The following is a 55,773-nucleotide window of genomic DNA, read 5'->3' as shown; positions in this document are numbered from 1 at the left end:
TCGGCACGGCGGCGAACACCGCCAGGACCGAGGCGGCGACGAGGAACTTGGTCCGCGCGACGGCCGGGCGGGAGATCGGCTTGGACAGCAGGTGGACGATCGTTCCGTCGTCGATCTCGGGGGCGATCACACCGGTCCCGGCGATCAGGCCGAGCAGGGGCAGGATGGCGCCGAGGGCGAACTTCTGCATGAACTCGACCGCGATCCGCTCGCTTCCGCCGCTGATCATCCGCAGCAGTACGGCCAGGGCGATCAGCAGGACCGGCAGCAGGACCAGCAGCCAGATCCTTCTGCGGCCGAGCAGCGCGCGGTAGGAGATTCCGGCGATGACAGCGTTCATGGGTCAGCTGCTCCTGTTGATCAGGTAGGAGAAGACGCTCTCCAGGTCTTCGTCGGCGGGGGAGATCTGCCAGATCCGCACGTCCGCGTCCCTGGCGACCCTGGGCAGCAGCCAGGTGAACCGCCGGAAGTCGACCGCCTGCACCTCAAGGCCCGTCTGGGTGAGGGAGACCGAACTGGAGGAACCGTCGGCGATGAGGGCCGAGGCCAGCCGTCTGTCGTCGCTCGACCGGACCCGGAACACGTGGGGCCGGTCGGTCATCCTGCGGCGGATCTCACGGAAGTCGCCGGTGGCCGCGTGGCGGCCCGCGACCAGCACCTCGATGTGCTGGGCGACCCGCTCGACCTCCTCCAGGATGTGCGAGCTGAACAGGATGGTCTTGCCCGCGGCGCCCATGGCGCGCACCAGGTCCATCAGGTGCATGCGCTGACGTGGGTCCATGCCGTTGAACGGCTCGTCGAGCAGCAGCACCTGGGGGTCGTGCACGAGCGCGGCGGCGACCTTGATCCGCTGGCGCATGCCCTTGGAGTAGGTCTCGATCCTGCGTTCGGCGGCGGTCTCCATCTCGACCGTGGCGACGGCCTTGCGGGCGGCGCCCTCGGGGTCGGACAGCCGGTGAAGCCTGGCGCTGGACAGCACGAACTCCCAGCCGGTCAGGAAGCCGTAGGCGGCCTCGCGCTCGGGGACCAGGCCGATGGAGCGGTAGACCTCGTGGTTACGCCAGATCTTGACGCCGTCGAGGGTCACGGTGCCGCCGGAGGGGGCCAGGAATCCGGCCATCATGTGCAGCAGCGTGGACTTGCCCGCCCCGTTGGGGCCGAGCAGGCCGGTGACGCCGGGACCGACGGTCATGGTGACGTCGTTGACGGCCACCACGTTGCCGTACCAGCGGGAGACCTGGGCCAATTCGATGTTCATCGCGCGGCCGCCTTCCGGTAGCGGGTGACCAGGGCGATCACGGACAGGGCGATCAGCGCGACCACCACCAGCGACTGCAGCGCGACGGCGCCGCCACCGCTCGGGTAGACGACGGGGGAGGAGGGGGCGGCACCGAAGATTCCGACGTGCACCGCCGCGTCGACCAGGAAGAACGGGTTGATCATCAACGCCCAGCCGGAGGCGGTGTAGTTGTTCACCGACTCCATGGTCGCCGAGACGAGGGTCGAGACCGCCGAGGTGAGCAGGTAGAACGCGATGACGGAGGCCACCCCGAGGCCGCGGCGCGGGGTGAAGGAGGCGATGGCCACGCCGACACAGGACAGCAGCAGCGCGTAGACGAACGCCCCGGCCATGGCCGTCAGGTAGTTGCCGGTGGGCGAGGAATCCGGCATGTCGACGACCAGCTCACCGATGTAGAGCACGGTCAGCGGTACGGCCAGCAGCAGGAACATCGCCGTGACCATCGCCGCGAGCTTCGCGCCGACGTAGTCCCACAGCGTCACCGGGCGGGACAGGTAGAGCGGCAGCACCCGGAAGCGCAGGTCGGGCGCCACGGCGTACGGCGACTGCGAGGCCAGGAAGACCGCCAGCACCGCCTGCATGGTGACGCCGTAGGAGGTGTAGGTCATCACGCTCTGCCGCAGCAGTGCCATGACCGCGATGGAGACGACCGCGGGCAGCATCATGGCGCCCACGATGAGGAAGGGGATGATCTTCGCCCGTGCGGTACGGCCGAGGCCGAACACCCCGCGCAGGCTGTGCACGGCCAGTGCCACGGTGGCGTGCCTGCGGCCGAGCCGTACCCCGTCGTAGTGGCGGTATCCGATGTCGTGGATGACACCCGTCGGCTCAGACATCGGCGGACTCCCTGCTGACCGGCTCTCTGAAGACGTCCTCGATGCGCTGGCGCCCCTGCTCCATGCGGACCAGGCACAGGTCGAGGTCGCAGACGGCGTCGCGGAGCGTGTCGAAGGTCTCCGGCGCGCGGACCTGGACCAGGAGGGCCCGGCCGTGTTCGGCGACGGTCTCGCCCAGCTCGGTCAGGCGGTCGGCCAGCGCCTGGCGGCCCTCCTCGACCTCGACCGTGACCGTCTGGGTGGTCTGGGTGAACTCCTCGATCGAGGAGGAGCGCAGCAGCCTGCCGCCGTCGATCACGATGACGTGGTCGCAGACGCGTTCGAGTTCGCCCAGCAGGTGGGAGGTCACCAGCACGCTGATGCCGAACTCGGTGCCGATCCTGCGGATCAGCGCGAGCATCTCGTCGCGGCCCTGGGGGTCGAGACCGTTGGTCGGTTCGTCGAGGAAGACCAGGCGGGGGTCGTGCACCAGCGCCTGGGCCAGCTTGACCCGCTGCTTCATGCCGGTCGAGTAGCCACCCATCACGCGGTAGCGCTCCTCGTACAGGCCCACGTGGCGTAGCACGTCGGCGGCGCGCTCTCTGGCGGCCGTACGCGGCAGGCCGGACATCTGCCCCATGTGCACCGTGAACTCGGTGGCGGACACGTCGGGGGGCAGGCAGTCGTGCTCCGGCATGTAACCGACGACCCGGCGGATCTCGGCGCCCTGGGTCGTGGCGTCCATGCCGAGCACCTGCGCCCTCCCCGCGGAGGGGTCGAGCAGGCCCAGCAGGATCTTGATGAGAGTGGACTTGCCCGCGCCGTTGGCGCCGACCAGGCCGGTGACGCCGGGACCCACGCTCACGGTGAGCTGGTCGAGCGCCGTCACCCGGGGAAAGCGTCTGGTTAGTCCCTCGGTGGCGAGGATGGTCATGCTCGGACCCTACCTAGCGGATGGGGGTAATTCCTCACCCACACGGACGAGTGGCGCATCGTCCGAAAGTTCGGTCGGGACGTCTGTCTCTCAGGGCTTTTCCCAGGGTGTCCCCCGGCGGGGCCGTGCGGGCAGCCGTACTCCGAACCTCGCCCAGTAGGCCCGCTGGGCGAGGAGCGTGGCCGTACCGGCGATGATCATGCCCGCGATGTTCACCGCGAGCTGGATGACGGAGGCGGTCATGTCGTCCCAGCGGGCCAGGGAGGCGGCGACCGCGAAGTATCCGGCGGCCGGGACGGTGGTGACCGAGATGAAGACGCCGACCAGGGCGGACGACTTGCCCGCGGTGACCGAGAGCACCCCGGCCGCGCCCGCCAGCAGCGCCACGATGAACGACCACCGGTCGGGTTTGACGATGAACTCGATCTCGTCGTGCCGGCTGAGGCTGGACGGCCCGATCCAGCCGAGTCCCCGGGAGACCAGGGCGCAGGCGAGGGTGACCGCGATGGCGAAGGCGAAGCCGACGGCCAGCGCGCGCAGGGCTCCGGCGATCAGCCGTCCGTCACGGCGCAGCAGGCCGAAGCAGATGGCGGCGACGGCGCCGAACTCGGGACCGAGGACCATCGCGCCGACGATGAGGATCGGTGAGTCGGTGACGACGCCGATGCCCGCGAGTTGGGTGGCGATCGCGAGGAAGGCGAGGAAGGCCCAGGTGATCCTGGACTCGGCGGCGACCCGGGTGGCGAGCTCCGACCAGATCACGGCGTCGTCGCTCTCGCCGGGGGCCTCCTGTTCGGCGCGGTCGGCCGCCTCGGAGATGGACAGGTCGATCTGCTCGGCGGAGATCGAGCCCTCCGCGCGCAGGCCGAGGTGCTGGAGGTGTTCGATCACCTCGTTGGCGGCCTCCCTGGCGACGTCGAACTGGACCAGGTCGCCCCTGGGGGAACGGGCCACACCGGGCAGCACGACGAGGTTGGTCACCCCGACGGCGTCGTCGAGCAGCCCGAGCACGTCCTCGGTGTGTCCAGGGGGACTGATCACGCGCAAATGCAGCACGGGGCAACCCTAGTGCGGGCGCCGCGCACCCTCTCGGCACCGTGGTCACGAGGCGCGTAGGGCGGGACGGCGGGTCCAGGTGATCCATCGCCACAGCCACTCGACCGGTCCCTGGCGGTAGTGGCTGAGCCAGAGCGCCGACCACACCCACTGGACGGCGATGATGACGCCCGCGATCGCCAGGACCGTGGCCGTCGACCACTCCTGCGGAACCCCGCCAACCAGACGGGTGGCCGCCAGGACGAGCACGGTGGCGGTCAGGTAGTTGGTCAGCGCCATCCGTCCCAGCGGCGCGAAGACGCTCTCCAGTACGGCCCGCAGCGGCGTCCTGAGCAGCACGAGCGTCCCGCAGACGTACACGCCCGCGATCAGCAGACCCGCCAGCGCCAGGGTGAGGGTGAACCGTACCTCCCTGACCTGCAGCCACACCACGGGCACCGCGAGCACGGCCAGGAGGAGGCCGAGCGCCGCGGGGACCCGGGTCGAGCGCTCGATCCGGTCGGTCACCCCGTACCGGGTCAGCGCGGAACCCAGCAGGAAGAGTCCCGGCACCAGCGAGAACGGCCCACCGGCCAGGGCCAGCGCGCCCGTGAGGAGTACGGCCGCGAGCCCCGCCACCGCCCACCGGGGCAACCAGGTCGAGGGCAGCAGCACCACCAGTCCGACGAGGGCGTAGACGGCCAGGATGTCGCCCTCCCAGAGGAGCAGATGGTGCGCCACCCCCATGGCGAGCAGGGCCAGCAACCTGCGCGTCAGCAGGAGCCGGGGCCGGGCGGTTCGCTCCCCGGCCGAGTTCAGCAGCAGCGAGAACCCGACGCCGAACAGCAGCGAGAAGATCGGATAGAAGCGCTGCTCGACGAACAGACCCAGCCAGAGGTCCGTGGGACTCGCCTGTCCCTCCAGGATGACCGTTCTGCCCGCGTTGGCGATCGGCTGGACGTTGGCCAGCAGGATCCCGCACAGCGCGAATCCGCGGATCACGTCCAGCGCCGCGATCCGCGGACGTCGCTGACGGAGTTCATATGACATGGGGCCTCATCCTGCGGACCACGACCCGCCTCTCACATCGGCGCAAAGCAGGGCCGGAACGGTACTTTCGGCCGGTACCGGCCAGGTGACCCCCTCTCCTAGCCTTGGACACCGTGCAGGCACCCGATCGGCTCAGGACGTTGGCCGGCGCCGGGCTCGGCACTGTGTTCGGCACTGTGTTCGGCATCGTGTTCGCGGCGGCCGTCGCCTTCCAGGCGTACCGGATCGCCGACAGCTGGGGCGCGGGGCACTGGCCGTTGGACGCGGTCACCGGCGCGTCGGTGGGCGCGCTCGCCCTGGCCCGCCGCCGCGACCCGCTCAGGACCGCCGTCGCGGGCCTGGCCGTGGCGGCGCTCGCCGTCCTCGTCAGCGGGCTCGTCCACCTGCCGGCGGAACCCGGTCCCGCCGCCTCCCTCGGTCTGGCGGTGCTCGCCGGCTCCGCGGTCAGGACGCTCCCCGTCCGTACGGCCTGCGGCGTCGCCGTCGGGGGCCTGGCCGTGGTGGCGGGCGGTCTCCTGGCCCATCCCGGCTCGGCCGTACCGGTGCTGGGTGGCCTGGTCTGGTTCACCGGCCTGGCGACCGGCCTGACCTTCCGGCTGCTCGCCGTCCGCCGCCGTGCCGTCGTCGAGCGGATACGGCGTGCCGAGCGCCTTGAGCTGGCCAGGGAGCTGCACGACGTCGCCGCCCACCACATCGCCGGCATCGTGCTCCAGGCTCAGGCGGCCCGGCTCGTCACCCGTAAGCACCCGGAGAGGACGGATGGCTCCCTCGCCGACATCGAGACCGCGGGTTCCGAGGCCCTGGCGGCGACCCGCCGCGTGGTCGGCCTCCTGCGCGACGGCGCTCCCGTCGGCCACGAACGGCTCGACGAACTGGTCGAGGGCTTCGAGGGCCTCAAGGGCCGGGTGCGTCTGCGGCTGGAGGCCGAGCCGTCCGGCTGGCCGCCCGAGGTGAGCGGCACCGTGTACCGGGTCGTACGGGAGTCGCTGACCAACGTCGCCCGGCACGCCCGGCACGCGGGCACGGTCGCCGTCGACATCACCCAGGCGGACGCCGTCGTCACCGTCGAGGTCACGGACGACGCCTCACGGGCGCCCGCCCGCCTTCGTCGTGCCGGGTACGGCCTCATCGGGATGCGCGAACGACTCGAAGCCGTCGGCGGCACCCTGACCGTGGGTCCCCGCCCGGGGCCGGGCTGGTCCGTCCGTGCCACCGTTCCCACGGGTGGACGCCGATGACGTCACCCGCGCCCTCGAAGCCGCCCGCGTTCCCGAGGCCGGCCGCGCTCTCGAAGCGGCTCGCGTTCCCGAGGTCGGCTGCGCTCCTGGAGCCGGCTCTCTCAGAAGGGCGTCCATGACCATCCGGGTGCTGCTGGCCGACGACCAGCCGATGATCCGGGCCAGTCTGCGGATCATCCTTGAGGACCAGCCCGACATCACCGTGGTCGCCGAGGCGGGCGACGGCGTCGAGGCGATCGAGCGGGCCCGCAGGACGCGCCCTGACGTGTGCCTGGTGGACGTCCAGATGCCCCGCCTCGACGGGATCGAGGTGGCCCGCGCCCTGGCCGAGGCCCCGCCCAGGGTGGTCATGGTCACCACGTTCGACCTGGACGAGTACGTCCACGGCGCGTTGCGCTGCGGCGCGGCGGGGTTCGTGCTGAAGGACGCCGGTCCGTCCCTGCTGGTCGAGGCGGTGCGGGCCGCGTACGCCGGGGACGCGCTCATCTCACCGTCGATCACACTGCGGCTGCTGCGTCACCTCGCCACCCGGGGCGTCCGGATCACGCCCGGGGCGTCTCCGGCGCACTCCCTGACCGCGCGGGAGGTCGAGGTCGTGCGGGCGATCGCCAGGGGGCGCACCAACCAGGAGATCGCCGACGAACTGTTCATCGCGCTGAGCACCGTCAAGGGACACGTGTCAGGCGTCCAGACCAAACTGGGCGTACGCAACCGGGTGGGGATCCTGGCCTGGGCCTGGGAGAACCACCTGACGGGCCAGGAGTGACGTTCTCCGGCGTCAGGTCCGACTTGCCGGTCGGCTCGCCCGCGGCCGCAGACCGGTGGCCACCTCGACATGCCGGATGACCGGCAGGAGGTCCCATGACCGCGGATCGCGCTCAAGCTCGCTCAGCCGGGTTCCCAGGAGCTCGCACCGCTCCGTCGTGAGCACGGCGCCGGAGTCCAGGCACTCGCTGACGTACCTGCCGACCTCCAGGAGGACCGGGTCGGTGGAGGACGTCAGGAGAGGCAGGTTTCGTCGGTGCCAGAACCACAACGCGTGCAGCGCGGCCTCCCGGGGAGCGCCGTACCAGTACCAACGAGCCTGGAAGTGGGGATTCGGGTCCCCCGCACCCGGAGATCGCCGGCCCTGCCGCTTGGCCCTGTGGCGCCTCGCCGCGTAGGCGTGGATTTCGGCATGCCAGGCGGCGCGGCTGGCCTCGATGAGGCCGAGGGCACGAAGCAGCGCCACCTCGTCGCGCTGGAACCTCCCGGCCCGTGATTCGAGGAAGCTCAGCGTCGCGTTGAAGCCGAGGGGCCGGTACAGCTGCACGCAGGAACGGAGCGCCGACACGCGCCAACGGTAGGGCAGGGTGGTGTCACGCACCCTGCGGGCGAAATTCCCGAAGCTCACAGGGTCAGGCTCTCCGGTGTCAGATGCGGCGTAGCCGTACGCGGCGGACGGAGTGGTTGGGGCCCTTGTAGAGGACCAGGCCCGCGCGGCCTCTGGTGGGGGCGATGTTCTCGACCAGGTTGCGTTCGTTGATGTCGCGCCAGATGTCCTTGGCGAAGGCGGTCGCCTCCTCCTCGGACAGCTCGGCCAGGTGCCTGAAGTAGGACTTGGGGTCCTCGAAGGCCGTACGGCGCAGCTTGTGGAAGCGGTCGACGTACCAGTCACGGATGTGCTCGACCTTGGCGTCCACGTAGATGGAGAAGTCGAAGTAGTCGTTGACGGCCAGCGCCGTCGGAGGGGCCGGTTGCAGGACGTTGAGACCCTCGACGATGAGGATGTCCGGCCTGCGCACGGTCTGCACCGCGCCGGGGACGATGTCGTACTCAAGGTGGCTGTAGACCGGGGCGCTGACCTCGGGCAGACCGGCCTTGACGTCGGCGACGAAGCGCACCAGGGCCCGCCGGTCGTAGCTCTCGGGGAAGCCCTTCCTGTGCATGATGTCCCGCTCGGTGAGCACCGTGTTCGGGTACAGGAAGCTGTCGGTGGTGACCAGGTCGACCCTGGGGTGCTCGGGCCAGCGGGCCAGCAGGGTGTGCAGCAGCCTGGCGGTGGTCGACTTGCCGACCGCGACACTGCCCGCGATGCCCAGGATGTACGGCGAGGGCCGCTGCCCGGCGCCGAGGAAGGTGCTGACCGCCGCGCCGCGCTGCCTGGCCCCGGTGAAGTGGAGGTTGAGCAGCCGGGTGAGCGGCAGGTAGATGTCGGTGACCTCGGCCAGGTCGATCGGGTCGTCGACGCCGCGCAGCTCCGCGAGCTCCTCCTCGGTGAGCGTCAGCGGCGTGTTCTTGCGGAGCTCGCCCCACTGCTTGCGGCTCAGCTCCACATACGGCGTGCCGTCCAACCCGTTGGCCATAGCTCCGAAGCCTACTGATCGGTCAAAAGTGCCTTTCGGTGGGGACGGCTTTGCCCGATACCGGGCGGGAATCCCGAGCCTGCGGGCACGTTCTCCCTATCTCGTTCGGACGAAAGGGGGATCCCATGTGCGGAATCGTGGGGTACGTCGGCGGGCGGCGGGCCGTCGACGTGGTCGTCGAGGGGCTGGGGCGGTTGGAGTACCGGGGATACGACTCCTCGGGGATCGCCCTCGTCGGGACCGACGGGGAGCTCACCGTCGAGAAGCGGGCGGGCAAGCTGGCCAACCTGCGCTCCAGCCTGGCGGGGTACCCGGTGCCGCCGGTGACGACCGGGATCGGGCACACCAGGTGGGCCACCCACGGCGCGCCGACCGATCGCAACGCCCACCCGCACACCGACTGCCACGAGCGGATCGCGGTCATCCACAACGGCATCGTCGAGAACTTCGCCGAGCTGCGGGCCGAGCTTGAGGACAACGGCCACAAGATCGACTCGGAGACCGACACCGAGGTGGTCGCGCACATGCTGGAGGAGTTCGCCGACCTGGGGCTGGCCGAGGCGATGCGCCGTACCTGCCGGCGTCTTGAGGGGGCCTTCACGCTGCTGGCCGTCTCGGTCGACGAGCCGGACACGGTGGTCGGCGCCCGCCGCAACTCACCGCTGGTCGTCGGGCGCGGTGAGGGGGAGAACTTCATCGGCTCCGATGTGGCGGCCTTCATCGCCCACACCCGGGAGGCGATCGAGCTCGGCCAGGACCAGGTGGTACGGCTGCGCGCCAACGAGATCACGGTCACCGACTTCGAGGGCCGTCCCGTCCCGACGCGGGACTACCACGTGAACTGGGACGCCTCGGCGGCGGAGAAGGGCGGCTACGACCACTTCATGCTGAAGGAGATCGCCGAGCAGCCCCGGGCGGTCGCGAACACGCTGCTGGGCAGGATCGATGTGGACGGGCTGCTGACGCTGGACGAGGTACGGCTGTCCGCCGAGGAACTGCGGGAGATCAACAAGATCATCGTGATCGCGTGCGGCACCTCCTACCACGCCGGACTTATCGCGAAATATGCCATCGAACACTGGGCGGGCATCCCGTGCGAGGTCGAGCTGGCCAGTGAGTTCAGATACCGCGACCCGATCCTCACCCGCGACACGCTGATCATCGTGATCAGCCAGTCCGGGGAGACGATGGACAGCCTGATGGCCGTACGGCACGCCCGCGAGCAGCGCTCCCGGGTGCTGGCCATCTGCAACGTGAACGGGTCCACGATCCCGCGTGAGGCGGACGCCGTCCTCTACACCCACGCGGGCCCGGAGATCGCCGTCGCCTCGACCAAGGCCTTCCTCACCCAGCTCGTGGCCTGCTACCTGGTCGCGCTCTACCTCGCCCAGGTCAGGGGGACCAAGTTCGGCGACGAGATCTCCCAGATCGTCGCGAGGCTGTGGGAGATGCCCGCGCGGGTCGAGGAGGTGCTCTCCACGATGGAGCCGGTCAGGGAGCTGGCCCGTTCCCTGGCCGACGAGCGCTGCGTGCTCTTCCTGGGCCGTCACGTCGGCTTCCCCGTCGCCCTTGAGGGGGCGCTGAAGCTCAAGGAACTCGCCTACATGCACGCCGAGGGCTTCGCGGCCGGAGAGCTCAAGCACGGGCCGATCGCGCTGATCGAGCGGGGGCTGCCCGTCGTGGTCGTGGTGCCCTCGCCGTCCGGTCAGCGGGTGACCCACGAGAAGATCGTCTCCAACATCCAGGAGATCAGGGCCAGGGGGGCCAAGACCATCGTCGTCGCCGAGGAGGGCGACATCTCGGTCGAGCCGTACGCCGACACGCTGATCCGTGTCCCGGCGGTGCCGACCCTGCTGCAGCCGCTGGTGGCCACCGTGCCGTTGCAGGTCTTCGCCTGCGAGCTGGCCACGGCCAAGGGTCATGACGTGGACCAGCCCCGCAACCTGGCCAAGTCCGTCACGGTCGAGTAGCCGGGGGCCCCACGGTGATCGCCCACTGCCGGGTGCCCGTGAGGAAGGCGCCGACCACCAGGGGCAGGCCCACGACGCCCACCGGCAGGTCGCCCCAGGCGGTCATGGGGACGTCGACCAGGCCCCAGGCGTAGGCGAAGACCGCGTTGCCCGTGGCCAGCGTGTGGGCCGACCGGGACCGGGTGGCGAGCACGGCCGCGACCACGTCGGCCGGGGCCGCCGGGATCGGGCGCAGCCGCAGGGAGCGGACCAGGAGCAGCGTTCCACCCGTGACGGCGGCGCCGACCCCCGTCCAGGGCAGGGCGGGGGAGGGGGCTCCCGTGAGGGCGACGCCGATCCCGATCAGCAGGCTCGCCGCGCTCAGTGCGGCGCCGCCGTACAGGAAGGCGCGGGCCTGGGGGGACAGCAGCCGGGGCGGGGCGGTGACGGCCGCGACCGGCCCCGGGTCCCGTCTGGAGCCGATCGCCAGCTCGGCCCCGAGCACCCCGAGGAACCAGCCGCTGAACGGGTCGATCGACATCCCGAACGGCAGGCCCAGATCGATGAAGGGAATCATGGGCATCGTGAGGAAGAGCCCCGCGACCAGCCCCGGGGCCCGCCACACGCGGGTGGTCCGCAGGTAGTGCCGGACGACCGGTTCGGCGCCGGGGGTGATCGCCAGCGCGTGGCGCCTGGCGAACGCCGTGATCCGCTGCGGATGGACCGGACCCGACCAGTAACGGGCCGCGAAGGCCATCAGGACGGCCACGACGGCCAGCGAGAGCATGTGATCACCTTAGAAGCGGAGACCGACATATCTGGCCATGGAGGATGTGTCCACAACCTGTGGACAACATCCATGGATTGCCGGGGCGGGAAAGTGGGTACCGGGGACAGACCCTAGCCTGGAACCGTGATCGTAGGCATCGGGGTCGACGTCGTGGACGTCGCGCGGTTCGCGGCGTCGCTCGAAAGGACGCCCTCCCTGCGGGCCAGGTTGTTCACCGAGGCCGAGCGCGGGCTGGCCGTACGGTCCCTGGCGGCGCGGTTCGCGGCCAAGGAGGCCGTCGCCAAGGCCCTCGGCGCCCCTCCGGGGCTGAGCCACCTCGACGCCGAGGTGCTCTCCGGCGCGTACGGCAGGCCGGAGCTGCGCGTCCACGGCGCGGTCGCCGAGGTCGCCGTGGCCCTGGGCGTCGTCCGGTGGCACGTGTCGCTGACGCACGACGGGGGCGTGGCCGTCGCCTACGTGATCGCCGAGGGCTGACCGTACGGCCTCACGGTGTGGCGCGGGCCGGACGGGATACCGTCGGATCATGCTCAGCGCTCACACCTCCGATCAGGTCAGGACGGCCGAGGCGGCCCTGATGGCGAAGCTGCCCCACGGCACGCTCATGGACCGGGCCGCGACCGGCCTCGCCGTGACCTGTGCGGCGCTGCTCGGCGGCGTGTACGGCTCGCGGGTCGTGCTGCTGGTCGGCTCGGGGGACAACGGGGGCGACGCCCTGTTCGCCGGGGCCCGCCTGGCGGCCAGGGGGGCCAGGGTCGAGGCGGTCCTGGCCGGGACCCGGGTCCACGAGGCCGGTCTGGCGGCCCTGCGCCGCGCAGGGGGACGCGTCCTCGACATCAGGGCGGCCCAGGACGGGTGGCGGGAGCGGGCGCGCGCGCTGCTTGGGGCGGCCGACCTGGTCATGGACGGCCTGCTCGGCATCGGCGGCGCGGGGGCGCTTCGTGAGCCGTACTCGACGCTGGCCGCGCTGACCGGGGAGGCCGCCGGGAGGGCCGCCGGGCCCCTGGTCGTCGCCGTCGATGTGCCGAGCGGGGTCGACGCCACCACGGGGCGGGTCGAGGGGGAGGCGGTCGAGGCGGACGTCACGGTCACCTTCGGCACCTACAAGCCCGGGCTGCTCGTCAGCCCGGGGGCGCGTCACGTGGGACGGGTGGAGTTCGTCGACATCGGGCTCGGGCCGTACACACCGGAGCCCGAGGTGACCGCGCTGACCGGGGCCGACGTGGCCGCGCTGCTGCCCAGACCGGACGCCACCTCCGACAAGTACCGCAGGGGGGTGGTCGGCGTCGCGGCGGGGAGCCACGGCTACACCGGGGCCGCGGTGCTGGCCGTCGGCGGGGCCGTCAGGTCGGGAGCGGGCATGGTCCGCTACGCCGGGGTCGCCGAGCCGGTGGCGCAGGTGCGCGCCCGCTGGCCGGAGGCGGTGATCACAGAGCTGAAGCCGGGGCAGGGGATCGGCGAGGTCGGCCGGGTGCAGGCGTGGGTGCTCGGTCCCGGCCTCGGGGCGGGACCGGAGTCGCTGGAGGTCGTCCGCGCCGTGCTGGCGAGCGAGGTGCCCGTGCTCGTTGACGCCGACGCGCTGACGCTGGTCGCCCAGGACAGGTCGCTGCTGCGCCGTACGGCCCCGGTGCTGGTCACCCCACACGCGGGGGAGCTGTCGCGGCTGCTCGGCGTGCCCAGGGAGCGGATCGAGGCCGACCCCCTGGACCACGTACGGCGGGCGGTGGCGGAGCTGGGTGTGACCGTGCTGCTCAAGGGCTCGACCACGCTCGTGGCGCGGGACGGCCTGCCGGTCAGGGTGAACCTCACCGGCAGTCCGTGGCTGGCGACCGCGGGCACCGGGGACGTGCTCGCCGGGATCGCGGGGACGCTGCTGGCCGCCGGACTCGACCCCTACGACGCGGCCTCGTGCGCCGCCCATCTGCACGGCCTGGCGGGCGCGGACGGCCCCCTGTCGGCCTGGGACGTTCTTGAGGCCGTCCAGGGCGTGCTGCGGTCTCTCCTCGAACCCGGTTTCCGGTCGAGATAGGCGGGGGTTTCGGACAGGGTCGGGAGGGCAGGTGAACACCTCGTCCCGGCCCCCTGCCGGGGCGATGATGCGTCGCCGGAAACGTCCCAAAAGAGGTGCCTTTGGCATAGGTTAGACCGCTGACCTGGGAGACTGGGGGAATGAGCATGCCGATGACCCCTGCCGAGGCGAGGGTGAACCTCTCCGCCATCAGGGAAAACGTGGCCTTGCTGAGGGAGCGCTCTCAGGGTGCGGAGACCATGGCCGTGGTCAAGTCCGACGGTTACGGCCACGGCCTCGCCGCCTCCGCCAGGGCCAGTCTCGCGGGGGGCGCGACCCGCCTCGGCACCGCCTACATCCGTGAGGCGCTGGCACTGCGGGCCGAGGGGATCACGGCGCCGGTCATGGCGTGGATCATCCCGCCGGGCGAGCCCCTTGAGGAGGCGATCGTCCAGGGGATCGACCTGTCGGCGGGCGCCGTGTGGCTGGTGGACGCCATCGCCGAGGCCGCGGGCCGTACGGGCAGGACGGCCAGGGTGCACCTGAAGGTGGACACCGGCATCCGCAGGGGCGGCGCGTCCGGCGCCGAGTGGCCGACGCTCGTGGAGCGTGCCATGAAACGACAGGTCGAGGGCACCGTCGAGGTCGTCGGACTCTGGTCGCACCTCGCCTGCGCCGACATGCCCGGCCATCCGTCCATCGACATCCAGCTTGACGCCTTCGACGACGCCGTGGCGGTCGCGAAGCGGGCGGGCATCGGCGGCTCGCACGTGATCCGGCACCTGGCCAACTCCGCGGCGGTGCTGACGCTGCCCAGGGCGCGTTACGACATGGTCCGCCCCGGCCTGGCGGTCTTCGGGCTGAGCCCCATCCCCGAGATGGGCGACTTCGGGCTGCGGCCCGCGATGACCCTGGTCGCGCGGATCGCGATGGCCAAGCGGGTACCCGCGGGCGCCGGGGTCTCCTACGGCCACACCTACCTCACCGGGCGCGAGACCACGCTCGGCCTGGTCCCCCTCGGCTACGCCGACGGCATCATGCGGCACGCGGGCAACCTCGCGGAGGTGTTCGCGGGCGGCAGGCGGCACCGGGTCGCCGGGCGGGTCTGCATGGACCAGTTCGTCATCGACGTCGGGGACGACCCGCTGACCGAGGGCGACGAGGTCATCGTCTTCGGTGACGGGTCGCTGGGCGAGCCGACCCTGCAGGAGTGGGCGGATTCCCTTGGCACGATCACACATGAGATCGTGACCAGGATCGGATCGCGGGTTCCGCGCGTTTACCACTGAAAGGCACGGCTGGGGGTCGCATGAGCAACACCGCACGGCGCAGGGTCGGCATCGCGGGAGCCGTCGTCGGCGCCGCGTCCGCCGGGGTGGCCGCCGCGGCCCTCGCCAAGCGGTACGCGGTCGGGCGCATCAGGCTCCGCCCCGACCTGGAGATGAGCGAGCCCCTCGGCGAGCTGCGCGGTGAGCCGGTCAAGGTCACCACCTCCGACGGCGTCGGCCTCTACGCCGAGGTGGACGGCGTCGAGGACTCCCCGCTCACCGTGGTGCTCTGCCATGGCTACACGCTCAACCTGGACTCCTGGCACTACCAGCGGCGTGACCTGCGCGACTCCCACCGTCTGGTCCTGTGGGACCAGCGCGCGCACGGGCGCTCGCCGCACGCGGGCGCCGAGGGGTGCACGATCGACCGGCTCGGCGACGACCTGGCCGAGGTGATCGAGGAGCTGGTGCCCGGCCCGTGCGTCCTGGTCGGCCACTCCATGGGCGGGATGACCGTCATGGCGCTCGCAGAACGCCACCCCGACCTGTTCGGAGACAAGGTCAGGGGTGTCGCGCTGATCTCCACCTCGGCGGGCAAGCTGGCCGAGATCTCCCTGGGGCTTCCCGCGCTGCTGTCGAGGGCGGTGCACAGGGTCACCCCCGGCACGGTCGCCCTGCTCGGCAGGGGCGGCGCGCTGGTCGACAAGGGGAGGCAGGCGGGCAACGACGTGGCCTTCCTGCTGTTGCGTCACCTGGGCTTCGGCGACCCGAAGAACGTCAGCCCGACGGTGGTCGACTTCGCCGAGTCGATGATCCGCTCGACGCCGTTCGAGGTGATCGCCGACTTCTACCCCGCGCTGATGTCGCACGACAAACTGGGCGCGCTCGGCGTCCTGGACGACGTGCCGACCTCCATCATCGTGGGGGACAAGGACTGGCTGACGCCGATCGAGCACAGCAGGGCCATCGCCGCCGCGCTGCCACGGGCCCAGCTCACCGAGGTTCCCGGAACCTCGCACCTGATCCAGCTCGAACGGCCTACCGTCGTCAACGACGCGCTGCGCGACCTGCTCAAGCGGGCGGCGGCCGAACCAGGGGGCACGGAGCCCGCGGACACAGAGGAGACGAACCGGTGAGAGTCGTGGCGACCGCGGAGGAGATGCGCGAGCTGGGCGTCGAACTGGCCGGGCTGTTGCGCGCGGGAGACCTCGCGGTGCTGTCCGGGCCGCTGGGCGCGGGCAAGACGACCCTGGTCCAGGGGATCGCGGAGGGGCTGAAGGTGCGCGGGCCGATCACCTCCCCGACCTTCGTCATCGCCAGGGTCCACCCCTCGCTGTCCGGCGGCCCCGCGCTGGTGCACGCCGACGCCTACCGTCTCGGCGGGAACCTAGAGGTCGACGACCTCGACCTGGACGCCTCCCTCGAAGACTCGGTGACGGTCGTCGAGTGGGGTGAGGGCCTGGTCGAGGGACTGACCGAGGACCGCCTTGAGATCAGCGTCGAGCGCGCCGAGGCCGCGGGCGAGACCGAGGAACGGACCGTACGGCTGCGCGGCGTCGGCGCCCGCTGGGAGGGCGTTGTCTGATTCACCCCCGTAGGCCCGGGAATCCTGGCACTCTGGCATCACATCCCACTTGGGATAGATGATCGGGACCGAAGATCGACCATGCGGTTATGTCCATGTTTAATGGGGATCAGGCGGGAAGTTAAGCCGAGCCAGGGTCGTCGGCCGGACTGCGAAGTGGAGTGCGACGGGTGCCAAGGGTGAAGCGTGTCGCGGTTCTGGGGGCTGCCGCCCTCTTCGGAGTGGCCGGATGCTCGGCCCAGCCCACCACGGAGGGCACGAACGGGAACACCTCACCCGTGGCGGATCGGACCACGATCAGCAGGCAGGACATCGAGGTCCAGCTCCAGCCCGCCCGCGCCAAGGCCGGGCAGAAGGTGTGGGTGCTGGCCAACTGCCCCATCCCCGAGGGCGGCCCGGAACACCGGGGAACCGCCTCCGCCGAGGTCTTCAGCGCCGCGATCACCCTTGAGCCGATCCTGGCGACTCCGAGCCCCTCCGCCTCCGCGACCGGCACGCCCGCCGCGCGCCCCTGGGTCCGCGGCCAGGCCACCGTCGCCGACGGCGCCAAGACGGGTGTCTACGACGTCAACACCCGGTGCGAGGGCACCAACGACACCGGCAAGGCCAGCCTGAGGATCGTCTCCGACGGAGAGTCGAGCTCGAAGCCGACCTCGCGCCCGAAGCCGACCCGCACGATCATCTCGACCCACGGCCCGGCGACCGGCGGCGGAGGCACCGCCGCGGGCGGTCCGAACGACGGCTCGGGCATGCCGCTCGGCACGACCGGGGCCCTGCTCGCCGTCGCCCTGGCCGGCGGAGCGGGCTACCTCGTCGTACGGCGTCGCCGCTCGTAGCGGTAACCGATGGCCTCCTCCCGCTGGACCCGGATCGTCGTCGCCGGGCTCGTCACCGGTTTCGTCATGGTCGCGATCAACAGGGGCGACCGGGACGAGACCCCCGCCCGCGCCGCGGTCGTGCCCAAGCGCCTCGACATCCCCTCGCTGGGCATCGAGGCGCCCCTGATGAAACTCGGCGTCACGGACGGCCAGATCGACCTGCCGCCGTTCGACAGGCCGGACGAGGCCGGATGGCTCAAGGAGAGCGCCGTCCCCGGCGACCCCGGTTCGGCGGTGATCCTCGGGCACGTCGACACCAAGACCGACCCGGCCGTCTTCTACAAGCTCAAGCAGATGCGGGCCGGGCAGGCGATCAAGGTCGTGCGCAGCGACGGCAAGGTCGCCCAGTACCGTGTGGACTCCATCGAGCAGACCAGCAAGGACCGTTTCCCCGCGGACAAGGTCTATCTGGAGGACGGCCTGAGGCTCATCACCTGCGGCGGCACCTTCGACTGGGACAAGCACGAGTACCGCGACAACGTCATCGTCTACGCCACCCTCGTCAAGGCGAAGACCTGATCCGGGACGGAGCGGCCGGCCAGGCCGACGCGCGGATCGACGCGCGCTCGTCGAAGCGAGGACCTGACCCGATCCGAGACGGACTAGGCTAACTGTTCGTGCTGGTCCTGGCCTTTGATACCGCGACCCCCGCCGTCACCGCAGCGCTGCACGACGGCGAGAGGGTCCTGGCCGAGTCGACGACGGTTGACGCCCGTCGGCACGGCGAGCTGCTCGTTCCCACGATCGAGACGGTCCTGCGGGAGGCCGGTGTCGTCCTCGCCGACGTCACGGCCGTCGTCGCGGGCTCCGGCCCCGGTCCCTACACCGGGCTGCGGGTCGGCCTGGTCACCGCCCAGGCCCTGGCGACCTCGCTGGGCGTGCCCGCCTACGGCCTGTGCACGCTCGACGCCGTGGCCTACGGCAGCGGGCTCGAAGAGCCCTTCCTCGTGGCCACGGACGCCCGCCGCAAGGAGGTCTTCTGGGGTCACTACGAGGACCGGCGGACCCGTCTGTCCGGCCCCGCCGTGGACAAACCCCAGGACCTGCCCGCGGACCTGCCGCTCGTCGGCGCGGGCGCGCGGATGTACGTCGAGGTCGTCGGCGCCTCCCGGCTGCTCGACGCGCCCGAGTACCCCTTCGCCGGGGCGATGGCGGCGCTGGCCGCCGAACAGCTCGGCCGGCCCGACGTCGCGGAGGTCGTGGAGAGCGGCACGCACCCCGTGCTGAGCCTGCCCAGGCCGATCTACCTGCGCCGTCCCGACGCCCAGGTGCCCGCGCCGCCGAAGAGGGTCTCCGCGTGAGCGTGGTCCTGCGCCCGATGACCCACGACGACCTGCCCGAGGTGATGAAGGTCGAGCGGGAGACCTTCCCACTGGACGCCTGGAGCGAGGGCATGCTCCGCGGCGAGCTGGACGACCAGCCCAGGACCAGGCACTACGTGGTCGCCGTCGTCGGCGAGGAGATCGTCGGCTACGCCGGGCTCTACGCGGCGGGGGACCAGGCGGACGTGCAGACCATCGCCGTCTCCGAGGGCCACCGCCGGGCCGGGATCGGCGGGGCCATGCTGACCGAGCTGCTCACCGAGGCCGTACGGCGTGGCGCCACGTCGGTCTTCCTTGAGGTGCGCGCGGACAACTCCGGCGCCCAGGCCGTCTACGAGAGGTTCGGATTCGAGCGGATCGGCCTGCGCCGCCGCTACTACGAGGACGGCACCGACGCGATCATGATGAAGAAGGACCTCAATGCGTGACGAACCCCTGGTGCTGGGCATCGAGACCTCCTGCGACGAGACCGGGATCGGCATCGTCAGGGGGCACACCCTGCTGGCCAACACGATCGCCTCAAGCGTCGAGCAGCACGCCCGGTTCGGCGGCGTCGTGCCCGAGGTCGCCTCACGGGCCCACCTTGAGGCGATGACCCCGACCATCGAGCGCGCCCTCGACCAGGCGGGTCTGCGTCTGACCGACATCGACGCGATCGCGGTGACCGCGGGCCCGGGCCTGGCGGGCGCCCTGCTCGTCGGCGTCGCCGCCGCCAAGGCCTACTCGCTCGGACTTGGCGTGCCCCTGTACGGCGTGAACCACCTGGCCGCCCACGTGGCGGTCGACCAGCTCGAACACGGCGCCCTGCCCAAGCCCTGCATCGCGATGCTGGTCTCCGGCGGTCACTCCTCGCTGCTGCTGGTGCCCGACGTCGCCAAGGAGGTCATCCCGCTGGGCTCGACCGTCGACGACGCCGCCGGAGAGGCCTTCGACAAGGTGGCCCGGGTGCTCGGCCTGCCCTTCCCCGGAGGTCCCCACATCGACCGGGTGGCGGGCGGCGGCTCGGGTACGGCCATCGCCTTCCCCAGGGGCAAGCACGACGACGGGACACTCGACTTCTCCTTCTCCGGGCTGAAGACCGCCGTCGCCCGCTGGGTCGAGGCCAGGGAGCGCGCCGGTGAGACGATCCACGTGCCGGACGTGGCCGCCTCCTTCCAGGAGGCCGTGGTCGACGTGCTGACCCACAAGGCCCTGCTGGCCTGCCGGGAGCACGGCGTGCGCGACCTGCTGATCGGCGGTGGCGTGGCCGCCAACTCCCGGCTGCGGGCCCTGGCCCAGGAGCGCTGCGACGCCGCGGGTGTACGGCTGCGCGTCCCCCGGCCCGGCCTGTGCACCGACAACGGGGCGATGGTGGCCACGCTCGGCTCCGACCTGGTCGCGGCCGGGATCTCCCCCTCCCCGCTGGACATCCCCGCAGACTCCTCGCTGCCGATCACCACGGTCCACGTGTGACGGAGGGCCGTCAGGCCGGGTGCAGGGCGAGCGCCGGGTAGTCGGTGTAGCCGGTGTGGTCGCCGCCGAAGGCCTTGGAGAGGTCGGGCTCGTTCAGCGGCGCGCCGAGGCGCAGGCGCACTGGCAGGTCGGGGTTGGCCAGGAACGACTTGCCCAGGGAGACCAGGTCGGCGCCCTGGGCGAGCCAGTGGGCGACGGAGTCGGAGGGGTCGTTCCTCGCGGGGTCGTTGACGATGAGCGCGTTCGGCCACAGCGCGCGGACCCGCCCGTCGAACTCCGCCGAGCCGCCCGCCAGGTGGTGCAGGTAGACCAGGCCGATGTCGGCCAGCTCGGCCAGCAGCGCCGGGTAGACCTCGTTCGCGTCCTCCTCGGCCAGGTCGTGGATGCCGGTGGCGGGGGAGATCCTGATGCCGACCCGGTGCGCGCCGATCGCGTCCGCGACGGCCCGCGCGGTCTCGACGGCGAAGCGGATGCGGTTCTCGACGGAGCCGCCGAAGCGGTCCTGACGCAGGTTGGCGTTCTGCGACAGGAACTGGTGGATGAGGTAGCCGTTCGCCCCGTGCAGCTCGACCCCGTCGAACCCGGCGTCGATCGCGCGACGGGCGGCGTCGGCGAAGTCGCCGACGGTCGCCTCGACCTCCTCGGTGGTCAGTTCGACGGGGATCGGCGTGTCCTGCGGGCCGTTCGGGGTGAAGATCTGGCCGCTCGACCGTACGGCCGACGGGGCGACGGGGATCGCACCGGTGTTGTCCGGGTGGCCGACCCGGCCCGCGTGCATGAGCTGCGCGAAGATCCGGCCACCCGCCGCGTGGACGGCGTCGGTCACCTCACGCCATCCGGCGACCTGGTGGTCGGTGTGCAGACCCGGCGTGTCCATGTATCCCTTGCCCGCCGCGCTCGGCTGCACCCCCTCGGAGACGATCAGACCGGCCGAGGCGCGCTGCGCGTAGTACAGGGCGGTCAGCGTGGAGGGGATGCCGTCCACGTAAGCACGTGAACGGGTCATGGGGGCCATGACCAGGCGGTTTGGCAGTTCCAGGGCACCGAGCCTGAACGGGGAGAACGGCATGGCTGATCCCTTCGGGATTCTAATATGGTCGGCTAACTTGGGCGACCAACTTGGTCGGCCAAGAGTTAGTTCTACAACTTGGGCGACCAACTTGCAAGGGAGTAGGCTGGAGTCGAACAGGAGGACGAGATGACGCTTCCACGGCTTGACGAGGAACCGGCGGGGGTCGAAGCCTGGGAGGAAAGCCCTGACAGCCTGAACTGCCTGATGATCCAGGCCGCCCGAGGGCACCGCACGCTCATGGCCGGTCTCCTGGCCGAACTCGACCTCTACCCGGGCCAGGAACGCACCCTGACCCTGCTCTGGGAGTACGGCCCGCAGCCGCAGAACGTGCTCGCCAGGCTCATCGGCATCGACATGTCCACGATGACCAAGACCCTCCAGCGCCTCGAACGCAGCGGCTTCGTCAGCCGCGCGCCCAGTCCCGCCAACCGCCGCGTCAGCATCGTCAGCAGCACTCCGAAGGGCGACGCCCTGCGTCCCGAGGTCGAACGCGTCCTGGCGGAGGTCCACCGCCGGATGACCGGCGGCCTGAGCCCGGAGCAGGCGGGGGAGCTGACCCTGCTGCTGAAGGTGGTCAGGAACAACCTGTGCGGTGAGGAGGCGTGCGACACCTCCCCCTGCCTACCGGGCGACACCATGTGCTGAAAGCGTCAGTCCCCGTTGCCGTGGGGCCGGCACAGCAGGGCCTCGGCGAGGACCAGCACGGTCTCCTCAAGCGCGCCGAGCCTGTCGGCCGGGCCTGCGCCGGCGGGCTCGACGGCCCGGGTCAGCGCCTCGGTGAGCCGCTCGCGGCCCGGCTGGGCGCGCAGCGTGTCGCCCAGGGGGGCGAGAGCCGCGCGGGCCTGGGCGACGCGCTCCTCGAACGGGTCGAGGCGCCGCTGCTCCCGGGTCTGCAGCAGGCCCTTCAGCCGCTTCCCGGCCCCGGTGACGTGCGCCTGCACGTCCTCCGGCCGCCCGGTGTGGCCGTCGAGCGTCCGCAGCCGGGCGTCGACGGCCTCGATCCTGTTGAGGGTCCGCCCCTCGACGTCGTCCAGACGCTCGTCGAGGGCGTCGAACCGCGCCTCGTGACGGGCGGCGATCTCACCGAGCCGCTCGTTCGTCTCCGTCATCCGCCGCTCAAGCGCGGCCAGCCGCCTGTCCAGGTCGCTCAGGCAGTCCCCGACGTCCTCGGTCAGGCCGTCGAGCCTGACCATGATCATGTCGATCTTGCCGCTCACCTGCTCGACGGCGTCCGACAGACGGCGGGTCGCCTCGGCGACGACCCCCTGGAAGCCCGCCGACAGCTCGGGCAGGCCCTTCTCAAGGGACCCCGTACGCCGGACCAGCTCCCCCAGCCCCTTGTCCAGCCGGGTGAACCGGCCCGCGGCCGCGTCCATGCCCGTCTGGAGACGGCCGAGCCGCTCGGTGGTCTCGCCGTTGTCCTGGGTCTTGCCGGTGAGCACCCGGAGCCGGGTGAGCGCCTCGTCGGTCTTCTCGCTCACGGCGCTGAGGTCGGCCCACAGGCGCGGCAGCCCGTCCAGGGGGACGATCTGCGCGCCGACCGACTTGACCTCCCGGGTCAGGAAGCCGACCCGTGCGCCGACCGAGTCCACGTGGTCGCGGACCGCCTCGACGTGCTGGGCGAGCCCCTGGACCCAGGCGGGCGGGCGGGTCAGGGCCTTGTCGAGGCGGCCGGTCACGGACTCGAGCGTGCCGTTCAGCCCGCTCTCCCGATCCCTGGCCTCCCGCAGCAGCCACTCCACGCCGTCGAGGCGCTGACGGATCTCGTCGAGCCCGGTGCCCTGGGGGCGCTGGTCGTACACGGGCGCGGGGGAGAGCTTCTCGTACACCGGCGTCTGGGGGCACTGGTCGTAAATGGGCGCGGGGGGGAGCTGCTCGTAGACGGAGCTCTGGGGGCGCTGCTCGTACGCGGGCCCCTGCGGGAGCTGCTCGCGCACGGGGTCCTGGGCGGCGTGCGCCAGCAGTTCGCGCATCCGGTCGAAGATCGGGCTCTGCTCGTCCGCGTGGAACAGGGTGTGGCCGGAACGATCCACGGAAAACCCCTTTCCCCACCGACGGTCGGCCACGCGGCGGGTTTTAATGTTTCTTTAAGGACTTTGTTTTTAATTTACCGAGGAATGTAGGCCGAGTTTTCCCCGGAAATCCATGCGTGAGTAACCCTAGCCCCTGAGACATGTGTCCTCCGTGTCAAATTTAAAAAAGACAGATCGCCGGTTAATTGCTTGATGTACCGTTTTGCCAGTTCAGGAAGGGGTGCATATCAGGGCGAAAGGCCTTTCCTCGATCCTGGTGAGAATAACGACCGCGGATTCGCCCCCGGTCAGGCGAAGGTCCTTTCTGAGGCGATCGACGTCGACCGCGGAGCCCCTCTTTTTGATCGTTACGTTTCCCACTCCACGCTCACGCAGCGCCGCCCTCAGCCGTTTGAGCGAGAACGGCAGAGTCTCGTGGACCTCGTACCGCGCCGCCCACGGCGTCCGCTCCGTCCCGTTCCCCGTGATGTAGGCGATGCGCGGGTCGAGCAGGTGCCCGCCGACCGCGTCGGCGACCTCCGCCACGAGGTGGGCCCTGATCGCCGCCCCGTCCGGCTCGTGGACGTAGCGCCCGACCGGGCCGTGCCCGGCCGTACCGAGCTTGGGGTCGGGGGTCAGCGTCGCGCCGGACGGCAGCATCGTGGCCCTGCGCTCGACCTCTCCTGCCAGGGCGCCGCACCAGATCGCGGCCTCCTTGACCTCGCCCCGGTGGGAGACCCACTCGGCCTCCGCCCCCGGCGGGATGAACGCGTAGTCGATCCCCGGGGCGACCTTCAGGCACGCGGCCCTCGCCTGGCGCGCCATCTCCAGCACCTGGGGCCACGGTGGTGAGTAGGCCATCGGATCGAAGGTCCTGCCCCGGGCCGTACGGCGGGCGGGGTCGGCGAACAGGACGTCGAAGCCGGACGGGTCGACCGTGGCGGCGTCGGCCGCACGGACCGTGACCCGGTCGCCGAACCCCAGCGCGTCGGCGTTGGCCTGGGCGACCGCGGCGGTGAGCGGGTCGGCGTCGACCGCCTCGACCACGCATCCGGCCCTGGCCAGGGCCAGGGTGTCCCCGCCGATGCCGCAGCAGACGTCGGCGACCCGGGAGCCCGGGGGGACGCGCCGGGCGCGGTGGTCGGCCACCTCGCGGCGGGTCGACTGCTCAAGGCCGTTCGGCGTGAAGTACATCACCCCGGCGTCGGCGCCGAACTTCTCCACGGCGCGGCGTCTGAGCCCCGCCTGGGTGAGCGCCGCGGAGGTCAGGTCGGCGTCGTAGGTCTTCCTGAGCCGGGTGACCGCCGCGACCGGGTCGTCTCCCGCGGCTCCGGCGGCGGCCAGGGCCTCCTGGCCTCGGGGTGTCAACAGCTCCAGGAACGAGTCAAGCTCCACACCGCCCGACGCTACCGCCTCGGACGGATGGAGCCTCTCCTCAGCCCAGCAGGGCGGTCAGGTCGATCGTGGCGGGGAAGGGGACCTGGACCGAGAGCTTGTCACGGTGGATGCCGGTGGGAACGTAGGCACGCGTCGCGGAGTCGAGCTCGTAGACGTACACGGCGGGAACGCCGTTCTCAGCCTCGACCCGCCAGAAGTGGGTGATGCCGGCGGCCGCGTAGCGCCTGGGTTTGACCTCCCGGTCGCGGAACTCGGATTCGGGCGAGACCACCTCCACGACCAGGTGGACCTCCTCGGGAACGTAGGCGGTGCGGTCGTGCTCGCGGTCCAGGGCGGCGTCGATGAGCAGAACGTCGGGACACGGGCGTTGTCTCACGCCGAGTACGACGTCCATCTGGGTCGCCACCGCGAGGTGCTCGGGCGCCTGGGCTTCGAGACTGTTCGCGAGCCTGCGGATCACGACATCGTGGAAACGCTTCTGGGGGGACATGAAGATGAGGGCTCCATCGACGAGTTCGACGTGCTTGAAGAAGTCCGGCTCGCCGTGGGGGCCCTCCTGGGGAAGCCGGTCGAGGTCGTCGGCCGTCCATCCGCCGGGCGGCGGATAGGGCCAGTTGGCGAGAAGCTCGCCGACCTCGCGCGTTGCGCTCGTCTCCTCGCTCAGCGTGCTGGTCACATCGCTCACCGTGGCGTCTTTCCCGTCACCGTTCGTAGCCATCGGGTCGCGTTCCCCCCGGTGCTCGCTCGTATGTTCCCGAAGTCGTATGTTCCCCGATGAGCGTCCCGGTGTCGCCCCGAAGCGCGGGAATCGGGGTGAAGGTCCTCAGGCGTCCGCGGCGCGGTAGGCCACGAGGGCGTCGACGAACCTCCTGCGCAGCGCCGGGACCCGGCCGACCGCGCGGAAGAACGTCCGGTTGGCCGCCAGGACCGCCCGGCCGACGACCGGCCTGTGCAGCAGGTCGTCGCCGTTGGTGCCGTTCTGGGCGAGGGAGTCGGCGACGCGGGCGAAGCCGTACGGGATCATCTCCGCCTCGTAGGCGGCGACGGCGTCCAGCAGCGGGGCGCCGTCACGGACGGTGATGAGCCGCCTGGTCAGGAGCATCGCGTCGCGCAGGGCGGTGTTGGCGCCGACGCCCCGCCCGGGGGTCATGGTGTGCACGGCGTCGCCGAGCAGGGTGACGTTGGTGGTCTCCCACGGGTCCACCGGCTCGGAGGTGCGGATGGCGATGGGGAAGCAGCTGCCCGGGTCGGCGGCCCGGAACAGCGCGCGCAGGTCCGGATGCCAGTTGGGCGTCATGTCCAGGACCACCCGTTTGAGGTCCTCGCCGCGCAGGTCCATCACCCCGGGCGGGAACCTGCGGGCCGAGGCGGAGAAGCCCCAGTTGATGTAGTCGCGGGTGTTGTCGTACAGCAGGCCGGGCCAGCGCGCGATCAGCTCCGCGTCGTTGCCGCCGACGCCGTGCTTGACCTCGCCGTCGCGGTCCCACTTGAACTCCATGACGTGCCAGATGCAGAACTGGCCCTTCGGGGCGAAGGTGGCGGAGATCCCGTTGAAGACCTCCTCGGGCAGCAGCGCCCTGGTCTCCGGGGTCACCGCGACCTTGGCGGAGACCGCGATCACCCCGGTGTCCCTGACCTTCGCGTGCGGGAGGTACTGCCTGCGGACCCTGGAGCCGGTGCCGTCGGCGGCGACGAGCAGGTCGCCGGTGGCCGAGGTGCCGTCGTCGAAGAAGGCGGTCACGGTGCCGTCGGCGCCGTGCTCGTAGTGGGTGAAGGTCTTGCCGAAGCGCACGACGTCGTCCATCCCGGTGAGCAGCACCTGGCGCAGGGTCATCCGGGAGACCGAGCGTTCGCTGTGGACCGGGTCGGTGCTCTCCGGCAGCCGGAAGGAGGCGACCGTCCTGCGCCGTTCGGTCAGCACGTTGAAGTGGGCGGGCGTCCTGGCGCAGGTGGCGGTGTAGGTGTCGAACAGCTCGGGGGGCAGGCACTCGCGGAGCGCCTGGTTGCCCGTCGGGTCGATGCCGACGCGGTAGCCGTGCACGCCGTCGGCGCGGGTGCGGTCGCGTTCGTAGACCGCGACCGAGATCCCGGCGCGCCGCAGGCCGTGGGCCAGGCACATTCCGCCGGTGCCCGCACCGATGACGATCACGTGGAGAGGGGACACGGGTCTCCCTTGGAGGACGGGTCTGGACAGGGGTGTTCTCCTCGAACGCCATGTATCTTGATGTTCGAGGCATATTTAGCTTGATGGTCGAGAGGCTTGAATGTCAAGGGAAAATGGTCCCGCGCATGGGGACGGCGCTCTCAGGGCGGAGCTGGGGCGGGAGGTCCAGGCGGGTCAGACGGCCGTCGACGCCTTCGACGAGGCGGTCGCGATCCACCTCGGGGTGAACAGGACCGACCTGCGCTGCCTGGAGATCCTGGTGCGCGAGGGGTCTGAGGGGAACGTCACACCCAGCGTCCTCGGGACGGGCCTGGGGCTCACCACGGGCAGCGTCACCGCGATGCTCGACCGCCTCGAACGGGCCGGATACCTGACGCGCTCCCCCGATCCCGGGGACCGCAGGAAGGTGGTCGTGCGCGCCACCCCCGAGACCCTCGCGAAGGTCGAGGAGCTGTACGGTCCCGTCGTCGAACGGGGGAAGCGGCTGATCTCGGGTTACTCCGACGAGGAGATCCGTTTCGTGCTGGGTTTCCTGCGCGGTTCGCGGGAGCTGTACGAGACCGAGATCGCGCGGGTCAGAGGCCTGCCCGCGGCGGGGCGGCGCAGGGTTTGAGGTTCGCGTACCCAGTGCGGAGGCGGTTCGTGTTGACTGTCAAGGCCTCCTTGCATACTGTTCCGTATTGGCACTCTCCCGGTGAGAGTGCCAAACATACGCGACGAGGCAGGTCTGACACCCGCGACGGCAGACCGCTGGTCGCCTCTTCTAGATCATTCAAATCTGAAGGGGAGGTCCGACGTGACGACCGCCACCAAGGTTCCCGTTAAGCCGCTCGGCGACCGCATCGTGGTCCAGCCGCTTGAGGCCGAGCAGACCACTGCTTCCGGTCTCGTCATCCCGGACACCGCCAAGGAGAAGCCGCAGGAGGGCAAGGTCCTCGCTGTCGGCCCTGGCAACTGGGACGAGGACGGCGACAAGCGCATTCCGCTCGACGTCAAGGAGGGCGACGTCGTCCTCTACAGCAAGTACGGCGGCACCGAGGTGAAGTACGGCGGCGAGGAGTACCTCGTGCTCTCCGCCCGTGACGTGCTCGCCATCATCGAGAAGTAACCGACACTTCGCAGAGATGACGTATCGAGCCCCGGGTCGCGCGAGCGCCCGGGGCTTTGATGCGCCGACGTGCTTTCAGAGAGGACCACAATGCCCAAGATCCTGTCCTTCGAGGAGGACGCGCGCCGCGCTCTTGAGCGTGGTGTCAACGCCCTCGCCGACGCGGTCAAGGTGACCCTCGGCCCCCGTGGCCGCAATGTCGTCATCGACAAGAAGTTCGGCGCGCCGACCATCACCAACGACGGTGTCACCATCGCGCGTGAGGTCGAGCTGGAGAAGCCGTACGAGAACCTCGGCGCCCAGCTCGCCAAGGAGGTCGCGACCAAGACCAACGACGTCGCCGGTGACGGCACGACCACCGCGACCGTCCTCGCCCAGGCGATGGTCCGCGAGGGCCTGCGCAACGTCGCGGCCGGCGCCCAGCCGCTGTCCCTCAAGCGCGGCATCGACCTGGCCGCCAAGGCCGTCAGCGACAAGCTGATCGACTCGGCCAGGCCGGTCGAGGACAAGAAGGAGATCGCCCACGTGGCGACGATCTCCGCGCAGGACGCCAAGATCGGTGAGCTGATCGCCGAGGCGTTCGACAAGGTCGGCAAGGACGGCGTCATCACCGTCGAAGAGTCCAACACCATGGGCCTCGAACTGGAGTTCACCGAGGGTCTCCAGTTCGACAAGGGTTACCTTTCGCCCTACATGGTGACCGACCAGGAGCGGATGGAGGCGGTTCTCGAAGACCCCTACATCCTGATCAACCAGAACAAGATCGCTTCGGTCGCGGACTTCCTGCCGCTGCTGGAGAAGGTCGCGCAGACCAAGAAGGCGCTGCTTGTCATCGCCGAGGACGTCGAGGGCGAGGCCCTGGCCGTCCTGGTCACCAACAAGATCCGCGGCACCTTCACCTCGGTCGCGGTCAAGGCCCCCGGCTTCGGTGACCGCCGCAAGGCCATGCTGCAGGACATCGCCATCCTCACCGGTGGCGAGGTCGTCAGCGAGGAGGTCGGCCTCAAGCTGGAGCACGTCGGCCTGGAGGTCCTCGGCACGGCCCGCCGTGTCGTGATCACCAAGGACAGCACCACGGTCGTGGACGGCGCGGGCGACGCGCAGGCCATCGCCGACCGCGTAAAGGAGATCAAGCTCGCCATCGAGCAGTCCGACTCCGACTGGGACCGTGAGAAGCTCCAGGAGCGTCTGGCCAAGCTCTCCGGCGGTGTCTGCGTGCTGAAGGTCGGCGCGGCCACCGAGGTCGAGCTCAAGGAGAAGAAGCACCGCCTTGAGGACGCCATCTCCGCGACGCGCGCCGCGATCGAGGAGGGCATCGTCTCCGGCGGTGGCTCCGCGCTCATCCACGTCTCCAAGGTCCTCGACGACCTGGGCCTGTCCGGTGACGAGGCGACCGGTGTCGCCGTGGTCCGCAAGGCGCTCATCGAGCCCGCCCGCTGGATCGCGGAGAACGCCGGCCTTGAGGGCTACGTCGTGACGACCAAGGTCTCCGAGCTCCCCGTCGGTCAGGGCCTCAACGCCGCCACCGGCGAGTACGGCGACCTGATCTCCCAGGGCGTCATCGACCCGGTCAAGGTCACCCGCTCGGCCGTCCAGAACGCCGCCTCCATCGCCGGCATGCTGCTGACGACCGAGGCCCTCGTGGTGGACAAGCCCGAGGAGGAGGCTCCGGCCGCCGCCGGGCACGGCCACGGTCACGGCCACGGCCACTGATCCGCTTTCGCCGTACGGCCCGCATCTCTCACCGGATGCGGGCCGTTTCGTTTTCCGGTAAACCGAAACGTGCCTCAAAGCGTCATGCGAGGATGCGCGTAAGGAGTAAACTTTCATGTGACCAATGGCCGACATAATCAGCGGTCCAATGAAATATTCCTTCAGGCGCAAAGCCTTACTGTGGTCGATTGATTACGCCCCGTTATCGCCCTCTCAATGTGACCAATCCGTAGCCGTTCGCCATGACGACAGGCTCGATCGGGGCGGGCATCATGCCTAACGTGACCGAGGGATGCGTCGCCGACGCCAAAAGTGGGGTAAGGCTTGCGACGAGATCTGAAGGGGTCCCCCACAGGGACGATCTCAAGGATCTGACGAGCCTCGCCGTTCAGGGAGATCGCACCGCGATCGAATCTCTGATCGCGCAGTTACGGCCAATGGTCGTCCGATATTGCCGTGCTCGCCTCGGGCGGGTTTCCGGTCAGTACCACATCGCGGACGACGTGGCGCAGGAGGTGTGCATCGCGGTTCTGTCCGCCCTGCCGCGTTATCGCGACATGGGCAGGCCCTTCGCGTCCTTCGTCTTCGGCATCGCCTCCCACAAGGTGGCCGACGCGCTGCGCAGTTCGGTGCGCTCCGCCGTACCCACCCAGGACCTTCCCGACGGTCCTGACGAGGGACCGGGGCCCGAGGAGACCGTGGTGCGCTACATCGAGGCCGAGCACGCCCGCAGGCTGCTCTCCAGGCTCCCGGACAACCAGCGTGAACTGCTCATGCTCCGCGTGGTCTCGGGGTTGTCGGCCGAGGAGACGGGTAACGTGCTCGGCATGTCACCAGGCGCGGTCCGGGTCGCGCAGCACCGGGCGCTCGCGCGGTTGCGCGCGATGGCGGAGCTGGAGTCGACGGCTTGACCGCGGACCAGCCGGGCCGGATCCACCGGCGCCGCCGGGAAGCGTGGAGTGGGTCTCGCCGGTCCGGTGAGACCCATTGGCGGGTGAGCCCATGACGGCGGTCCACCCCAGGCGTCCCGTCCGGAGATACGGCCCTGAGGAGGATCGGGGCGTCACCGAGACCGACCGCCTTCTCGACGGGCTCTCCCGGCGTGAGCCCGCCTCGTCCTCGGACGTCGCCGTCGGTCTACTGGCCGCGCTGATCGACGACGTCGATCAGCGGTGCCCCTCGGTGTCGGTCACCCCGTCGACGTAACCCCTGGCGTACTCCCAGGTCACATAGTTCGTGGGGTCGGGCTGGTAGGCGGGTTCGTGAACCTGTGGCCTGCCGTTGTCGATCATCTGCCGCAGGTTGCCGCGCAGCAGCTCCCAGTCGAAGTAGTGCTGTTCCCCGCACTCGGGGCAGTCGAGCACCAGCCCGAGCACCCCCTGGGGCTCAAGGAGAGACCGGAAGACCTCGACGTCGGCGAGGTCCGTCATGGCCTCGTCGCGTTCGGCGGAGGTCAGCGACTGGGGGGAGTTCGTCTCACCCAGTGCCGCCGCCGGGTCGTCGGGGTCGTCCGCGAACGGGTCGCGGGGGACGTCGTCGAGCACGATCCCACCTTATGGCCTTGATATGACCTTGATGTGCGGCAGGTCCAACCGGCGGCCCACGGGCACGCGGAGCGACACGCAGGCGCGCAAAGAGGCCTTCACGTCAGCCAGCCGCGCCGGGCGGCCTCCGCGCCCGCCTGGAAGCGGGACTGGGCGCCGAGCTCGGCCATGGCGTCGGCGAAGCGGGCCCGCACCGTGCGCACCGAGACCCCGAGCTGCCTGGCGATCATCTCGTCGGAGACGCCCTGGGCGGCGAGCCGCAGCACCTGGATCATCCCGTCGCCCCGGCGCGGCCAGGGCAGCGGCGCCGCGCGGGCCCACAGCTCGTCGAAGAGGGAGCGCAGCGCGTCCACCACGACGGGGGTTCTGACCAGGTGGAAGTTGTAGGCGCTCTCCGCCAGCGTGCCGCCCCACCGGGCGGGCACACCCGCGGCGTCGGTCCCGGCGATCAGGAACCAGCTCGGCACCGTGTCCAGGGTGCGGACACGGGCCCCGGCCTGCTGGAACTGGCTCAGCTTCTCCCGCAGCGCGGGGATCTCCAGGGTCTGGACCGGGATGATGTTCCTGGTGGACAGCAGGCCCGCGCGCTGCGCCCCGATCCACTGGTCGGCGTAGCGGTGCGCGAAGTCGTTCATCGTGCGCCGGTCGGGGATGACCGAGAGCAGTTCGAGCGGCGGCGCCTGTACGGCCATGCCGATCACACTCTCGTACAGCTCGTCAGCCCCGCCGACCAGGTCGACGGAGAACCGGCCCGCCTGGTAGTCGCGGCCCGCGTCGTACTCGTGGATGAGGTCGCGGATCGACCCGACGACGGTGTCGATCCTGCGGCTCTCCGCGGCGAGCCGGTCGAGCCGGTCGGCGAGCAGGTGGCCCAGGGCCGTCGCGGGGTGACGGGCGAGGTACTCGCCGCCCTGCTCGTGGACCACGCCCAGCTTCACCAGGGTGGCCAGCTCGCGGCTCAGCCGCTCAGGCGAGCCGTCCAGGGCGTCGGCGAGTTCGGCGCAGGTTGCGCGGTGCAGGCGTAGCACCGCGTTGTAGAGAGAGATCTGGGCCGAGGTGAAGCCCAGACTCTCAAGCGGCGGTGTGTCGGTACGCATCGGCGAGAGGCTCCAGAGATGGCACGGCGTTCCGCGAGAATAACGTCCCGAAATCACCGGTGTCCGGGCGTTGCGTCTTCTGGGCCTCTTCCGGTCTCGTGGACGACTCGTCCCGAGCCGTCGCCGATCGGGGAACCCGGTCCTTCCTGGGCGGTCGGGTGCAGCTTCGTGCAACTGCACGTCCGTACATTGCGTGTGAACGGAAGGTAACGCAGACTTTACCCAGCGTCGGCGAGGGGCGTGGGCGTAGTGGCCGTTCGGACGCGGAGGGGGGTCCGGCGGCGTGCGGTGTCCCCGCGCCTCCCGCCGGTGACCGGGGAGCCGGGCGGGTCACCGACCGCTCGGTTCCCCAAACCCCGGCCGGGACCGGGCGGTCCGTCGGCCGCCCGGCTCCCGTCCTTCAGGGAGGGGAACCGGACGCTCACCGGCCGTCCGGTTCCCCACCTTCCCCGGTGTCCTCCGGGTTTGGCGCCAGACTCTAAACTGTGACCCGGGGGCCGGCGCCTTCCCCACTCCACTTGAGAGCGCCGTGGCAGGAGGGTCGCAGATGGCAAGGTTCACCGAGACCGGGCTCACGTTCGACGACGTGCTCCTGGTTCCCGCCTATTCGGATCTACAGCCGGGTGAGGCGGAGACCACCACCCGCCTGTCGCGGGGCATCACCCTGCGCATCCCGCTCGTCTCCGCCGCGATGGACACGGTTACCGAGGCGCGGATGGCGGTGGCGATGGCGCGTCAGGGCGGCATCGGCATCCTGCACCGCAACCTCTCCATCGAGGAGCAGGCCCAGCAGGTCGATCTCGTCAAGCGCTCCGAGGCCGGGATGGTCACCAACCCGGTCACCTGCTCGCCCGAGGACACGCTCGCCGACGTCGAGCGTCTGTGCGCGACCTACCGCATCTCCGGTGTCCCGGTGACGGACGAGAACGGCGTGCTGGTCGGCATCGTCACCAACCGCGACATGCGCTTCGAGACCGACCACGGCCGCCCCGTGCGCGACGTCATGACCTCGATGCCGCTGGTCACCGCGCCGGTCGGGGTCTCCAGGGACGACGCCTTCGCGCTGCTGCGCAAGAACAAGATCGAGAAGCTGCCGCTGGTCGACGCGGGCGGACGGCTGCGCGGGCTCATCACCGTCAAGGACTTCACCAAGAGCGAGCAGTACCCCCTGTCCACGAAGGACGCCGACGGCAGGCTCGTCGTCGGAGCCGCGATCGGCGTGGGCGAGGACGCCGAGAAGCGGGCGGCGGCCCTGATCGAGGCCGGGGTCGACGTGGTCGTGGTCGACGTCGCGCACGGCCACTCCAAGGGCCTGGCCGACATGATCTCCAAGCTCAAGGCCAACAGCGGCGTCCAGGTCGTCGGCGGCAACATCGCCACCCGCGCGGGTGCCCAGATGCTGGTCGACGCGGGGGCCGACGCGGTCAAGGTCGGCGTCGGGCCCGGCTCCATCTGCACCACCCGGGTGGTCGCGGGCGTCGGCGCGCCGCAGGTCACGGCCATCCACCAGGCCTCGCTCGCGGCCGGTCCCGCCGGAATCCCGGTGATCGGCGACGGTGGCCTGCAGTACTCCGGTGACATCGCCAAGGCCATCGCGGCCGGGGCGGACACGGTCATGCTCGGCTCGCTCCTGGCGGGCTGCGAGGAGTCGCCGGGTGAGCTGATCTTCATCAACGGCAAGCAGTTCAAGTCCTACCGGGGGATGGGCTCGCTGGGCGCGGTCCGCAACCGCGAGCGCGGCGGGACCTCCTTCAGCAAGGACCGCTACGCCCAGGCCGACGTCGGCAGCGAGGACAGGTTCATCCCCGAGGGCATCGAGGGCCAGGTCCCCTACCGCGGGCCGGTCGCCGCGGTCGCCCACCAGCTCGTCGGCGGTCTGCGCCAGGGCATGTGGTACTCCGGGTGCCGCACGATCGAGGACATGCACAGCAGGTGCGAGCTCATGCCGATCACCGCGGCCGGGCTCAAGGAGAGCCACCCGCACGACATCCAGATGACCGTCGAGGCTCCGAACTACCACCGCCGATAGAGTCCCGACCCGGTTCTCGCGACGGGCCGGGCCGTGACGGCACGGTACGGCCCGCCGTACAGGCATGACATGGAAAGACAGGCATATGACTCAGGTGGAGATCGGCCGCGGCAAGAACGGCCGCCGTGCCTACGCGCTCGACGAGATCGGCATCGTTCCCTCCCGCCGCACCCGTGACCCCGAGGAGGTCTCGATCGCCTGGCAGATCGACGCCTACCGGTTCGAGCTGCCCGTCGTGGTGAGCCCGATGGACAGCGTGGTCTCCCCGGCGACGGCGATCGAGGTGGGCAGGCTCGGCGGGCTGGCCGTACTCGACCTTGAGGGGTTGTGGACCCGCTACGACGACCCGACGTCGCTGCTGGCCGAGGTGGCCGAGCTTGAGGGGGAGGCCGCGACCAGGCGGCTCCAGGAGATCTACAACGCGCCGATCAGGGAAGAGCTGATCGGCCGTCGCATCGAGGAGATCCGCGCGGCCGGGGTGACCACGGCGGTGCGGTTGTCCCCGCAGCGCACGGTCCAGTACCACAAGGCCGTCATCGACGCGGGTGTGGACATCTTCGTGATCCGCGGCACCACGGTCTCCGCCGAGCACGTCTCCGGGCGGGCCGAGCCGCTCAACCTCAAGCAGTTCATCTACGAGCTGGACGTGCCGGTGATCGTCGGCGGCTGCGCCACCTACACCGCGGCGCTGCACCTCATGCGGACCGGCGCGGCCGGCGTCCTGGTCGGCTTCGGCGGCGGCGCCTCGCACACCACGCGCACGGTGCTCGGCGTCGCGGTGCCGATGGCCACCGCGATCTCCGACGTGGCCGCGGCCCGGCGCGACTACATGGACGAGTCGGGCGGCCGGTACGTCCACGTCATCGCCGACGGCGGCATGGGCACCTCGGGTGACATCGCCAAGGCGATCGCCTGCGGTTCTGACGCGGTCATGGTCGGCTCTCCTCTCGCCAGGGCCACGGAGGCCCCGGGCCGCGGGTTCCACTGGGGCTCCGAGGCCCAGCACCCCGAGCTGCCCCGGGGCAAGCGGGTGCAGTTCGGCACGGTCGGCACGCTGGAGCAGATCCTGCACGGTCCCTCCTCGGTCGCCGACGGTTCGATGAACCTCATGGGCGCGCTCAAGCGGACGATGGCCACCGCCGGATACTCCGACCTGAAGGAGTTCCAGCGGGTCGAGGTCGTCGTCGCCCCCCAGGGTTCCTGACACCGCCGTTTCTGCCGTGCCCGGAGCGATTCGCTCCGGGCACGCGTGTTTTCCCGCCCGTGCGCCGTGGCCCGGTACCGCTCCGGAACAGGTCCATCACCGACCGGGAAGGCCCCAGGTCGGGTGTCGTCGGACGGCACGGGAGGCGCGCCGGATGTGCGCTGGGTGCCAGGGATTGGCGCTGGGGGACACTGTCATGGGTGTCGACGCAGACCGGCGGCTGGTCACGAAATTGACACTGTCTGCGTCGGCAAAAGTGACGTAAGCCGAAAAATCTGTGAACATTCCCATGTGTCGGATGATCGTGAGCTGCGGGTCGCTCTTCGGGAAGGCCCGTTCCACGTCGCGCTCCGCGCCGCGGTCGAAGCGAGGGGGCTGACCCTTGACCGGCTCCGCCACCGCCTTGAGGAGCGCGGGCTGCGGGTCGGGATGACGAGCCTGAGCTACTGGCAGCAGGGACTGCGCCGCCCCGAGCGGCCCGAGTCGCTGCGGGCCGTACGGGCGCTTGAGGAGATCCTCATCCTCCCGCCGCGCTCGCTGATGGGCCTGCTCGGGCCGCCCCGGCCCCGGGGCAGGGGGCAGAACGGCGGGGGTACGTCCGTCCCGATCTCCGCCGCCGTTCCCTACGCCACGATCCTTGAGCCCTCACGCGCGCTCTCGGCCCTGCTGCAGGACCTCGACGGCTCCGCCGACGACAGGCGGCTGCACATCAGCGGGATGTACGAGACGCTGCAGATCGGCCCGGACCGCAGCGTCGTGCGCCGTGAGACGCTCCAGGTGATGCGGGCGCAGGAGGCGACCGACCGCCACATCATCGTCTACCGGGGCGACCTGGGGTGCGACGTCGAACGCGTGCGGATCAGGGCGCTTGAGGACTGCCGGGTCGGCAGGGTCAGGCGGGACGGCCCGACCGCGCTCGTGGCGGCCGAGCTGCTGTTCGACCGCAGGTTGCGGGTCGGGGAGACCCAGGTGATCCGCTACGAGCTGGCCGACCCGAGCGGGGTGGAGACGACCGAGTACGAACGGGGGTTCCGCTTCCCCGCCGGGCAGTACACGCTCAGGGTGAGCTTCGCCGCCTCGGCGCTGCCCGCGGGCATCCGCCGCTTCTCCCGGCACGACCACGCCGCGGAGGAGCACGACCACGGTGAACTGACCCTCAACGCCCACCACGCGGTCCACCTGGTGGCCGACTCGCTGCGCCCCGGCCTGATCGGCATCCGCTGGAACTGGCCGTAGGGGCGTCGAGGGGTGTCGTAGGGGTTAGGCCAGGACCTTCAGGAGGCGGGTGACCTCGGTGGCGACGGCCGTACGGGCGGCGGCGAGGTAGACGCGGGAGTCGACGACCCGCTCGTCGGCGGCCAGGTGGTCGCGGATCGCCCCGGTGAAGGTCTTGTTGAGGTGGGTGGCGATGTTGATCTTCTTCATGCCGTGCCGTACGGCGGCGCGGAGGGTCTCGTCCGGCACGCCCGAGGAACCGTGCAGCACCAGCGGGACGGGTACGGCGGCGCGCAGCGCGGAGATCAGCTCAAGGTCGAGCACGGCGTCCCTGGTCGTCATGGCGTGCGAGCTGCCGACGGCCACGGCCAGCGCGTCCACCCCGGTCCTGGCCACGTAGTCCACGGCCTCGTGCGGCCTGGTCCGCGCCCCGGGCGCGTGCACCCCGTCCTTGCCCCCCACCTCGCCGAGCTCGGCCTCCACCCACAGGCCATGGGCGTGGCAGTGGGCGGCGACCTCGGCGGTGAGCGCCACGTTCTCCTCGTCGGGCAGCGCGGAGGCGTCGAACATCACCGAGCCGATCCCCAGCTCCGCGGCCTCCTCGACCAGCGCGCGGTCGGTGGCGTGGTCGAGGTGGACGGCGACGGGCACGGCCGCCGCCCTGGCGACCGCCAGGGACGCCGCCGCGATCGGGGCGAGCGCGCCGTGGTAGCGGACGCAGTTCTCGCTGATCTGCAGCACGACGGGTGTGCCTGCGGCCTCGGCCCCGGCGACGATCGCCTCCGCGTGTTCGAGCTGGATGACGTTGAACGCGCCGACGCCCTTTGGAGCGTTCCCGACGATGTCGCCGATTCCGACGAGGGACATGATTGGCCTCCGTTACACAGGTTCCGCTTCCACCCGGACACCCGGGTGGACCTCCCGCAGGACGTCGGCGTCGAAGTCACCCGCGACCGGGGCCGCGACCGCCGCCGCGCCGAGCGCCGCCGCCCGGCGCAGCCGTTCCGGCCAGGGGGTGCCCTCGACCAGGCCGAGCGTCAGCCCCGCGACCAGCGCGTCACCCGCGCCGGTCGGGTTCCCCTCGACCCGGTACGGCATCGCCGCCCGCCACGCCCCCTCGGGGGTCACCGCGAGCAGGCCGTCGGCCCCGAGGGAGACCACGACCGCCCTGGCCCCGGAACGCCTGAGGACCTGGGCCCCCCGCACGGCGGCGCCGGGGCCGGTGCCGGGGCTGTGAGCCTCCTGGGGGCCGGACAGGGCCAGGGCCCGGGCGAGTTCCTCGGCGTTGGGCTTGACGATCTCGGGCCGCCCGCCGGGGGCGTGCCTGAGCGGCTCGCCGTCGGCGTCCACGACCGCCGGGACGCCGTGGGCCCGGGCGCGGGCGGCGAGTTCGGCGTACAGGCGCGGGGAGACCCCGGAGGGCAGGCTGCCGGAGATCACGACCGCGGCGGCACCCCTGAGCCGGGCCTCGTAGTCGCTCAGGAAACGCCCGATCTCGTCCTCGGTGACGAGCGGACCCGGTTCGTTGAACAGCGCGGTGCGCCCCGGGGCGCGGCCGTGGTCGTGGACGGCCAGGGTGGCGCGGGAGGGGCCGGAGATCGGGGTGAGGGCGGTGGGCAGGCCCGCGGCGGCGAGGTCGGCCAGGGCGGCCTCGCCGTTCGGGCCGCCCGCGAGACCGGTGACGAGCACCTCGCAGCCGAGGGCGGCGAGCACCCTGGCCACGTTGACGCCCTTGCCGCCCGCCCTGCGGTGCACGGCCCCGACGCGGTTGACGCCGTCCCAGTCGACGTCCCCGGTCACGTAGGTGACGTCGAGTGCGAGGTTCAGCGTGACGGTCAGGACCGGACCACGGGCGGGCGGGGAGGTCATCGGGGAGCCGTCGTCCAGTTTCCGTGCCGCATGACGCCGGAGACCTCCAGGTCGTCGGTGAGCACCACCAGGTCGGCCCGCTTGCCGACGGAGATGGAGCCGAGGTCGTCGGCCAGGCCGAGCACCTTGGCGGGGGTGAGCGAGGTGATCTTGACCGCCTCGGGCAGCGACAGGCCGACCTGCTGTACGGCGCGGCGGAAGGCCACGTCCATGGTGAGCGTGCTGCCCGCGATGGAGCCACCGCCGGCCAGCCTGGCGACGCCGTCGACGACCTCGACCCGCATCGGGCCGAGACCGTACACGCCGTCGCCCATGCCCGCGGCGGCCATGGCGTCGGTGATGAGCACGGTCCTGCCGGGACCGGCGACGTCGTAGGCCAGGCGCATCATCGCCGGGTGCACGTGCACACCGTCGTTGACCAGCTCGATGGTGACCCGCTCGTCCTCAAGCAGCGCGGCGATCGGGCCGGGGTCGCGGTGGTGCAGGGGCGGCATCGCGTTGTAGAGGTGGGTGGCCACGCTGCCGCCCGCCTCGATGCCCAGCAGGGTCTGCTCGTAGTCGGCGTCGCTGTGCCCGAGGGCGGCGATCACGTCGTTGGCGACGGCCTCCCTGATGGTGTCCAGCGCCCCGGGCAGCTCGGCGGCGAGGGTGAGCATCCGTATGTGGCCGCGGCCCGCCTTGAGCAGCTCGGTGAACTCCCGGACGGAGGGCTCCCGCAGGAGGGCGGGGTTGTGCGCGCCGCAGCGGGCCTTGGAGATGTAGGGGCCCTCAAGGTGGACGCCGGCCAGCAGGCCGTCCTCGCACAGGTCGGCCAGGGCGGAAGCGGCCCTGGTCAGCTCGTTCGTGGTCGCGGTGACCAGGCTGGCGACGATCGTGGTCGTCCCGTGCGCGGCGTGCAGGGCGGCGACCCGGCGGGCCTCCTCCTGGTCGCCGCTGGGGAAGGATCCTCCGGCGCCGCCGTGGGAGTGGATGTCGACGAAGCCCGGAACCACGTGGCGGCCCCCGAGGCTGAGCCCGGGGCCGGGGGCGGCGCCCCGGCCCACATGGGTGATGCGGCCGTCCTCGATGGTGAGCCAGCCCTCGTGGACACCTTCGGGGGTCACGACACGGGCGTCGGAGAGTGTGATGCTCATGGCGTCAGTTCTTCCCGTTTCTCCCACCGGTCAATGTTCAGGAGGGGAGGATGACAGAACGGGTCAAGTTGAGTGGTTCGTCCGGGTTGAGTCCCTGGGCCAGCGCCCTGGCCACGGCCACCCGCTGAACCAGGACCAACTCGGCCATCGGGTCGAGGAGGCTGTTCAGGAACGCTCCACCCGTGGCCTCGACCTCGGCGCGCAGCCCCCTCGCGCCCTCCCCGAGGACCCAGGTGACGCGGTTCGGGCCCGCGATGCTGATCGGGCCGTGGCGGTACTCCATCGCGGGATAGGACTCGGTCCACGCCCGGCACGCCTCACGCATCTTCAGGGCGGCCTCAAGCGCCAGGCCGTACGACCAGTCCCGGCCGAGGAAGGTGAACTGCTCGGCGGTCAGGGTGATCTCGGGGAGCGGGACGGCGAGCGCCCGTTCGGCGTCGGCGATCGCGCCGCTCAGGTCCTCGCCGAGGTGGGCGCGGAGCAGGGCGAGCTGCGTCGTGGCGAAGCGGGTCTGCACGACCGACCGCTCGTCGGCGAAGTCGAGCATCACGATCTCGTCGGCGGCGGTCACGACGGGGGTGCCGGGGGAGGCGGTGACGGCGCTCGTCCTGACGCCCCGCTCACGCAGGGCCGCCAGCGCGTCGAGGACCTCGGTCGTCGTGCCCGACCTGGTCAGCGCGAGCACCCGGTCGTACGGACGTCCCACGGGGAACTCGGAGGCGGCGAAGGCGTCGGTCTCGCCCTGTCCGGCCCGCTCGCGGAGCACCGCGTAGGACTGGGCGACGAACCACGAGGTGCCGCAGCCGATGACGGCCACCCGCTCCCCGGGGCGGGGCAGCGCGTCCCTCGGGGTCTCGGCGACGGCTCTGCGCCAGCGGTCGGGCTGGGACACGATCTCGGATTCGGTGTGCGTGGTCACGGCGCGCCTCCCCAAGAAGCTTCGTTTGTGATTGATTTATACCAGAAATGAGCAACTTTGTGCAGAGGTGGGTTTTGATCGCCCCGTGTGCAAGGCTGACTGCTGTGAGCCGATATGAGCGCTGGAACGCGATCCTCGAACTGCTCTCGCAGGAGGGGCGGTTGTCCGTCGAGGAGGCCGCGGAGGCGCTGACCGTCTCGACGGCGACGATCCGCCGCGACTTCGACCAGCTCGCCCAGCAGCAGATGCTCATGCGCACCCGTGGTGGCGCCGTCTCCCAGAGCGTGAGCTACGACCTGCCGCTGCGCTACAAGACCGCCCGTCACGCCGACGAGAAACAGCGGATCGCGGACGCCGCGGCCGAACTGGTCACACCGGGCGCGATCGTCGGCATGAACGGCGGCACGACCACCTCGGAGGTGGCCCGCGCCCTGGCGATCAGGGCCGACCCCGACCTCGGCTTCACCGTGGTCACCAACGCGCTGAACATCGCCGCCGAGCTGACGGTCAGGCAGCACGTGAAGATCGTGGTGACCGGCGGGGTGGCGAGGCCGCAGTCCTACGAGCTGATCGGCCCGCTGGCCTCGGGGGTGCTCGAACAGGTCGCGCTCGACATCGCCTTCCTCGGCGTGGACGCGCTCGACCCGGTCGCGGGCGCCTTCGCCCACCACGAGGGCGAGGCGAGCGTCAACAACCTGCTGATCGGCAGGGCCTCCCAGGTCGTCGCGGTCGCCGACGCCTCCAAGATCGGCGGGCGGGCCTTCGCGCGGATCTGCTCGATCGACGCGATCGGCACCCTGATCACCGACGAGGGCCTGCCGGACGAGGAGGCCGCCCGGTTCACCGACGCGGGCGTGAATGTGGTCCGCGTCTAGCGTCCCAGAACAGGGATTTGTCGGAAATCATCTAGGATCAGGAGGGTCCGGACGATTCCGCCGCCCGGGGTCGATATGGCCGAACCCCCGAGGAGCTTGTCTGTGAGTGGCGCGCACACCCTGCGGCAGACCGAGGAGGCCGTCTCGGGAAAGCTCCAGGGGCTGGAGCTGGACTTTCGCGCCATGACCGCGATCTCGAACCTCTACCGGGTCGCCTCGTCCATCAGGAACCACTTCGAGCAGACCGTGCTGAAGGAGGCCGAGCTCACCTGGACCGCCTTCGTGGTGCTGTGGGTCGTGTGGATCTGGGAGTCGATCGAGAACCGGCACGTCGCCGAGGAGGCGGGCATCACCAAGGGCACGCTGACCGGGGTGGCGCAGACGCTTGAGGCACGCGGGCTGATCCTGCGGGAGATCCCGGCGACCGACCGCAGGCGTACCGTCTTCTCCCTCACCCCCGAGGGCAGGAAGCTGATGACCACCCTGTTCCCCGAGTTCAACCGGGAGGAGCAGTTCGTGCTCTCCGGCCTCGGCGAGAGGCGCCTGACCGAGCTGGGGGAGTCGCTCAGGCACGTCCTCCAGCACCTGGAGAAGGAGGGCCCGGAGCGCAGGGCCTCCCGGGGCGCCTGAGACCGACCGGCTCTCCGGGGCCTCGCGCCGGACGACCCGGTGGCTTTCCGGGGTCCGGCGGTCTTTCAGGGGTTCGGCGGCTCTTCAGGGCTTCGGCGGCGGATAACCCGGTGCGGCGGGAGTGGGCCGTACGCCACGATGTTCCGATGAACGACCCCTGGCTTGGGCGGATTCTCCGTGAGGGGGCGGCGCCGGAGATGCTTGAGGCGCTGGCCGAGCGGCTGTCCCCCGCAGATCTTCAGACGCTGCTGATGGCCGTCCATCGGCGTCGTGCGGCCGACGTCACGCCCGCCCATCTGCTCCGGCGGTACGAACGTGACCGGTTCACCGCCCTCTCACCGGTCGACGCGGGCGACCTGGCGCGCCTGACCCTGCTGGCCCACGAACGTCTCACCGGGCACGGGTTCACCGGCCTCGCGACGGCGCCGGTCTGCCCGCTGGGCACCGCCTCGGCGGTGGCGACCGTGAGCCAGGACAAGGTGCTGACGACGATCCGCAACACCGAGGTCGTCTCGGACGTGACCAACGTCCTGGCCCTCGAATGCGCCGTCCGCCGCCGGGACCTGCTCCGGGACGAGCCCCGCTCCCGGTCGAGGGTACGGCTCGGCGCGGCACAGCGCGTCCTGCGCGCGCAGCCGTTCGGGCCGGGCATGACGCAGCACTTCGCGCTGCTCGGGCTGTGTACGGCGGGCCGGGACGAGGGTTCCTTCGGCTTCGAGACGGAGACCCTCGTCGAGCACGTCGGCGTTCACCTGGACATCCTGGACGGAGCCCGCGAACTCGGCCACGCCATCCCGGCGGTGCGCGTCGGCCTCACCGACCTGACCGGAGGACGGCACCGTACGGCGCTGCGCGAACGGGTCCTCGACCGGTTGGCGCCGGAACACCCGGACGTCACCTTCGTCTTCGACGACGAGCGCGTGACGGGGCGCGGTTACTACACCGGCGTCTCGTTCGGGATCGACGTCGTCACGCCATGGGGTGAGACCCTCAACCTCGGGGACGGCGGGTCGACCACCTGGACCGCGGTGCTGCTCGGCAACGCCAAGGAACGGCTGCTGATCAGCGGGCTGGGGATCGAGCGGGTGTGCGGGCTTCTCGCTGAGTGACCTTTGTCCAGTTTCGGGGGGAATGGGGTGATCATTTCACCCTTTTGGGTGACGTGCGGTGCGGTGTGGATGGCTAAGGTCCTGGGCATGCGTGCTCTCGGATGGACTCTGGCGGTTGCGGGACTGGTGCTTGCCGGATGCGGCACCGACGGCTCGGAGGAGGGACAGGGCCTGCGCCAGGCGATGGCGCGTCTCGACGCCTCCGGCCCCGCCGCGACCTACCTCGAATACGGCGACATGGCGCACTGGCGCAAGCTCGGCGTGGTCACCGACAAGGGGCCGGGCCAGGACAAGCGCTGGAGGGCCGCCGTCGGCTCGGGCTTCGGCGACCTCGCGGTGAGCGGGGACAGGCTCGCCGAGGCGACCGGTCTCAACGTGTTCGCCGCGAACCAGGCCGTCAACATCGGAGTCCCGCCGAAGACCGCGATCCGTGTCGAGGGCGCTCTCGACGCCTCGGGCATCAGCGCCAAACTGACCTCCATGGGGGCCAAGCCCCGGGAGATCGGCGGCCAGGAGGGGCTGTCCCTCGCCGAGGACAACATGATCGACATGAAGGGCCCGCAGTCCGGGCTCGGGCTGATCAACCAGCTCAACCAGGTGGTGGTCACGGACTCCGCGCTGGTCGCGGGCGCCGCGGCCGAGCCCGTCGCGGCGGCGCTCGGCACCGGCTCCTCCCTGGCCGAGAACCCCGACCACGCCGCAGTCGCCGACTGCCTGGGCGACGTCGTCTCCGCGATCGTCATGGCCCCCACACAGCCGGGCGGGGTCGTCCTGTACGGCGTCGGCCTGCGCAGGCCCGCGTCCACGGCCGACAAGGCGGTCGACGTGGTGTGCGTGCTGCCGAGGGCCGCCGAGGTGGGCAAGGTGTTCAAGGAGCGCCTCACCACGACCGCCGTCGTCGCGGGCAAGCCCCTGTCCGACTCGGTCGAGACGGTCGCGCACGACGACGTCAGCTCGGGCGACCGTACGGTCCACCGCGCCCTGCTGACCGTCAAGCCCGACGGCCCGGTCCTGATGGCCAACCAGCTGCTGATCCGCCGCGACCTGGAGCGCCTGGCCGACCCGGCCGCCCCTGTCGACCCGCTCGGCTCCTGAGGGCCTTCACCGGGGCGGCGTCCCGGCCAGGCCGTTCAGGTGGGCGTAGACGACGGCGTGGACCCGGTCGCGCAGGCTGAGTTTGGACAGGATGCGGGAGACGTGCGTCTTGACGGTCTCCTCGCCGACGTGGAGGGCCGCGGCGATCTCGGCGTTGCTGCGGGCGTCGGCCAGCAGGAGCAGCACCTCACGCTCCCGGGAGGTCAGCCGTTCGAAGTCGGCGGGCACGGCCGTCGGCTCGATGCTGGTGGTGAACCGGGCGATCAGGCGCCGGGTCACCGAGGGGTCGATCAGCGCGTCCCCCCGGGCGGCCACCCGGATCGCGGACGCCATCTCCTCCGGAGGCAGGCTCTTCAGCAGGAAGCCGCTGGCCCCGGCCCGTAACGCGCGGTAGACGTAGTCGTCGTTGTCGTAGGTGGTCAGCACCAGGACCCTGGTGACGTTCCCCGGCGCCGCCAGGATCGCCTCCGTCGCGGCCAGGCCGTCCAGCCTGGGCATCCGCACGTCCAGGATCGCCACGTCCGGGCGGAGCCGCAGGGTCTCGGCGACCGCCTCGTGGCCGTCTCCGACCTCGGCGACGCAGAGCAGGTCCGGCTGGGTTTCGAGTACGGCGCGCATACCGGAACGGAACATCGCGTGGTCGTCGGCGAGCAGCACGCGCAGCGTCACGGCGTCTCCAGGTCTCGGGGGCTGGGAGGTTCCGGACGGAAGCCGGTTCCGTGCGGAGAACGTGTCACGGACGGCGATTGTCTCCTGGAGACGCGGACTTTCGCGGACGGTTTGTTATATGGAGAAATTTCCGTATAAAAGGCATGAGGAGGTCGCCGGATCGGCTTTTTCGAATCAGAGTTGTGGCCGTTCCAGGGGGAAACTGGCCCTGACCTGCCAGTGTCTGCCGCCGGGCTGCACGCCGTAGGTGATCCGGCCGCCGAACAGCGCGACCCGCTGCCTGATCCCGGCCAGGCCCCGGTGCGGCGAACTCCGTTCCTCGAAGGGGCCGTGCCACTCGCCCAGCTGGTTGGTCACGGTCACGACCGCCTCTGTCTCCCGGTATTCGAGCTCGACGCCGACACTCTCGCCACGGCCGTGCCGCAGGGCGTTGGTGAGGGCCTCCTGCGCGACGCGGTACACCGCGACGTCGAGTGAGCCGGGCAGCTCACGGGGCGGGCCGTGGGTGGTCAGCGTGACCTTCAGGCCCGCGGCCCGCACGCCGTCGAGCAACTCGTCGAGGTTGTTCAGACCCGGCTGACGCCGCCCGGTCTCGGTCTCGTCGCCGTGCAGGATCGCCAGAAGCATGCGCAGGTCGGCCATGGCCGCGCGGCTGCTCGACTCGACGGCGGACAGCGACCTGTAGGCCCGGTCCGCCGAGCCGTCGCCGGGCGGCGCGCCGAGCCCGAGCCGCGCCGCGCCCGCGTGCATGCCGATCGCGCTGACGTGGTGGGAGATCACGTCGTGCAGGTCCCTGGCGATGGCGCTGCGCTCCTCGGCGACGGCTCGCTGTACCGCCGCCCGCTCGTCGTGGAGCCGCAGCTCGGCCTGGCGTTCCAACTCGGCGATGTAGGCGCGCCGCTCGGTCGTGTAACGCCCGACCATCCAGGGCAGCAGCACCCTGGCGGTGAGGTCGATCCCCAGGACGATCGGGCTCATCGGGCGGACGGCGATGTGGCCGACGGTCAGCAGATAGCTTCCCGTGACCCCCGCCGCCAGCGCCGCGAGCGCGGTCAACGCCTGCGTCGAGCGCAGCCACGCCCCCGCGCGGTATCCCGCGACCAGGAGGCCGGCCTCGACCGGGTGCCAGGGGGCGCCGGGGAACAGCAGCGCGGGCATCATGACGGCGAGGCCGTGGACCACCGCGACGACGCCGGAGAAACGGGGAGGGGTGGCCAGCAACGCGTCGATCACCAGGACGGCGAGGAGGGCCAGCCAGTACTGCCACACGCCGCTCGGCCGGTTGCCGAGCAGGAACACGCCCGAGTCCGCCACCATGCACACACCCGCGACCAGCAACGACTGGCCGGCCAGCGACCGGCTGGCGTCACGTCCCATGGCCCTCGCTCCTCGTCGGTCCCCACCCGGCATGCTGCCCGCTCTCCCTCCGGGAGGGAAGATCCCTCCCCATGGGGGAGAACACGGTATCCCCCGTGGGCACGGCCTTCGCGGGCCGTACCGTCCGGTGATCGGCTGAGGCGCGTTCTCGCAGGTGGGGGCCGCCGTGTCCCTCAAACGGGGGACCCGGATCCCGCTCCCAGGTGACGAAATCCCCGTGGTGTCCCGGTTAGCGTCGGCCGCGATGAGAACCTACGGACACCGGGTGCTGTTCATACCGGCCTTCGTGGTCCTGCTGGCGACCGTGCTGGTGGTCGGTCAACGGCCCGCGCTGGCCGACGGCGCGCCCACGGGACAGGACGTACACGTCGCCCAGACCCTGGGCACCCGTGAGCTCTCGGTCATCCTGCGCCGGGTGGACGAGGTGCCAGGCCCGCTGCGCGTCGAGGTCCTCACCCACGCGGGGGCCACCTCGGGAACCGGTCCGGGGGTCGGCGGGGGGAGGCTCACCCTGCGGCTGGTCCCGACCGGGGCCGGCGGCGCCGACGACGGCCTGCCCGCCGCGGGCACCGTCGTCAGCCAGGCAGAGCTGGTCCTGGGCGCCACACCCGGCGTGTACGGCACGACCCTGCGGGTCGACCGTCCCGGGCCGTGGGAGCTGACCGTCGACGACGGCCGTGACAGCGGGCGGATCCCGTTCGTCGTGCCCGCCCCGGTCAGCTCGCCTCCCGACACGGTCGCCTACGCGGGCTTCTCGGTGGCGGGCGGACTGCTGCTCCTCGCGCTCGGTACGGCGGTGTGGTCGCGGCGCTGGTGGCTTCCGCTGGTCCCGGCCTGCGGGATGGTCGCGGCCCTGGCCACCGGGGTGACCGGCGCCGCGCTGTCCCCGCTCACCCCGCAACCGCCGCTGCCCGGCCAGCAGGTGGACGCGACCGTGGACAACGTCGTCTCGCCCTACACGGCGGCCAGGCCGGTGAACGCCGACTACTCACGGCCACCGGTGAACATGCTGGTACGCGCCTCGGAGACGACCTCGGGACGCCTGGCGGACCTCGACCTGCTGCTGACGGACGGCTCGACGGGCCGGCCGGTCGAGGACCTGCTCGTCCACGACGACGCGCTGGTCCACCTGCTGGTCGTCTCACCGTCCGGCCGGTTGTGGCACCTGCACCCGGTCATGGCCGGTCCGGGCCGCTACCGGGTCGGCCTCGCCCTGGCGGAGCCAGGGCACTACGCGATCTCGGCGGAACTGGCCAGGCGGGGCGGCGGCGTGCAACTGGTCCGCTCGGCCTCCGGGCTGGACGTCGGCCCGGGCGCCACTCCCGTCGCGGCGGCGCCGCAGCCCGGAGGCCCGGGCCCGAGGGAGATCGACGGCGTCAGGGTCGACCTGGCCGTGACGGCGCCGTCGGCCGGGGCCGCCACCACGGTCACCGTCAAGGTCGGTGAGCGCGCCGACCTGCAGCCGTGGCTCGGCATGGTGGGGCACCTCATCGTCGTCGGGCCGCTGCCGGACTCCACACCGGTCGGCGCCGCCGCGCAGACCGCGCCGGTCTGGGGGCACGTGCACGCGATGGCCCCCAGGCCCAGGGGCGCGGCGAGCCGTCCTGACGAGACCGTCGCGATGTTCGGGCCCGAGGCGCGCTTCACCCACACCTTCCCCGAACCGGGCCGCTACCGGCTCTGGGCGCAGGTGGAGCGCGGCTACGCGCTGGTGACCGTACCGGCCGTGCTGGACGTCACGGCGCAGGAGGGGGACTCATGAGGCGTCGGGGGGCGTGGGCGGCCGTCTGCGTCGCCGTACTGGCCGGTGCCGCGCTGTGGCTGCTGTGGCCGCGTGGCGGCTCGGGGCCGACGGTGCTGCGCAGCGGGACGGAGCACTACCGGGTACGGCTCACGGTCGAACGCTCGGGGACGGGCCCCGTGACGGTCGACGTGGCCGACCTGCGGGGACGGCCGGTGACACTGCGCGGCGTCACCGTCGAGCCGGTCATGACGAACATGGGCCACGCCCTCGAACCCGTCCCCGCCGTGGCCCAGGGGCCGGGCAGGTACCGGGCCGAACGCCTGGCCCTGCCCATGGGCGGCGCCTGGGCGTTCACCGTGCTCATGGACGGGCCGGGAGGGACCGACCGGGTCACCTTCCCGGTGCTGGTGACCGGGTGACCCCGTCCTGACCGGCGACCGGGAGGCCCGAGGGCCCGGCGACCGACGGACCGACGGACCCTCGCGGCGGACGCCGGAGACCGGCCTCGCGGCGGACACCGGCGACCGGCGAGCCCGTGGGCCCGGTGAGTCCGTGCGGCCCGGCGACCCGGCGAGTCCGTGAGGACGACGACATGAACGAAACAACCGAGGAGGAAACGATGACCGTCGCTGACGGGGCGCTGCCGATCGGCGGACGCGCCCCGGCGTCCACCCGAGCGGTGACCACGCCCAAGGGATGGGTCCCCGCCTATGTCGTCCTGCTGGGCGCGGCGTTCTCGCTGACGGCCGCGAGCTGGGACATCCAGTGGCACATCGACGTGGGACCGGACACCTTCTTCACCCTGCCGCACCTGTTCCTGTACGCGGGCAGCGCCCTGTCCGGGCTGGCCAGCCTGGCCGTGGTGCTCATGACGACCGCCGCCAGGCGCAACGACCGCGCGATCGACGCCACCGTCGGCGGCCGGGCCGTACGGGTGTTCGGCGGGACCTTCGCCGCGCCGCTCGGCTACCTCGTCTCCGGCACCGGCTCTGCGGGCTTCCTGCTCTACGGCCTGTTCGACCTGTGGTGGCACAGTCTGTACGGCTTCGACGCCGTGATCGCCTCACCCCCGCACATCGGCCTGCTGCTGTCGATCACGCTGAGCATGGTCGGCGCCGTGATGGTCTTCGCCGCGGGAATGGAGCACCCCTGGGCCAGGGTCGGCGCCGTGCTCGCCCTCATCGTGACGCTGGCCTTCAGCCTGGTGGCCGCGCAGGGGCTTGAGGCGTTCGAGGGCGGCCCGGTGGACGCCATCGCGGTCGGTGTCACGTTCCTGACGACGCTGACGGTGTTCACCGCCGTGGGATTCCTGCGCGACACCCGGCTGATCCTGGGCTTCGGGGTCGCGTTCGCGCTCGCCCAGGGCCTGCTGTGGTGGTTCTCGCCCTGGGCGACCAGGGCGTACGCGGCCGGGGTCGGCCTGCCGCTGCGCGACTACGTGCCCGCGGCGCCGCTGGTGCCCTCGCAGATGCCGATGTCCCTGCTCGTGGCCGCCGTGCTGACCTGGGGGATCATGCGGGCCGTGGGTCGCCGGTGGACCGGGCTCCTGGCCGCGCCGCTGACGGGACTCCTGGTCGGGGCGCTCGTCACGACCTGTGGTCTGGTACAGACGATCCTGGCCTACGGGCACTCGCTGCCGTCGTTCCTCCCCCTGGCGCCGACGGTCGCCGTGGGCGCCCTCGCCGGGGCCCTGGCCGGGTTCCTCGGCCGCCGCTTCGCCGTCATGCTGCGCGTGATGGCGCCCGTCACGTCCCAGGAAGGTCGGTGACCCGTGTCTCCTCTCGGTTCTCTCTCCGGTTCACGGCGTGCCGTCGCGGCGGTGCTGGTCGCGACCGGCCTGGTCCTGGCGAGCGCGACCCCGGCCCTGGCCTATCCGCCGGTCGAGACCGTGCACACCGAACGGATCCAGGCGGGGCCGTACGGCGTCACCGTGGGGTTCAGCACCTGGCCGCTGCGGGCCATGCAGTCGCTGGACTTCACCTTCACCCCCGACGACGGGATCGGCGGCAAACACGGCACCATCACCATGGCCGGGCCCGGAGGCCAGAAGCACCGGAGCAGGCTGGCCAAGCACCCGCGCAAGCGGGAGGTGTGGGGCATGGACACCCTGGCCCTGCCCAGGGAGGGCACCTGGAGGTTCTCCCTCGCCGTCGAGGGGCCCTCGGGACGGGGGGAGGGTGTCATGAAGGACTTCCAGGTGCTTCCGCAGCCGGGGCCGCCGATGGCTCTGAGCTGGTCGGTGGGCACCGTCCCGCTCTGGGTGCTGATCGGGCTGCTCGCGGTGGCCTGGCGCCGTACCAGGATGGTTGTCGCCGAGCAGGTATAGAACTAGAAATATGCCTGACAGGTGGGATGTGTCGTGATCCGATGGCAGGTGGCCCCTCACCCCCGAACGGAGATCACGCATGGCTGCCGAACGGTTCTGGTTGGACGTCCCCTACGACGAGAAGGACGAGGCCAAGGCGCTGGGTGCCCGGTGGGACCCGGCCGCCAGGAGGTGGTACGCGCCTCAGGCCGGTATGACCGGGTTGGAGCGCTGGGCGGCGCTGCCGGACGTGCCCGACCTGCTGCCCGGTGAGGACCGCGCCTTCGGCTCCGGCCTGTTCGTCGACCTGGTCCCCACCTCGTGCTGGTTCACCAACGTCCGGTCCTGCGTCGACCGGCGCGACTGGGAACGGCTGCGCCGGATGATCACCCGGCGCGCCGCACACCGCTGCGAGATCTGCGGCCGGGGTGAGGACCGGGTCGTCCAGCGTTGGCTTGAGGCCCACGAGCGCTGGTCCTACGACAAGGCCGCCCGCACCCAGGCGCTGCGGCGGCTGGTGTGCCTGTGCACCGACTGCCACACCGTCACCCACATGGGGCTGGCCCAGATACAGGGCAAGGAGGTCCAGGCCGTCGCGCACCTGCGGGCCGTCACCGGGATGAGCGCGGGCCAGGCCGACTCCCACATCGACGCCGCGTTCGCCGAGTGGCACACCCGCTCGGCCATCACCTGGACCCTGGACCTGAGCATCCTCACCGACGCCGGTGTCACCCTGGCCGCTCCCCCCGAGGCGGCGGCCCGCGTCCGCCAGGCGGAGCGACGGCTACGGGGCGTCCGTCAGTAGCCGACCGTGAGGTGCCGGTCCCCGCAGGGGTTCTCCAGCTCGTCGAGTACGGCCACGGCGAGGTCCTCGGCGGAGATCCGGGAGGTGCCGTCGGCGTCGGCGATGAGGGTCGTGGTGCCGCGCCGGTACTCCCCGGTGCGGGTCCCGGGTTCGAGGAGGGCGGGCGGGCTGAGGTAGACCCAGCTCGCCGGGTGCGCCAGGCAGGCGTCCAGCTGCGCGGCACTGGCGGCGGCGATGGTACGGATCTCCGGGGGCACGTACCGGGGGCTGTCGAGAACGAGCAGGCCGGGATCGTCCGGCACCCGCAGGGGAGAGGCGCCCCCGACGACGAGGACGCGCGTGCCGGCCTTCGCGGCGGCGTCGAGCAGCGCCGTCGTGGTCGCCGCGACGGTGTGCTCCCGCCCGGGGACGGGCCGGGTGGCGGCCACGACCGCGTCGGCGCCGTCGAACAGTCCCGCCATGCGGCCGGAGTCGTCGGCGTCGCCCTCGACGAGGACCACGCCGGGCGGTGAGACGGGCCGGGTTCTCCTGAACACCGCGACGAGGTCGTGGCCCCGGTTCACGGCCTCGCTGACGACGCGCGAGCCGACCATGCCCGCGGCTCCGACGACGACGATCCTCATGAGGGTTTCCTTTCCATGGACGGGATGAGGCGGGCGGGTTGGGGGAGCTGGCCCGCGACGATCGCGGCGAGCGAGAGCCCGAACCCGGCGAGCTGGACCGGGCCGAGCGTCTGGCCGAGCAGGGCGACACCGAGGACGGCGGCGACCAGCGGCGACAGCAGGGTCAGGACCGCGACGGAGGTGACGGGCAGGACGGTGATGCCGTGGAACCACAGGGCGTAGGCGAGCAGGCCGCCGACCAGCCCCAGCCAGAGGTAGCCGAGGGCGGCGTTCAGGTCGATCGCCGGAGGCGCCCCCTCGGCGAGGAAGGTGACCGGGACCAGGAACAGGCCGCCCGCGGTGAGCTGCCAGCCGGCGAAGGCGGTCGGGCCGACCCCGGCGGGCCGTCCCCATCGCTTGGTGAGCGTCACACCGAGCGCCATGGCGACCGCGCCCGCGAGACCCGCGACCACCCCGGTGGCGTCGAGTGCCGCGTTCGGCCCGATCACCACCAGGCCGACCCCGGCGACGCCCACCACCCCCCACAGGATCCGCCAGACGGAGGGGCTCTCCCGCAGGACCGTCACGGCCAGGACGGCGACGACGAGCGGCTGGGCCGCGCCCAGGGTCGCGGCGACGCCGCCCGGCAGCCGTTCCGCCGTCACGAACAGCAACGGCAGGAACAGGCCGATGTTCAGCACGCCGAGCACCGCGGCCCTGCCCCACCAGACTCCCCTCGGGAGCGTCCTGGTGATCGCCAGCGCGAGCAGACCGGCGGGCAGCGCGCGCAGCAGCCCCGCGAACAGCGGATGCCCCTGGGGCAGGAGCTCGGTCGTGACGACGTAGGTCGTGCCCCACACCAGAGGCGCGAGCGCGGTCAGGACCGTACGCGGCAGATTGGTTGGATTCGTCACCCTCGCAGTCTCGCGGGAGGGCGATTAATGAGTCCAACACATGTTTGTCAGCTCATCGATCGTGAATCACGATAGATCCATGGAACTCCAGCAGATGCGCTACGTGGTCGCCGTCGCCGAGACCGGCGGCTTCACCCGGGCCGCGGAGCGGTGCCTGGTCGTCCAGTCCGCCCTCAGCCACCAGATCGCGCGCCTGGAACGGGAACTCGGCGCGAAGCTCTTCGAACGCACCAGCCGCCGGGTACGGCTGACGCCCGCCGGGGAGGCGTTCCTTCCCGCCGCCCGCCAGTGCCTGGAGGCCGCAGAACGCGCCGCGGCCGAGGTCGCCGCGGCCGTCGGGGAGGTGCGCGGACGGCTCGCCGTCGGCCTGATCCCCACCGTCGCCGCGGTGGACATCCCGGACGCGCTGCGTGTCTTCCGCGAGCGGTACCCGAACGTGCGCATCAGCCTGCGGGTCGGCGCGAGCGACGACCTCGCCGAGCAGGTCAGGCAGGGAAGCGACGACGTGGCCTTCCTCGGGCTGCCGACCACGGCGCGTCCCGAGGGCGTCGCCGTACGGGAACTCGCCCGCGACCGGCTCGTCGCGGTGGTCGCGCCCGGCCATCCCCTCGCCGCCGAACCCACGGTCACCCTCCGCAGGTTCTCCCGCGAGGTGTTCGTGGACTTTCCCGTGGGGACGGCCGGGCGCATCCAGACCGACCAGGCCTTCGCCGCCGCCGGGCTCAGCCGGGACGTGGCCTTCGAGGTGACCACCGCTGACTACATCACCCGGCTCGTCGGGCCGGGCCTCGCGGTGGCCATGCTCCCCAGCGCCTACGTGCCCCGGCTCACCGGGGTCGTCACGATCGAGGTCACCGACGCGCCGAGCCGGGTCGAGTACGTCATCTGGCGCCGTACCGGCCACACCCCGGCCGCCGCCGCCTTCCTCGCCATCCTCGGGGTCGAGTCGGGCGAATAGCTACCGACCGGTAGTAACGGACGGAACGAGGGGGTAGGTACCTGGGAGCAAGCCGGTGACCCGTACCCCGGGGGGATGCACATGACGGCGCGAATGGGCACGGCTCGGCTCGGCCCCGCCGAGCGGGCCACGGCACTGCGGCGGATGGCCGCCCAGGAACTCGACGTGGTGGTGATCGGCGGCGGAGTCGTCGGCGCCGGGGTCGCTCTCGACGCGGCGACCCGGGGGCTGACCGTGGGACTCCTCGAAACCCGTGACTTCGCCTCGGGGACCTCCTCCAGATCGTCCAAACTGATCCACGGCGGGCTGCGCTACCTGGAACAGCTCAACTTCGACCTCGTCAGGGAGGCGCTCCAGGAACGGGCCCTGCTGCTGCAGCGCATCGCGCCCCACCTGGTCAGGCCGGTGCCGTTCCTGTTCCCGCTGACCCACCTGGGCTGGGAACGGCCCTACGTCGGGGCGGGCCTGACGCTGTACGACACGCTCGGCTTCTCCCTCGGGTTCACCCGGGGCGTCCCCGGCCACCGGCACCTGTCCCGCAGACGGGCGCTGCGGCTGGCGCCCGCGCTGCGCCGTACGGCCTTCTCCGGGGCGGTGCAGTACTGGGACGCGCAGGTGGACGATGCCCGTTACGTGATGACCATGCTGCGGACCGCCGCGACCTACGGCGCCGAGGTCGCCTCCCGGGCCCAGGTGGTCGGCTTCCTGCGCGAGGGGGAGCGGGTCACCGGCGTCAGGGCCCTCGACCTGGAGGACGGCGTCGAACTGGACGTACGGGCTCGCCAGGTCGTCAACGCCACCGGTGTGTGGACCGACGACATCCAGGAACTGGTCGGCGGACGCGGGCAGATCCACGTCCGCGCCTCCAAGGGCGTCCATCTGGTCGTCCCACGGGACAGGATCCACTCGCTCACCGGGATCATCCTGCGCACGGAGAAGTCGGTGCTCTTCGTGATCCCCTGGGGCCGCCACTGGATCATCGGGACCACCGACACCCGCTGGGACCTGGACAGGGCGCACCCGGCCGCCTCCCGCTCCGACATCGACTACGTGCTCGAACACGTCAACCGGGTGCTGTCGGTACCGCTGTCGCGCGACGACGTCGAGGGCGTCTACGCCGGGCTGCGGCCCCTGCTGTCGGGCGAGTCGGAGGAGACCTCCAAGCTCTCCAGGGAACACGTGGTCGCCCACCCGGTCCCCGGCCTGGTCATGGTGGCCGGGGGGAAGTACACCACCTACCGCGTGATGGCCAGGGACGCCGTCGACGCCGTGGTCCACGGCCTCGACCAGCGCGTCCCGCCGTCGTGCACCGACCGCATCCCGCTCGCCGGGGCCGAGGGCTACCAGGCCCTGTGGAACTCCCGGCAGCGCCTGGCCGCCTCCTCCGGCCTGCACGTGGCCAGGATCGAACACCTGCTCCAGCGGTACGGCTCGCTGATCGACGAGGTCATCACGCTGATCGAACGGGACCCGTCCCTGGCGCTCCCGCTGACCGGGGCCGACGACTACCTCAGGGCGGAGATCGTCCACGCGGCCACCCACGAGGGGGCGCGGCACCTGAACGACGCGCTGTCACGACGCACGCACATCTCGATCGAGACCTTCCACCGGGGACTGGCCGTGGCGGAGGAGGCCGCGGAACTGATGGCCGGGCCGCTCGGCTGGGACGACGAACAGATCAAACGGGAGATCGAGCACTACACCAAGCGGATCGAGGCCGAACGCCTCTCCCAGGAACAGGACACCGACCAGGAGGCCGACGCCATCCGCCTGGGCGCCCCGGAGATAGTCCCGGTGGTGGGGCCGGCGTCGTGAGTCGTGTTCTTCAGCGGTTATCAGGGTTCTTCGGGATGTCCAGTACGGCCCACACGGCGCGGCCGAGAGATCCGTAGTCTCGTACGCCCCACTGCCGGGAGTGGCGTGTGACCAGCCACAGTCCACGGCCGCTTATCCGGTCGGGCGGTATCTCCCGGGGAACGGTCGGTGTCCACGAGGGTCCACCGGGGTCGATCACCTGAATGTAGATCCGGGTCTCCGAACCGGTGACGGTCAGATTCACCTTGTTTCCGTACAGCCTTCCTCTCGTCGAGTGGACGACCGCGTTCGTCACCAGTTCGGAGACGACCAGTTCCGCGCTCTCATATACGGGATGGTCGGTTCCCAGCCATTGACGAAGGCGGGCACGGGCTTCCGAAACGACTTCCGGTGCGAGGGCGAACGTCTCCGCGCCCAGGAGCGTCCAGCGAT

58 protein-coding genes (2 of these 58 cut by a window edge) are annotated in these 55,773 nt (G+C 71.2%); 33 read left to right on the top strand and 25 right to left on the bottom strand.

Annotation, left to right across the window (positions count from 1 at the left end; all coding sequences use genetic code 11):
• From ABZ463_RS05205 to ABZ463_RS05180, 6 genes are all read right to left on the bottom strand, one after another.
• On the bottom strand, positions 1-340 hold the 5' end (the start) of the coding sequence (locus ABZ463_RS05205; RefSeq protein WP_352015579.1) for an ABC transporter permease subunit. 377 nt of this gene lie to the left of the window's left edge; only the first 340 of its 717 coding nucleotides appear in the window; its start codon is at positions 338-340; the stop codon falls past the left edge of the window.
• A 3-nt stretch (positions 341-343) separates the two neighbouring features.
• Positions 344-1,258 (bottom strand): ABC transporter ATP-binding protein, encoded by a 915-nt coding sequence (locus tag ABZ463_RS05200; protein WP_352015578.1) that lies wholly within the window; start codon positions 1,256-1,258, stop codon positions 344-346.
• Positions 1,255-2,136, bottom strand: coding sequence for an ABC transporter permease (locus tag ABZ463_RS05195; RefSeq protein ID WP_352015577.1), 882 nt, complete (start codon positions 2,134-2,136; stop codon positions 1,255-1,257). Before ABZ463_RS05195 ends, ABZ463_RS05200 begins: the two co-directional genes overlap by 4 nt.
• Positions 2,129-3,049: an ABC transporter ATP-binding protein gene (locus ABZ463_RS05190; protein ID WP_362773197.1), complete on the bottom strand. Its 921-nt coding sequence runs from the start codon at positions 3,047-3,049 to the stop codon at positions 2,129-2,131. The genes ABZ463_RS05195 and ABZ463_RS05190 overlap by 8 nt, the downstream gene beginning before the upstream one ends.
• A gap of 90 nt (positions 3,050-3,139) precedes the next feature.
• Positions 3,140-4,105 (bottom strand): DUF389 domain-containing protein, encoded by a 966-nt coding sequence (locus tag ABZ463_RS05185; RefSeq protein ID WP_352015575.1) that lies wholly within the window; start codon positions 4,103-4,105, stop codon positions 3,140-3,142.
• Between the two features lie 45 nt (positions 4,106-4,150).
• Positions 4,151-5,134, bottom strand: a complete 984-nt coding sequence (locus ABZ463_RS05180; RefSeq protein ID WP_362773193.1) for a DUF418 domain-containing protein — start codon at positions 5,132-5,134, stop codon at positions 4,151-4,153.
• A gap of 113 nt (positions 5,135-5,247) precedes the next feature.
• Here ABZ463_RS05180 and ABZ463_RS05175 point away from each other — a divergent pair, with 113 nt between their 5' ends.
• On the top strand, positions 5,248-6,372 hold the full coding sequence (locus ABZ463_RS05175; RefSeq protein ID WP_362773190.1) for a histidine kinase: 1,125 nt from the start codon (positions 5,248-5,250) through the stop codon (positions 6,370-6,372).
• Positions 6,373-6,487: 115 nt separating this feature from the next.
• Positions 6,488-7,138: a response regulator transcription factor gene (locus tag ABZ463_RS05170; RefSeq protein ID WP_362773289.1), complete on the top strand. Its 651-nt coding sequence runs from the start codon at positions 6,488-6,490 to the stop codon at positions 7,136-7,138.
• A gap of 12 nt (positions 7,139-7,150) precedes the next feature.
• On the opposite strand, the gene ABZ463_RS05165 is transcribed toward ABZ463_RS05170, so the two are convergent.
• Entirely contained in the window at positions 7,151-7,765 is a 615-nt protein-coding gene (locus ABZ463_RS05165) for a hypothetical protein (RefSeq protein WP_362773187.1), read from the bottom strand.
• A gap of 19 nt (positions 7,766-7,784) precedes the next feature.
• On the bottom strand, positions 7,785-8,687 hold the full coding sequence (coaA, locus tag ABZ463_RS05160; protein ID WP_352015616.1) for a type I pantothenate kinase: 903 nt from the start codon (positions 8,685-8,687) through the stop codon (positions 7,785-7,787).
• A 155-nt stretch (positions 8,688-8,842) separates the two neighbouring features.
• Between coaA and glmS the strand changes: the two genes are divergently transcribed.
• Entirely contained in the window at positions 8,843-10,687 is a 1,845-nt protein-coding gene (glmS, locus tag ABZ463_RS05155) for a glutamine--fructose-6-phosphate transaminase (isomerizing) (protein WP_362773185.1), read from the top strand.
• On the opposite strand, the gene ABZ463_RS05150 is transcribed toward glmS, so the two are convergent.
• Positions 10,674-11,453, bottom strand: coding sequence for a hypothetical protein (locus tag ABZ463_RS05150; protein ID WP_352015571.1), 780 nt, complete (start codon positions 11,451-11,453; stop codon positions 10,674-10,676). The genes glmS and ABZ463_RS05150 overlap by 14 nt on opposite strands.
• A 126-nt stretch (positions 11,454-11,579) precedes the next feature.
• Between ABZ463_RS05150 and ABZ463_RS05145 the strand changes: the two genes are divergently transcribed.
• The 10 genes from ABZ463_RS05145 (at position 11,580) to tsaD (ending at position 19,966) form a co-directional block, all read left to right on the top strand.
• Positions 11,580-11,930, top strand: a complete 351-nt coding sequence (locus ABZ463_RS05145) for a holo-ACP synthase (protein WP_352015570.1) — start codon at positions 11,580-11,582, stop codon at positions 11,928-11,930.
• 49 nt (positions 11,931-11,979) lie between these two features.
• A complete protein-coding gene (locus ABZ463_RS05140; RefSeq protein ID WP_362773181.1) occupies positions 11,980-13,482 on the top strand; it encodes an NAD(P)H-hydrate dehydratase in 1,503 nt (500 codons plus the stop codon).
• A 146-nt stretch (positions 13,483-13,628) separates the two neighbouring features.
• On the top strand, positions 13,629-14,750 hold the full coding sequence (gene alr / locus ABZ463_RS05135) for an alanine racemase (RefSeq protein WP_352015568.1): 1,122 nt from the start codon (positions 13,629-13,631) through the stop codon (positions 14,748-14,750).
• Between the two features lie 20 nt (positions 14,751-14,770).
• A complete protein-coding gene (locus ABZ463_RS05130) occupies positions 14,771-15,865 on the top strand; it encodes an alpha/beta hydrolase (protein ID WP_362773176.1) in 1,095 nt (364 codons plus the stop codon).
• The gene (gene tsaE / locus ABZ463_RS05125; RefSeq protein ID WP_352015566.1) at positions 15,862-16,314 is read left to right on the top strand and encodes a tRNA (adenosine(37)-N6)-threonylcarbamoyltransferase complex ATPase subunit type 1 TsaE; all 453 of its coding nucleotides are present in this window, start codon (positions 15,862-15,864) and stop codon (positions 16,312-16,314) included. Before ABZ463_RS05130 ends, tsaE begins: the two co-directional genes overlap by 4 nt.
• 179 nt (positions 16,315-16,493) lie before the next feature.
• Positions 16,494-17,150, top strand: coding sequence for a hypothetical protein (locus ABZ463_RS05120; protein WP_362773171.1), 657 nt, complete (start codon positions 16,494-16,496; stop codon positions 17,148-17,150).
• Between the two features lie 9 nt (positions 17,151-17,159).
• Positions 17,160-17,711, top strand: coding sequence for a class F sortase (locus ABZ463_RS05115; RefSeq protein ID WP_352015564.1), 552 nt, complete (start codon positions 17,160-17,162; stop codon positions 17,709-17,711).
• Positions 17,712-17,809: 98 nt separating this feature from the next.
• Positions 17,810-18,493 carry a tRNA (adenosine(37)-N6)-threonylcarbamoyltransferase complex dimerization subunit type 1 TsaB gene (gene tsaB, locus ABZ463_RS05110; RefSeq protein ID WP_362773167.1) on the top strand — a complete coding sequence of 228 codons (684 nt, stop codon included), beginning with the start codon at positions 17,810-17,812 and terminating at the stop codon, positions 18,491-18,493.
• Complete coding sequence (rimI, locus tag ABZ463_RS05105; RefSeq protein ID WP_352015562.1) at positions 18,490-18,942, top strand: ribosomal protein S18-alanine N-acetyltransferase; 453 nt, start codon at positions 18,490-18,492, stop codon at positions 18,940-18,942. The genes tsaB and rimI overlap by 4 nt, the downstream gene beginning before the upstream one ends.
• The gene (tsaD, locus tag ABZ463_RS05100) at positions 18,935-19,966 is read left to right on the top strand and encodes a tRNA (adenosine(37)-N6)-threonylcarbamoyltransferase complex transferase subunit TsaD (protein WP_352015561.1); all 1,032 of its coding nucleotides are present in this window, start codon (positions 18,935-18,937) and stop codon (positions 19,964-19,966) included. The genes rimI and tsaD overlap by 8 nt, the downstream gene beginning before the upstream one ends.
• Positions 19,967-19,976: 10 nt before the next feature.
• Here the strand turns inward: tsaD and ABZ463_RS05095 are convergent, their stop codons facing one another.
• Positions 19,977-21,035 carry an alkene reductase gene (locus ABZ463_RS05095; RefSeq protein WP_362773162.1) on the bottom strand — a complete coding sequence of 353 codons (1,059 nt, stop codon included), beginning with the start codon at positions 21,033-21,035 and terminating at the stop codon, positions 19,977-19,979.
• Positions 21,036-21,164: 129 nt separating this feature from the next.
• On the opposite strand from ABZ463_RS05095, the gene ABZ463_RS05090 reads away from it, so the two are divergent.
• Entirely contained in the window at positions 21,165-21,683 is a 519-nt protein-coding gene (locus ABZ463_RS05090) for a MarR family winged helix-turn-helix transcriptional regulator (RefSeq protein WP_352015559.1), read from the top strand.
• A 5-nt stretch (positions 21,684-21,688) separates the two neighbouring features.
• Here the strand turns inward: ABZ463_RS05090 and ABZ463_RS05085 are convergent, their stop codons facing one another.
• The 4 genes from ABZ463_RS05085 to ABZ463_RS05070 all read right to left on the bottom strand — a co-directional run bounded on the left by ABZ463_RS05085 (position 21,689) and on the right by ABZ463_RS05070 (position 26,612).
• Positions 21,689-23,071, bottom strand: coding sequence for a hypothetical protein (locus tag ABZ463_RS05085; RefSeq protein ID WP_352015558.1), 1,383 nt, complete (start codon positions 23,069-23,071; stop codon positions 21,689-21,691).
• A 210-nt stretch (positions 23,072-23,281) separates the two neighbouring features.
• On the bottom strand, positions 23,282-24,445 hold the full coding sequence (locus ABZ463_RS05080) for a class I SAM-dependent methyltransferase (RefSeq protein WP_362773157.1): 1,164 nt from the start codon (positions 24,443-24,445) through the stop codon (positions 23,282-23,284).
• A 40-nt stretch (positions 24,446-24,485) separates the two neighbouring features.
• A complete protein-coding gene (locus ABZ463_RS05075) occupies positions 24,486-25,166 on the bottom strand; it encodes a Uma2 family endonuclease (RefSeq protein ID WP_352015556.1) in 681 nt (226 codons plus the stop codon).
• 105 nt (positions 25,167-25,271) lie between these two features.
• The gene (locus ABZ463_RS05070; protein WP_352015555.1) at positions 25,272-26,612 is read right to left on the bottom strand and encodes an NAD(P)/FAD-dependent oxidoreductase; all 1,341 of its coding nucleotides are present in this window, start codon (positions 26,610-26,612) and stop codon (positions 25,272-25,274) included.
• Positions 26,613-26,712: 100 nt separating this feature from the next.
• Here ABZ463_RS05070 and ABZ463_RS05065 point away from each other — a divergent pair, with 100 nt between their 5' ends.
• The 5 genes from ABZ463_RS05065 to ABZ463_RS05045 all read left to right on the top strand — a co-directional run bounded on the left by ABZ463_RS05065 (position 26,713) and on the right by ABZ463_RS05045 (position 30,639).
• Entirely contained in the window at positions 26,713-27,225 is a 513-nt protein-coding gene (locus tag ABZ463_RS05065) for a MarR family transcriptional regulator (protein ID WP_362773152.1), read from the top strand.
• Positions 27,226-27,408: 183 nt separating this feature from the next.
• Positions 27,409-27,720 (top strand): co-chaperone GroES, encoded by a 312-nt coding sequence (gene groES, locus ABZ463_RS05060; protein WP_184712660.1) that lies wholly within the window; start codon positions 27,409-27,411, stop codon positions 27,718-27,720.
• 90 nt (positions 27,721-27,810) lie between these two features.
• Positions 27,811-29,433 (top strand): chaperonin GroEL, encoded by a 1,623-nt coding sequence (gene groL, locus ABZ463_RS05055; RefSeq protein ID WP_352015553.1) that lies wholly within the window; start codon positions 27,811-27,813, stop codon positions 29,431-29,433.
• Between the two features lie 272 nt (positions 29,434-29,705).
• Complete coding sequence (locus ABZ463_RS05050; protein WP_352015615.1) at positions 29,706-30,344, top strand: sigma-70 family RNA polymerase sigma factor; 639 nt, start codon at positions 29,706-29,708, stop codon at positions 30,342-30,344.
• A 91-nt stretch (positions 30,345-30,435) separates the two neighbouring features.
• Positions 30,436-30,639 (top strand): hypothetical protein, encoded by a 204-nt coding sequence (locus ABZ463_RS05045; RefSeq protein ID WP_362773147.1) that lies wholly within the window; start codon positions 30,436-30,438, stop codon positions 30,637-30,639.
• Here the strand turns inward: ABZ463_RS05045 and ABZ463_RS05040 are convergent.
• Together ABZ463_RS05040 and ABZ463_RS05035 are read right to left on the bottom strand one after the other, a co-directional pair.
• The gene (locus tag ABZ463_RS05040; RefSeq protein WP_362773144.1) at positions 30,600-30,977 is read right to left on the bottom strand and encodes a DUF5319 family protein; all 378 of its coding nucleotides are present in this window, start codon (positions 30,975-30,977) and stop codon (positions 30,600-30,602) included. The two genes, ABZ463_RS05045 and ABZ463_RS05040, sit on opposite strands and share 40 nt — an antisense overlap.
• 98 nt (positions 30,978-31,075) lie before the next feature.
• Positions 31,076-32,074, bottom strand: a complete 999-nt coding sequence (locus tag ABZ463_RS05035; protein ID WP_352015550.1) for a helix-turn-helix transcriptional regulator — start codon at positions 32,072-32,074, stop codon at positions 31,076-31,078.
• Positions 32,075-32,621: 547 nt separating this feature from the next.
• Between ABZ463_RS05035 and guaB the strand changes: the two genes are divergently transcribed.
• The 3 genes from guaB (at position 32,622) to ABZ463_RS05020 (ending at position 36,543) form a co-directional block, all read left to right on the top strand.
• A complete protein-coding gene (gene guaB / locus ABZ463_RS05030; RefSeq protein ID WP_352015549.1) occupies positions 32,622-34,103 on the top strand; it encodes an IMP dehydrogenase in 1,482 nt (493 codons plus the stop codon).
• Between the two features lie 85 nt (positions 34,104-34,188).
• Complete coding sequence (locus ABZ463_RS05025) at positions 34,189-35,307, top strand: GuaB3 family IMP dehydrogenase-related protein (protein ID WP_352015548.1); 1,119 nt, start codon at positions 34,189-34,191, stop codon at positions 35,305-35,307.
• A gap of 291 nt (positions 35,308-35,598) precedes the next feature.
• Complete coding sequence (locus ABZ463_RS05020) at positions 35,599-36,543, top strand: hypothetical protein (RefSeq protein WP_352015547.1); 945 nt, start codon at positions 35,599-35,601, stop codon at positions 36,541-36,543.
• A gap of 24 nt (positions 36,544-36,567) precedes the next feature.
• Here the strand turns inward: ABZ463_RS05020 and ABZ463_RS05015 are convergent, their stop codons facing one another.
• The 4 genes from ABZ463_RS05015 to ABZ463_RS05000 are packed head-to-tail and all read right to left on the bottom strand — an operon-like array spanning position 36,568 to position 40,443.
• On the bottom strand, positions 36,568-37,389 hold the full coding sequence (locus ABZ463_RS05015; protein ID WP_362773137.1) for a class II fructose-bisphosphate aldolase: 822 nt from the start codon (positions 37,387-37,389) through the stop codon (positions 36,568-36,570).
• A gap of 12 nt (positions 37,390-37,401) precedes the next feature.
• Positions 37,402-38,391: a 1-phosphofructokinase family hexose kinase gene (locus tag ABZ463_RS05010; protein WP_362773134.1), complete on the bottom strand. Its 990-nt coding sequence runs from the start codon at positions 38,389-38,391 to the stop codon at positions 37,402-37,404.
• The gene (nagA, locus tag ABZ463_RS05005) at positions 38,388-39,524 is read right to left on the bottom strand and encodes an N-acetylglucosamine-6-phosphate deacetylase (RefSeq protein ID WP_362773131.1); all 1,137 of its coding nucleotides are present in this window, start codon (positions 39,522-39,524) and stop codon (positions 38,388-38,390) included. The genes ABZ463_RS05010 and nagA overlap by 4 nt, the downstream gene beginning before the upstream one ends.
• A 37-nt stretch (positions 39,525-39,561) precedes the next feature.
• A complete protein-coding gene (locus ABZ463_RS05000) occupies positions 39,562-40,443 on the bottom strand; it encodes an SIS domain-containing protein (RefSeq protein WP_362773128.1) in 882 nt (293 codons plus the stop codon).
• 104 nt (positions 40,444-40,547) lie between these two features.
• On the opposite strand from ABZ463_RS05000, the gene ABZ463_RS04995 reads away from it, so the two are divergent.
• From ABZ463_RS04995 to ABZ463_RS04980, 4 genes are all read left to right on the top strand, one after another.
• Positions 40,548-41,318 carry a DeoR/GlpR family DNA-binding transcription regulator gene (locus ABZ463_RS04995; protein ID WP_352015542.1) on the top strand — a complete coding sequence of 257 codons (771 nt, stop codon included), beginning with the start codon at positions 40,548-40,550 and terminating at the stop codon, positions 41,316-41,318.
• A 102-nt stretch (positions 41,319-41,420) separates the two neighbouring features.
• Positions 41,421-41,948: a MarR family winged helix-turn-helix transcriptional regulator gene (locus ABZ463_RS04990; RefSeq protein ID WP_352015541.1), complete on the top strand. Its 528-nt coding sequence runs from the start codon at positions 41,421-41,423 to the stop codon at positions 41,946-41,948.
• A 146-nt stretch (positions 41,949-42,094) separates the two neighbouring features.
• A complete protein-coding gene (locus ABZ463_RS04985; protein WP_362773123.1) occupies positions 42,095-43,057 on the top strand; it encodes a hypothetical protein in 963 nt (320 codons plus the stop codon).
• 87 nt (positions 43,058-43,144) lie between these two features.
• Positions 43,145-44,152: a hypothetical protein gene (locus ABZ463_RS04980; protein WP_362773120.1), complete on the top strand. Its 1,008-nt coding sequence runs from the start codon at positions 43,145-43,147 to the stop codon at positions 44,150-44,152.
• Positions 44,153-44,158: 6 nt separating this feature from the next.
• Here the strand turns inward: ABZ463_RS04980 and ABZ463_RS04975 are convergent, their stop codons facing one another.
• Both ABZ463_RS04975 and ABZ463_RS04970 read right to left on the bottom strand, forming a co-directional pair.
• Positions 44,159-44,821 (bottom strand): response regulator transcription factor, encoded by a 663-nt coding sequence (locus ABZ463_RS04975; protein WP_352015538.1) that lies wholly within the window; start codon positions 44,819-44,821, stop codon positions 44,159-44,161.
• Between the two features lie 174 nt (positions 44,822-44,995).
• Positions 44,996-46,198, bottom strand: a complete 1,203-nt coding sequence (locus tag ABZ463_RS04970; protein ID WP_362773116.1) for a histidine kinase — start codon at positions 46,196-46,198, stop codon at positions 44,996-44,998.
• A gap of 244 nt (positions 46,199-46,442) precedes the next feature.
• On the opposite strand from ABZ463_RS04970, the gene ABZ463_RS04965 reads away from it, so the two are divergent.
• From ABZ463_RS04965 to ABZ463_RS04945, 5 genes are all read left to right on the top strand, one after another.
• The gene (locus ABZ463_RS04965; protein ID WP_362773113.1) at positions 46,443-47,960 is read left to right on the top strand and encodes a hypothetical protein; all 1,518 of its coding nucleotides are present in this window, start codon (positions 46,443-46,445) and stop codon (positions 47,958-47,960) included.
• A complete protein-coding gene (locus ABZ463_RS04960; RefSeq protein ID WP_362773110.1) occupies positions 47,957-48,361 on the top strand; it encodes a FixH family protein in 405 nt (134 codons plus the stop codon). The genes ABZ463_RS04965 and ABZ463_RS04960 overlap by 4 nt, the downstream gene beginning before the upstream one ends.
• Before the next feature lie 200 nt (positions 48,362-48,561).
• Positions 48,562-49,710 carry a hypothetical protein gene (locus ABZ463_RS04955; RefSeq protein WP_352015534.1) on the top strand — a complete coding sequence of 383 codons (1,149 nt, stop codon included), beginning with the start codon at positions 48,562-48,564 and terminating at the stop codon, positions 49,708-49,710.
• Positions 49,711-49,713: 3 nt separating this feature from the next.
• Complete coding sequence (locus ABZ463_RS04950) at positions 49,714-50,268, top strand: hypothetical protein (RefSeq protein ID WP_362773106.1); 555 nt, start codon at positions 49,714-49,716, stop codon at positions 50,266-50,268.
• A gap of 79 nt (positions 50,269-50,347) precedes the next feature.
• Positions 50,348-51,052: a DUF5710 domain-containing protein gene (locus ABZ463_RS04945; RefSeq protein ID WP_362773103.1), complete on the top strand. Its 705-nt coding sequence runs from the start codon at positions 50,348-50,350 to the stop codon at positions 51,050-51,052.
• Here the strand turns inward: ABZ463_RS04945 and ABZ463_RS04940 are convergent.
• Positions 51,046-51,675 carry an NAD(P)H-binding protein gene (locus tag ABZ463_RS04940; protein ID WP_362773100.1) on the bottom strand — a complete coding sequence of 210 codons (630 nt, stop codon included), beginning with the start codon at positions 51,673-51,675 and terminating at the stop codon, positions 51,046-51,048. The genes ABZ463_RS04945 and ABZ463_RS04940 overlap by 7 nt on opposite strands.
• Complete coding sequence (locus ABZ463_RS04935) at positions 51,672-52,568, bottom strand: EamA family transporter (RefSeq protein WP_362773097.1); 897 nt, start codon at positions 52,566-52,568, stop codon at positions 51,672-51,674. The genes ABZ463_RS04940 and ABZ463_RS04935 overlap by 4 nt, the downstream gene beginning before the upstream one ends.
• 79 nt (positions 52,569-52,647) lie before the next feature.
• On the opposite strand from ABZ463_RS04935, the gene ABZ463_RS04930 reads away from it, so the two are divergent.
• Both ABZ463_RS04930 and ABZ463_RS04925 read left to right on the top strand, forming a co-directional pair.
• A complete protein-coding gene (locus tag ABZ463_RS04930; protein ID WP_362773094.1) occupies positions 52,648-53,526 on the top strand; it encodes a LysR family transcriptional regulator in 879 nt (292 codons plus the stop codon).
• A gap of 81 nt (positions 53,527-53,607) precedes the next feature.
• On the top strand, positions 53,608-55,341 hold the full coding sequence (locus ABZ463_RS04925) for a glycerol-3-phosphate dehydrogenase/oxidase (protein ID WP_362773091.1): 1,734 nt from the start codon (positions 53,608-53,610) through the stop codon (positions 55,339-55,341).
• Positions 55,342-55,351: 10 nt separating this feature from the next.
• On the opposite strand, the gene ABZ463_RS04920 is transcribed toward ABZ463_RS04925, so the two are convergent.
• On the bottom strand, positions 55,352-55,773 hold the 3' portion of the coding sequence (locus ABZ463_RS04920) for an ATP-binding protein (protein ID WP_362773088.1). 28 nt of this gene lie beyond the right edge of the window; only the last 422 of its 450 coding nucleotides appear in the window; its start codon lies off the right edge, out of view; the stop codon is at positions 55,352-55,354.

Origin of the sequence: Streptosporangium sp. NPDC020145 (assembly GCF_040631275.1) — a bacterium.
GTDB lineage: Bacteria > Actinomycetota > Actinomycetes > Streptosporangiales > Streptosporangiaceae > Streptosporangium.
The sequence above is the reverse complement of the archived record's forward strand: the minus strand, read 5'-3'. Positions and strand labels throughout refer to the sequence as shown.

Bases quoted from the DNA above. Each gene is read 5' to 3' on its own strand.
- ABZ463_RS04945 (WP_362773103.1), top strand. From the start codon at position 50,348: ATGGCTGCCGAACGGTTCTGGTTGGACGTCCCCTACGACGAGAAGGAC.
- ABZ463_RS05115 (WP_352015564.1), top strand. From the start codon at position 17,160: ATGGCCTCCTCCCGCTGGACCCGGATCGTCGTCGCCGGGCTCGTCACC.
- ABZ463_RS05090 (WP_352015559.1), top strand. From the start codon at position 21,165: ATGACGCTTCCACGGCTTGACGAGGAACCGGCGGGGGTCGAAGCCTGG.
- ABZ463_RS04940 (WP_362773100.1), bottom strand. From the start codon at position 51,675: ATGAGGATCGTCGTCGTCGGAGCCGCGGGCATGGTCGGCTCGCGCGTC.
- ABZ463_RS04985 (WP_362773123.1), top strand. From the start codon at position 42,095: ATGAACGACCCCTGGCTTGGGCGGATTCTCCGTGAGGGGGCGGCGCCG.
- ABZ463_RS05075 (WP_352015556.1), bottom strand. From the start codon at position 25,166: ATGGCTACGAACGGTGACGGGAAAGACGCCACGGTGAGCGATGTGACC.
- ABZ463_RS05180 (WP_362773193.1), bottom strand. From the start codon at position 5,134: ATGTCATATGAACTCCGTCAGCGACGTCCGCGGATCGCGGCGCTGGAC.
- alr (WP_352015568.1), top strand. From the start codon at position 13,629: ATGCCGATGACCCCTGCCGAGGCGAGGGTGAACCTCTCCGCCATCAGG.
- ABZ463_RS05095 (WP_362773162.1), bottom strand. From the start codon at position 21,035: ATGCCGTTCTCCCCGTTCAGGCTCGGTGCCCTGGAACTGCCAAACCGC.
- ABZ463_RS04970 (WP_362773116.1), bottom strand. From the start codon at position 46,198: ATGGGACGTGACGCCAGCCGGTCGCTGGCCGGCCAGTCGTTGCTGGTC.
- ABZ463_RS04955 (WP_352015534.1), top strand. From the start codon at position 48,562: ATGACCGTCGCTGACGGGGCGCTGCCGATCGGCGGACGCGCCCCGGCG.
- ABZ463_RS05065 (WP_362773152.1), top strand. From the start codon at position 26,713: ATGTCAAGGGAAAATGGTCCCGCGCATGGGGACGGCGCTCTCAGGGCG.
- groL (WP_352015553.1), top strand. From the start codon at position 27,811: ATGCCCAAGATCCTGTCCTTCGAGGAGGACGCGCGCCGCGCTCTTGAG.
- ABZ463_RS05200 (WP_352015578.1), bottom strand. From the start codon at position 1,258: ATGAACATCGAATTGGCCCAGGTCTCCCGCTGGTACGGCAACGTGGTG.
- glmS (WP_362773185.1), top strand. From the start codon at position 8,843: ATGTGCGGAATCGTGGGGTACGTCGGCGGGCGGCGGGCCGTCGACGTG.
- ABZ463_RS04960 (WP_362773110.1), top strand. From the start codon at position 47,957: ATGAGGCGTCGGGGGGCGTGGGCGGCCGTCTGCGTCGCCGTACTGGCC.
- guaB (WP_352015549.1), top strand. From the start codon at position 32,622: ATGGCAAGGTTCACCGAGACCGGGCTCACGTTCGACGACGTGCTCCTG.
- ABZ463_RS05190 (WP_362773197.1), bottom strand. From the start codon at position 3,049: ATGACCATCCTCGCCACCGAGGGACTAACCAGACGCTTTCCCCGGGTG.
- ABZ463_RS04980 (WP_362773120.1), top strand. From the start codon at position 43,145: ATGCGTGCTCTCGGATGGACTCTGGCGGTTGCGGGACTGGTGCTTGCC.
- nagA (WP_362773131.1), bottom strand. From the start codon at position 39,524: ATGAGCATCACACTCTCCGACGCCCGTGTCGTGACCCCCGAAGGTGTC.
- ABZ463_RS05045 (WP_362773147.1), top strand. From the start codon at position 30,436: ATGACGGCGGTCCACCCCAGGCGTCCCGTCCGGAGATACGGCCCTGAG.
- ABZ463_RS05015 (WP_362773137.1), bottom strand. From the start codon at position 37,389: ATGTCCCTCGTCGGAATCGGCGACATCGTCGGGAACGCTCCAAAGGGC.
- ABZ463_RS05140 (WP_362773181.1), top strand. From the start codon at position 11,980: ATGCTCAGCGCTCACACCTCCGATCAGGTCAGGACGGCCGAGGCGGCC.
- ABZ463_RS04965 (WP_362773113.1), top strand. From the start codon at position 46,443: ATGAGAACCTACGGACACCGGGTGCTGTTCATACCGGCCTTCGTGGTC.
- ABZ463_RS05035 (WP_352015550.1), bottom strand. From the start codon at position 32,074: ATGCGTACCGACACACCGCCGCTTGAGAGTCTGGGCTTCACCTCGGCC.
- ABZ463_RS04925 (WP_362773091.1), top strand. From the start codon at position 53,608: ATGACGGCGCGAATGGGCACGGCTCGGCTCGGCCCCGCCGAGCGGGCC.
- ABZ463_RS05170 (WP_362773289.1), top strand. From the start codon at position 6,488: ATGACCATCCGGGTGCTGCTGGCCGACGACCAGCCGATGATCCGGGCC.
- ABZ463_RS05050 (WP_352015615.1), top strand. From the start codon at position 29,706: ATGCCTAACGTGACCGAGGGATGCGTCGCCGACGCCAAAAGTGGGGTA.
- ABZ463_RS05025 (WP_352015548.1), top strand. From the start codon at position 34,189: ATGACTCAGGTGGAGATCGGCCGCGGCAAGAACGGCCGCCGTGCCTAC.
- ABZ463_RS05150 (WP_352015571.1), bottom strand. From the start codon at position 11,453: ATGCTCTCGCTGGCCGTCGTGGCCGTCCTGATGGCCTTCGCGGCCCGT.
- ABZ463_RS04930 (WP_362773094.1), top strand. From the start codon at position 52,648: ATGGAACTCCAGCAGATGCGCTACGTGGTCGCCGTCGCCGAGACCGGC.
- ABZ463_RS05130 (WP_362773176.1), top strand. From the start codon at position 14,771: ATGAGCAACACCGCACGGCGCAGGGTCGGCATCGCGGGAGCCGTCGTC.
- ABZ463_RS05010 (WP_362773134.1), bottom strand. From the start codon at position 38,391: ATGACCTCCCCGCCCGCCCGTGGTCCGGTCCTGACCGTCACGCTGAAC.
- tsaD (WP_352015561.1), top strand. From the start codon at position 18,935: ATGCGTGACGAACCCCTGGTGCTGGGCATCGAGACCTCCTGCGACGAG.
- ABZ463_RS05195 (WP_352015577.1), bottom strand. From the start codon at position 2,136: ATGTCTGAGCCGACGGGTGTCATCCACGACATCGGATACCGCCACTAC.